This window comes from Pseudomonas sp. FW305-E2, assembly GCF_058782925.1.
In genome coordinates this window covers 27,249-84,654 of record NZ_JBYSYE010000011.1, presented here as the reverse complement: position 1 = coordinate 84,654, position 57,406 = coordinate 27,249, and the positions used below count along the sequence as shown (strand labels likewise).

The following is a 57,406-nucleotide window of genomic DNA, read 5'->3' as shown; positions in this document are numbered from 1 at the left end:
GCCCGCAACCCGGCATCGCCGGCATTGCCAAAATCACCCGCACGGCCTACCCGGACCCGACCGCGCTGGACCCGGAAAGCCATTATCACGATGCCAAGGCCACGATCGACAAGAACCCGTGGAGCGCGGTGGATGTGGCCCACGTACAAACCTTTCCAAGGGTGCTGGAACTGGGGTGGCTGAAACAGCAGGCCGGTCTGGTCGAGTTGCCCCTGGTGCAAAAAGGCAGCCGCCTGTCGGTCATGCCGGTAACGCCCGAGCAATGGGCGGTGATTGTCGCGTTGCGCTGAATGCGCAGCTAAGGTCAAGGGCTTGACCGATATCAACACGCCACACATGGCCGCCAGGCATGATGTACTGTGCATGACCGCAAGGATGCAGAACGATGAACCGATACGCCCCTAGAATCTTCGCCACTGCACTGATCGCACTGCTCGCTGCAGCCGGCGGGCTGGGGTACTGGAAGTCGCTTCACGACCAGTTGCCCGAAGGCCTGAGCATGGGCAACGGCCGCCTTGAAGCCACCGAAGTGCAGATCGCCAGCAAGATCCCCGGTCGCCTGGCCGAAGTACTGGTCGATGAAGGCGACAACGTGACCCGTGGCCAGCTACTGGCACGCATCGACACACGCACCATGGAAGCCCAGCGCAGCCAGGCCGAAGCCGAAGTGCTGCGCGCCCGGGAAAACTACGCCGCCGCCCAGGCCACCGTGCAACTGCGCCAGAGTGAACTGCTGTTGGCCAGCCAGGAGCTCAAGCGCGTGCGCGAAATCTTCCAGCGCAAGTTCGCCAGCCAGCAGTTGCTCGACCAACAGCAGGCGCGCTTTGACACGGCCAACGCAGCAGTAGTCGCTGCCCGCGCCCAACTGGCAGCGATCAAGGCCGCCATTGGCGCCGCCGAAGCCCAAGTGGCGCAGCTCACCAGCGAAATCGACGACAGCAGCCTGCGTGCGCCCATCAACGGCATCATCCAGCTGCGCCTGGCCGAACCCGGTGAAGTGCTGGGTGCCGGCGGCCGTGTGCTGATGCTGATCGACCCCAGCGACCAGTACATGAACCTGTACCTCCCGGCCTCTACCAGCGGCCGGCTGACCGTAGGCGATCAGGCGCGCATCGTGCTCGACGCCCTGCCCGAGCGCGCACTGCCGGCCAAGGTGGCCTTTGTCGCAGCCAAGGCCCAGTTCACCCCCAAACAGGTGGAAACCCGCGACGAACGGCAAAAGCTGGTGTTCCGGGTCAAACTGCGCCTGAGCGACCCAGGCGCCGTGCCGCAAGCCAAACCAGGCATGCCAGGCGCCGGCTATGTACGCACGGCTGAGGTGGACTGGCCGGCCAACCTGCAATGAACGCCCCGGCACTGCTGGCCGAAGGCATCAGCCACCGTTACGGCGACGTGATAGCCCTCCACCCACTAGGCTTCAGCCTCCCTGTGGGTACCCGCTGCGCGCTGATAGGCCCTGACGGGGCGGGCAAGTCGACCCTGCTGGGGCTGATCGCCGGCGTGAAACGCCTACAGCAGGGAGAGCTGCAGGTGCTGGGTGGCTCGATCCGCCAACGCCGCCATCGCACGGCGCTCTACCCCAAAGTGGCATTCATGCCGCAGGGGCTGGGCAACAACCTGTACCCGGAACTGTCGATCAGCGAGAACATCCGTTTTTTCGCCACCCTGTTCGGGTTGGGCCGCCGCGAGTGTGAACAGCGTATGGCCAATCTGTTGCAGGCCACCGACCTGCAGCGCTTTGCCCAGCGCCCGGCCGGCAAGCTGTCGGGTGGCATGAAGCAGAAGCTGGGCCTTTGCTGCGCACTGATCCACGAGCCAGACCTGCTTATCCTGGACGAGCCGACCACCGGCGTCGACCCGCTGTCGCGGCGGCGCTTCTGGGAGCTGGTTGAACAGGTTCGCGCACAACGCCCGCAACTGACCTTGCTGGTGGCTACCGCCTACATGGAAGAAGCCGAACAGTTCGAGCATTGCCTGATGCTCGATGGCGGCCGGCTGCTGGCCGCCGGCCCTAGCCACGAACTGGCTGCAGTCACCCCGAGCGGCAAACTGGATGACGCCTTTACCCACTACCAGGGCGCGGGCAAGGCGCAGCATCAACCACTGGCAATCCCGCCGCGCCAAGCCACGGACGGCCCGGTCGCCATCGAGGCACACGACCTGACCCTGCGCTTTGGCGACTTCACAGCGGTGAACAAGGTCAGTTTCGCCATTGGGCGCGGGGAGATCTTCGGCTTCCTGGGTTCCAACGGTTGCGGCAAGACCAGCACCATGAAAGTGCTCACCGGCCTGATGCCGGCCAGCGAGGGCAGCGCCAGCCTGCTGGGTCGCCCGGTGGACGCCAGCGACCTGGCCACACGCAAGCGAGTCGGCTTCATGTCGCAGAGTTTCTCTCTGTATGGCGAGCTCAGCACCCGGCAGAACCTGGCCCTGCATGCCCGCCTGTTCGACTTGCCCAAAGCCGAGAGCGCCCAGCGCATCGATGAGCTGATCGAGCGCTTCGACCTCGCCGCTATCGCCGACCAACCGTCTGGCGCCCTGCCCCTTGGTTTGCGCCAGCGCCTGTCGCTGGCAGTGGCGGTTCTGCATCGCCCGGAAGTCTTGATCCTCGACGAACCGACCTCCGGCGTCGACCCGGCCGCCCGCGACGACTTCTGGCGCCTGCTGGTAGAACTGTCCCGCGAGCAGGGCGTGACCATTTTCCTCTCCACCCACTTCATGAATGAAGCCCAGCGCTGCGATCGTATTTCGCTGATGCACGCCGGGCGGGTGCTGGCCTGCGACACGCCCGATGCCCTGCAGCACCAGTACCAGGGCGACACGCTGGAAGACGCGTTCGTCCGCTGCCTGGAACAGGCCCAGGAACTGGCGCCAGCCGCCACCGACAGCAGCGTGCTGGAACAGGCGTCCACCCCCACCCTACCGCTGCGCCAGGGTTTCAGCCTGCGTCGCCTGCTCGCAGTGGCCGGCCGTGAGGGCAAGGAGCTGCTGCGCGACAAGGTGCGCCTGGCCTTCGCCTTACTGGGTGCACTGTTCATGATGGTGATCTTCGGCTACGGCATTTCACTGGATGTGGAAAACCTCGCCTTCGCCGTGCACGATCAGGACCAGAGCCCGCAAAGTCGCGCCTACCTCGAGGCCTTCCGTGGTTCACGCTACTTCGCCGAACAGGCACCGATCCGCGACAGCAGCGAGCTGCACCAGCGCCTGCAACGCTCGGAAATCAAACTGGCACTGGAAATTCCGCCCGGCTTTGGCCGCGATCTGTACGCAGGGCGCCAGCCGGTGGTGGCTGCCTGGCTCGACGGAGGCATGCCGTTCCGCGCAGAAACCAGCCGCAACTACGTGGAAGCCGTGCACCAGGCCAACCTTGAGCAACTGGCAAAGGCCAGCCCACAACCGCAGCCACGCCAGGACCCGGTGCGCCTGGAAACGCGTTTCCGCTACAACCAGGATGTGGTCAGTGTGAACGCCATCGGCCCGGGTGTGATGGCACTGATACTGGCCTTCATTCCGGCCATGCTCACGGCACTGGGCATCGTGCGCGAGAAGGAGCTCGGCTCCATCACCAACTTCTACGCCACACCCCTCACCCGCCTGGAATTCCTGCTTGGCAAGCAGATGCCCTACCTGGCTGTGAGCCTGGTCAACCTGGCGCTGCTGGTGGCGATGAACCGCTGGCTGTTCGCCGTACCGCTCAAGGGCAGCGTACTGGCTTTGGCATGTGGCGGCGTGGCCTACCTGCTGGCAACCACCAGCCTGGGCCTGCTGATTTCGGCATTCACCCGCACCCAGATCGCCGCCATTCTCGGCACCATGATCATTACCAGCCTGCCGACCATCCAGTTTTCCGGGCTGATCGTGCCACGCTCGTCGCTGGACGGCGCGGCAGCGGTGATGGGCCAGTTGTTCCCGGCGGGCTACTTCCTCGACATCGCAGTCGGCACCTTCACCAAGGCGTTAGGCCTGCGCGAGTTGTGGCCGCAGTGCCTGATCCTGCTGAGCTTCTTTGCCGCGTTCACCGGCCTGAGCCTGGCAATGCTGAAAAAGCAGGAGGCCTGACATGTCGCGCCTGAACCACACCCTGCGCCTGGGCTTGAAAGAACTGACCAGCCTGCGCCATGACAGCGTCCTGCTGCTGTTCCTGCTATATGCCTTCAGCGTGGCGATCTACATGCCGGCAGCCGGCTCGGTGATCGGTGTACACAACGCCAGCGTGGCGGTGGTGGATGAAGACCATAGCCTGCTCTCGCGCAAGCTCAGCGAAGCCCTGCAACCGCCCGAGTTCCAGCCAGCCGTGCCGCTGCCTCCGCAGCGCCTGGACCAGGCCATGGACAGCGGCCAGTACACCTTCGTCATCAACATACCGGTGAACTTCCAGAGCGACCTGCTGGCCGGGCGCTCGCCGGAGCTGCAGATCAACGTCGATGCTACAGCCATGAGCCAAGCGTTCATGGGCGCCGGCTACATCGGCCGCATCTTCGAGCGCGAGCTGCTCGACTACAGCCAGCGTGGTAACGAGCAAAGCCCGGTGCTGATCAACCCCAAGGCGCTGTTCAACCCCAACCTGGAGGGGGGCTGGTTTCTGGCCGTGATCCAGATCGTCAACAACATCACCATCCTGGCGATCATCCTCACCGGGACCGCGCTGCTGCGCGAGCGTGAGCATGGCACCCTCGACCACCTGCTGGTGCTACCGTTGACCGCGCTGGAGATCATGCTGGCCAAGATCGGCAGCAATGCGCTGGTGGTGGTGATCTGCACCTGGATTTCGTTGGTGGTAGTCGTCAAAGGTGCACTGGGCGTGCCGCTGTCTGGCTCGATGGGGCTGTTCCTGGCCGTGACCGCGCTGTACCTGTTCGCCAGTACATCGCTGGGCATTTTCCTCGCCACCCTGGCGCGCTCGACGCCACAGTTCGGCCTGCTGGCGATCCCGGTGATCATCCCGATGCTGTTGCTGTCCGGCGGCAGCACACCACTGGACAGCATGCCGCAGTGGCTGCAGTGGGTGATGCAAGGGTCACCCTCAACGCACTTTGTCAGCCTGAGTGCCGCAATCCTGTTCAGGGATGCCGGGTGGGCGGTGGTATGGCCGGATATCCTGGCGCTGGGCCTGATCGGCCTGGTGTTCTTCAGCGTGGCCCTCGCGCGGTTCCGCCGTACCCTGACGTCCTGAGCAAGGACGAGGGCCTGCGCAATCCCCACGGGGCCGGACTGGCAACTATCAGCGGTTATTGCACGATCAGGTTGTTGAACAGCAAGTCTTCAACGATCGGCTTGCCCTCTTCCGCCTCCAGCACCTGCTGCACCTGTTTCAGCGCCTCTTGGCGAAGATGCTCCTTGGCCTCGACGTTGCTCATGCTGTCCACCGTCTGCTGGGTGAACAGTGCCACCAGCTGGTTACGGATCAGCGGTTCGTGGTGCTTCACCGTCTTGGCCGCTTCGTCGCCCGTCACGCGCAGGGCCACGTCAGCCTTGTACACGCGCAGCCGCGGGCTGCCGTCGAGCGCATAGTTGCCAACGAAGGGCGGGCTCAGACTGATGTAGGCGACCTTGGGCACCCCTTCCTTGGCTTCCTCGGCCATGGCCGCAGCCGGCAGCAGCAGCGCCAGCACCATCAAGATCCACGCTTTCACGAATTCGCTCCTCAATACAGTTGGCGCCAGCTTACCCAGCACACCGCTCAAACCCAAGCCCGGGCTTATGCCGGCCCATCAGGGCGGGCCATGCTCGTTGACCTGCCAAGCGGCCCTCCTACACTTATCGGCCACTACCCGCAAAGGAATAGCCCCGATGAAAGCTGTGTTGTGCAAAACCCTGGGTCCGGCGCGCAACCTGGTGCTGGAAGAGGTGGCCAGCCCACTGCCGAAGAAGAACGAGATCCTGCTGGACGTGCAGGCTGCCGGGGTCAACTTCCCCGACACCTTGATCATCGAAGGCAAGTACCAGTTCCAGCCACCGCTGCCGTTCTCTCCAGGTGGCGAGGCAGCAGGCGTGGTGGCCGCCGTCGGCGAAAAGGCCGGCGCGTTCAAGGTCGGCGACCGGGTCATGGCGCTCACCGGCTGGGGTGCGTTCGCCGAGCAAGTGGCGGTGCCGTTCTATAACGTTCTGCCGATCCCGGCGAGCATGGACTTCACCACCGCTGCGGCCTTCGGCATGACCTACGGCACCTCGATGCACGCCCTGCGTCAGCGTGGCCAGTTGCAAGCCGGCGAGACCCTGCTGGTACTGGGCGCTTCCGGCGGGGTGGGCCTGGCGGCGGTGGAGATCGGCAAGGCCATGGGCGCGCGGGTGATCGCGGCGGCCAGCAGTGCCGAAAAACTGGCCGTGGCCAAGGCTGCCGGGGCGGATGAGCTGATCGACTACAGCCAGGCCAACCTGCGCGAAGAAATCAAACGCCTGACCGGCGGCCAGGGCGTGGACGTGATCTATGACCCGGTCGGTGGCGAGCTGTTCGAACAAGCGGTGCGCGGGTTGGCCTGGAATGGCAGGCTGCTGGTGGTGGGTTTTGCCAGTGGCAGCATTCCACAGCTGGCGGCCAACCTGGTGCTGCTCAAGGGCGCGGCGGTACTGGGCGTGTTCTGGGGGGCATTTGCCCAGCGCCAGCCGGAGGACAACGCGGCCAACTTTCACCAGCTGTTTGCCTGGCATGCCGAGGGCAAGTTGAAGCCGCTGGTGTCGCAGACTTATCCACTGGAAGAAGCCGGGGCTGCTATCGAGAAGCTGGGGCAACGGCAGGCGGTGGGTAAGTTGGTGGTGCTGGCCAGGTAAGGCAGTACCGGCCTCTGCGCGGTCGCCTGTAGCAGCGGGTTTACCCGCGAAAGGGCCGGGCCTGCCAGCCAATTCCACCCGCCGTTCACCGTTGTCGCCACCACCGTATTCGCGGGTAAACCCGCGCCTACAGGGATTACCCGCGAAGAGGCCGGAACAGGTTGCTCACACTTCGCGCAGATTGTGGCAACGCCTGAATCGCGCTTCCAGGTTGCGATCGGGCATCTGGTGACTGCGCAGTGCATTCAAGGTCTGCTCGACATAGTCACGCGTGGTGCCATACCGCCCCTTGGCACTGGCCAGGATCTGGCTGAGCAACGTATCCGGCAAGTTACCGGCATAGCACGGCAGATGCCGCTCCAGTACAAAGCCCAAGGCCTGCACCTTGCTACCATCGCCCAGGCGGCAGTTGAGCCAGTGCGGCCGGTATGCCGGATAGGGCATCTCGCGTTGCCACAGGGCCATCAGTGAGTCGTCCAGGTTGCGTTCATCCAGACGGTAGGCAAAGCCGCTGCAGGAGCCACCGCGGTCCAGGCCAAACACCAGCCCGGGCGTTTCCGGGGTACCGCGATGTTCATGCGACCACAGGTACAAGCCACGGTGATAACCATGTACCCGCGCGCGCTGGCGCTCCACCGAATTGCACTCCGGGCGCCAGATCAACGAACCATAGGCAAACAGCCACACCGGCCCACCCTGATGCCTGGACATGGTTGTTTTCATGGAGCTGAACAACTGTTCGCGAGTATGTTGCTGACCGAAATCAAGTGCCGGAGGGTATGAAACTTCCCAAGACATACTTTCAAGTGCCGACATAAGCTGCCGCCATTATTCCTGTGAACTACGGATGTAGCGAGCTTCGATTACGCTGCGGCCCCAGGCCGCTTTACCAAGGGCGCTTGCAGTAACCATAGGCCAGAATTGCAGGAATACTCAAGCCCTTGAGCACGTGTTTCATACACGGCTCCGACGACTGGGAAGTACTGTTTCAGCAGCGGTGAAAGTTATTGGCCAAGGCGGTAACAATTACCGCCTTATACCGACACTTTCAAACTTCGGTTATTAACCGCGCGGCGCGTAGGCGAACACATCGGCACGCATGCGGTGCGCATCCATACCGGCTTCGACCAAGGCGTCGAGCGTGGCGTAGATCATGTTCGGTGAGCCGCTGGCATACACATGCACGCTATTGAGGTCGGCAATGTCGTCGCAGACCGCTTCATGCAGCATGCCGCAGCGGCCTTCCCAGCCACACAGGTCGCTGACCACTTGATGCAGGAACAGATTAGGCAGACGCTGCCATTCGTCCCAGTGCTCGATCTGATAGAAATCCTCGGGCCGGCGCACCCCCCAGTACAGGTGTACCGGGTGCTTGAAGCCCTGAGCCCGGCAGTGCTCGACCAGGCTGTGCATCTGGCCCATGCCAGTGCCGGCGGCAATCAGCACCAGCGGCCCGTCGGGCAGCTCGGCCAGGTGGGTGTCGCCAAACGGCATTTCAATGCGCGCCAGGCCATCTCGCCTCAGCTGGTCGATCAGTTGCACCGCACTGGGCTCACGCGCCAGCACATGCAGCTCCAGTTCACGCCCGGCATGTGGCGCGGACGCCAGCGAGAAAGCTGCCTGCTTGCCGCCCTCACGTTCGATCATCAGGTATTGCCCCGCGTGATAACGCAGAGGTTTACCGGCAGGCGCACGCAGGCGCACCCGCCAGACGTCGCCGCCGACGTCGACGCACTCACTGACGCTGCACGCCAGCTTGCGCACTGGCAGCTCGCCCAAGGCAAGCACACCGTCCCAGAGCAACACGCAGTCCTCCAGCGGTTCGGCAATGCAGGTGAACAACTCGCCATGGTCGCGGACTTCGCCATCCTGGCGAACCCGTCCTTCAACCAACAACGCGGCGCAAACATGGCAATTGCCATTGCGGCAGCTGTTTGGGCAGTCATAGCCCAGCCGCCGTGCTCCATCCAGGATCCTTTCCCCGGGTTCAAGCGCCAGCACCGCCCCGGACGGCTGCAACGTTACCTGCATCAATCTATTCCCAACTGATCCCACAGCTCATCGATACGGCGGGTGACGGCCTCATCCTTGACGATGACCCGGCCCCATTCGCGTGTAGTCTCGCCCGGCCACTTGTGCGTAGCGTCCAGGCCCATCTTCGAACCCAGCCCCGACACCGGTGACGCAAAGTCCAGGTAGTCGATCGGGGTATTGTCAATCATTACCGTATCACGCTTGGGGTCCATGCGCGTGGTAATGGCCCAGATCACATCGTTCCAGTCACGAGCGTTGATATCGTCATCGGTGACAATAACGAACTTGGTGTACATGAACTGTCGCAGGAACGACCACACACCCAGCATTACGCGCTTGGCGTGGCCTGGGTACTGTTTCTTCATGGTCACCACCGCCATGCGGTACGAGCAGCCTTCCGGCGGCAGGTAGAAGTCGGTGATTTCCGGGAACTGCTTCTGCAGGATCGGCACGAACACTTCGTTCAGCGCCACGCCGAGAATGGCCGGCTCATCTGGCGGCCGGCCGGTGTAGGTGCTGTGGTAGATCGGTTTTTGCCGGTGGGTGATGCGCTCAACGGTGAACACCGGGAAACTGTCCACTTCGTTGTAGTAGCCCGTGTGATCGCCGTAAGGGCCTTCCGGGGCCATTTCGCCTGGGTGGATCACCCCTTCCAGAATGATCTCGGCGGTTGCCGGTACCTGCAGGTTGCTGCCACGGCACTTGACCAGTTCGGTGCGATTGCCTCGCAGCAGGCCGGCGAAGGCGTACTCGGAAAGGGTGTCCGGGACCGGGGTCACCGCGCCGAGAATGGTCGCTGGGTCAGCGCCCAGGGCCACGGCGACCGGAAACGGCTGGCCGGGGTTCTTCTCGCACCACTCTCGGTAGTCGAGGGCGCCGCCACGGTGGCTGAGCCAGCGCATGATCACCTTGTTGCGGCCGATCACCTGCTGGCGGTAGATGCCCAGGTTCTGGCGGTCCTTGTTCGGGCCACGGGTCACGGTGAGGCCCCAGGTAATCAGCGGCGCCACGTCGCCAGGCCAGCAGTGCTGAATCGGCAGCGTGCCAAGGTCGACATCGTCACCCTCGACCACCACTTCCTGGCACACCGCGTCCTTGACCACTTTTGGCGCCATCGACACGACCTTCTTGAAGATCGGCAGCTTCGACCAGGCGTCCTTCAGGCCCTTGGGCGGCTCGGGCTCCTTGAGGAAGGCCAGCAGCTTGCCGATTTCCCGCAGTTCGCTGACCGACTCGGCGCCCATGCCCATCGCCACCCGCTCCGGGGTACCGAACAGGTTGCCGAGCACGGGGATGTCGAAGCCGGTGGGCTTTTCGAACAACAATGCCGGGCCCTTGGCGCGCAGGGTGCGGTCGCAGACCTCGGTCATTTCCAGGACGGGGGAGATCGGTACCTGGATGCGCTTGAGCTCGCCGCGCTGTTCCAGGCCACGGATGAAGTCGCGCAAGTCGCGATACTGCATGCAGGAGCCTCGTGTTGGCCGTATCGGTCGGGGTGCAGAGTGTAGCGCCGTTCGGGCCTTGTTTGGGGGTGAAAATGCATTGGGGCCGCTTTGCACCCCTTCGCGGGCAAGCCCGCTCCTACAAGGGCCGCTGTGACCTGTGTAGGAGCGGGCTTGCCCGCGAAGGGCCGCAAGGCGGCCCCAATCAATCCAGCCTGAAACGCTCGCTTACTTGCGCTTCATCGACAGGAAGAACTCATCGTTGGTCTTGGTCTGCTTGAGCTTGTCGACCAGGAACTCGATGGCGGCGATTTCGTCCATCGGGTGCAGCAGCTTGCGCAGAATCCACATACGCTGCAGTTCGTCGTCAGCGGTCAGCAACTCTTCGCGGCGGGTGCCGGAACGGTTGATGTTGATGGCCGGGAACACACGCTTCTCGGCGATGCGGCGGTCCAGCGGCAGCTCCATGTTGCCGGTGCCCTTGAACTCTTCGTAGATCACTTCGTCCATCTTCGAGCCGGTTTCAACCAGCGCAGTGGCGATAATGGTCAGCGAACCGCCTTCCTCGATGTTACGTGCAGCACCGAAGAAGCGCTTGGGCTTCTCGAGGGCGTGGGCGTCGACACCACCGGTCAGCACCTTGCCGGAGCTCGGGATCACGGTGTTGTAGGCACGCGCCAGTCGAGTGATCGAGTCCAGCAGGATAACCACATCTTTCTTGTGCTCGACCAGGCGCTTGGCCTTCTCGATCACCATCTCGGCAACCTGCACGTGGCGGGTTGGCGGCTCGTCGAAGGTGGAAGCAACCACTTCGCCACGCACGGTGCGCTGCATTTCGGTCACTTCTTCCGGGCGCTCGTCGATCAGCAGGACGATCAGGTGGCACTCAGGGTTGTTACGGGTGATGTTGGCCGCAATGTTCTGCAGCATGATCGTCTTACCGGCTTTCGGCGGGGCAACGATCAGGCCGCGCTGGCCTTTGCCGATCGGGGCGCACAGGTCGATGACGCGACCGGTCAAGTCCTCGGTGGAGCCGTTACCGGCCTCCATCTTCAGGCGCTTGTTCGGGAACAGCGGCGTCAGGTTTTCGAACAGGATCTTGTTCTTCGCGTTTTCCGGGCGGTCGAAGTTGATGGTATCGACCTTCAGCAGGGCGAAGTAACGCTCCCCTTCCTTCGGTGGGCGGATCTTGCCGACGATGGTGTCGCCGGTACGCAGGTTGAAACGGCGGATCTGGCTGGGCGAGACATAGATATCGTCTGGGCCGGCCAGGTAGGACGCATCAGCCGAACGCAGGAAACCGAAACCATCCTGGAGAATCTCCAGCACGCCGTCACCCGAGATCTCTTCGCCGCTTTTCGCATGCTTCTTCAGCAGGGCGAAAATCACGTCCTGTTTGCGCGAACGGGCCATGTTTTCGATGCCCATCTGTTCGGCCATTTCCAAAAGATCGGTAATCGGCTTTTGCTTGAGTTCAGTCAGGTTCATAAGGGGAATGACGTAATCATGTAAGAAGGGAGAATTAAGCTTCTGGCTTAATGAGGCCGCGCCGCTGGATGGCGACAGGATCGCGTACTGATTCGAATTAGGGATGCTTCGGCGACGGCATGTAGAGGGCACTGGAAAAGCAGTGCGAGGCCGAATGTAACACTTGCTTTTTTCTGCGTCTAGTGCTCTGAAAAAGAAAAGCCCCGCATTTGCGGGGCCTTTTCACATCACAGGTGGGCGTCGAGGAATGCGGCCAGCTGCGATTTGGACAGTGCACCAACCTTGGTGGCTTCGACGTTGCCGTTCTTGAACAGCATCAGCGTCGGGATACCACGCACACCGTGCTTGGCCGGGGTTTCCTGGTTCTCGTCGATGTTCAGCTTGGCGACGGTCAGTTTGCCCTCGTAGGTGGAAGCGATGTCGTCCAGAACCGGAGCGATCATCTTGCATGGACCGCACCATTCAGCCCAGTAGTCGACCAGTACCGCGCCTTCGGCCTTCAGGACATCGGCTTCGAAGGAGGCGTCGGTGACATGTTTGATCAGATCGCTGCTCATGGATATCTCCAGGGTCGTAAGCAAAAAACGTGGCCCATGATAGCCGCACCTACGCCGGACAGGAAGCCACGGACGATTGAGTGTAACTATAGTTGCGCAAGACGCCGCGAATCGAAACTGTCATATGGCCGTCATAGAATCGAATGGCACATTGCCTTGCATCAAGGCCAGTACAACGGCTGAGTGTCACGCGTTGGCGATAGCCTGCTATCGTGGCACGATTGCCAGGTTAACGACCGAGAACAACCAGATCATGCCGCATACCATCGCGAAGAACCTGTCCCTGATCGCCGCCATCGACCTTGGCTCCAACAGTTTTCACATGGTCGTGGCCAAGGCCCACCATACCGAAATCCGCATCCTTGAGCGGCTCGGCGAGAAGGTTCAACTGGCCGCCGGCATCGACGAAGAGCGCATGCTCAGTGAAGAGGCAATGGAAAGGGGCCTGGATTGCCTCAAGCGCTTTTCCCAGCTGATCAACGGCATGCCGGCAGGCTCCGTGCGTATCGTCGGTACCAACGCCTTGCGCGAAGCGCGCAACCGTAACGAATTCATCCAGCGCGCCGAAGACATCCTCGGCCACCCGGTGGAGGTCATCTCTGGCCGTGAAGAGGCGCGCCTGATCTACCTGGGCGTGTCGCACACCCTGGCCGACACCCCCGGCAAGCGCCTGGTGGCCGACATCGGCGGCGGCAGTACCGAGTTCATCATCGGCCAGCGCTTCGAGCCGCTGCTGCGTGAAAGCCTGCAGATGGGTTGCGTGAGCTTTACCCAGCGTTACTTCCGCGACGGCAAGATCACCCCCGCCCGCTATGCCCAGGCCTACACGGCCGCGCGCCTGGAACTGATGAGCATCGAAAATGCCCTGCACCGCCTGACCTGGGATGAGGCCATCGGCTCATCCGGCACTATTCGCGCCATCGGCGCTGCCATCAAGGCCGGCGGCCTGGGCAATGGCGAGGTCAACGCCGAAGGCCTGGCCTGGGTCAAACGCAAGCTGTTCAAGCTGGGTGAAGTCGACAAGATCGACTTCGACGGCGTCAAGCCAGACCGCCGCACTATCTTCCCGGCTGGCTTGGCGATTCTCGAAGCGATCTTCGATGCCCTTGAACTGAACCGCATGGACCACTGCGACGGCGCCCTGCGCGAAGGTGTGCTGTTCGATCTGCTTGGCCGCCACCACCACGAAGACGTGCGCGAACGCACCCTGAACTCGCTGATGGAGCGCTATCACGTGGACCAGGGCCAGGCTGCGCGCGTCGAGCGCAAGGCGTTGCACGCATTCGACCAGGTGGCCGACGCTTGGGACCTGAAAGACGGAAACTGGCGCGATCTACTGGGCTGGGCCGCGAAAGTGCACGAAATCGGGCTGGACATTGCCCATTATCACTACCACAAGCACGGCGCTTATCTGATCGAGCACTCGGACCTGGCAGGCTTTTCCCGGGAAGATCAGCAGATGATGGCCCTGCTGGTACGCGGCCACCGCCGCAACATCCCCAAGGACCGTTACGCCGAACTGGGTGATGAAGGGGTCAAGCTGCTGCGCCTGTGCGTGCTGCTGCGCTTTGCCATCCTGTTCCACCACATCCGCGGCACTCAGCAAATGCCAAAGGTAGAACTGCACGGTGGGGACAACAGCCTGGATGTAGCCTTCCCTGACGGTTGGCTGGAGCAGAACCAGCTGACCCAGGCCGACTTCGCCAACGAGGCGGAGTGGCTGGCCCGGGTCGGCTTCGTCCTCAGCGTACGTTGAGGACCGGGTTGCTCAGGCGCTCCAGCAGAGTCGCCTGAACGCTGCGCGGGTTCTGGTTGCCGGTCGGGGTGCTGCGCACGTAGCGCCCGTCCGGCTGCAAGGTCCAGGCGTGGGTATTGTCGGTCAGGTAGCCTTCCAGCTCCTTCTTCACCCGCAGCAACAGTTTCTTGCCTTCCACCGGGAAGCAGGTCTCGACACGCTTGTCGAGGTTGCGCTCCATCCAGTCGGCGCTGGACAGGTAGATCTGCTCTTCGCCGCCATTGAGGAAGTAGAACACCCGCGTGTGCTCGAGGAAGCGGCCAATGATCGAGCGCACCTGGATGTTGTGCGAAACCCCCGGAATGCCCGGGCGCAGGCAGCACATGCCACGCACCACCAAGTCGATTTTCACGCCCGACTGGCTGGCCTTGTACAGCGCCTTGATGACTTTGGCGTCGGTCAGCGAGTTGAACTTGGCGATGATGTGCGCCGGCTTGCCTTCAAGGGCAAACTGGGTTTCCCGCGCGATCATGTCGAGCATGCCCTTTTTCAGGGTGAACGGCGCATGCAGCAGCTTCTTCATGCGCAAGGTCTTGCCCATGCCGATCAGCTGGCTGAACAGCTTGCCGACGTCTTCGGTGAGCGCATCGTCAGAAGTCAGCAGGCTGTAATCGGTGTACAGGCGAGCGTTGCCGGCGTGGTAGTTACCGGTACCCAGGTGCGCATAACGCACGATCTCGCCCTGCTCGCGGCGCAGAATCAGCATCATCTTGGCGTGGGTCTTGAACCCGACCACACCGTAGATCACTACCGCACCGGCCGCTTGCAGGCGGCTGGCCATCTGCAGGTTGGACTCTTCGTCAAAACGCGCACGCAACTCGATCACCGCAGTGACCTCCTTGCCGTTACGCGCTGCGTCCACCAGGGCGTCGACGATTTCCGAGTTAGCCCCCGAGCGATACAGGGTCTGGCGCACGGCGAGCACGTGCGGGTCCTTGGCGGCCTGGCGCAGCAGGTCGACCACTGGCGTGAAGGACTCGAACGGGTGCATCAGCAGGATGTCCTGCTTGCTGATCACACTGAAAATGTTGTCAGCGTTCGCCAGCAGCTTGGGGATCGCCGGGGTGAACGGTGTGTATTGCAGCTCCGGGTGGCTGTCCAGGCCGGTGATGCTGAACAGGCGGGTGAGGTTGACCGGGCCATTGACCTGGTACAGCTCACTTTCGCTGAGGCTGAACTGCTTCAACAGGTAGTCCGACAGGTGTTTCGGGCAGGTGTCGGCCACTTCCAGGCGCACGGCGTCACCGTAGCGGCGCGAGAACAGCTCGCCGCGCAGCGCGCGGGCCAGGTCGTCGACCTCTTCAGAGTCAAGCGCCAGGTCGGCGTTGCGCGTCAGACGGAACTGATAGCAGCCCTTCACCTTCATGCCCTGGAACAGGTCGTCGGCGTGCGCGTGGATCATCGACGACAGGAACACGTAGTTTGCGCCCGGGCCGCCCACCTCTTCCGGCACGCGAATAACCCGCGGCAGCAGGCGTGGTGCCGGAATGATCGCCAGGCCCGAGTCGCGACCGAAGGCGTCCACCCCCTCGAGCTCGACGATGAAGTTGAGGCTCTTGTTCACCAGCAGCGGGAACGGGTGAGTCGGGTCGAGGCCAATCGGAGTAATGATCGGGGCAATTTCGTCGCGGAAGTAGCGGCGCACCCAGGTCTTGAGCTTGGGTGTCCAGTAGCGGCGGCGGATGAAGCGGATCTGGTGCTTTTCCAGCTCTGGCAGCAGCACGTCGTTGAGGATCGCGTACTGGCGCTCTACCTCGATGTGCACCAGTTCGCTGATACGCGCCAGCGCCTGGTGCGGCTGCAGGCCATCGGCGCCGGCCTGTTCACGGGCGAAGTTGATCTGCTTCTTCAGGCCTGCGACACGAATCTCAAAGAACTCGTCGAGGTTGCTGGAGAAGATCAACAGGAACTTGAGGCGTTCCAGCAGCGGGTAGTTCTCGTCCAGTGCCTGCTCCAGCACCCGGATATTGAACTGCAGTTGCGAGAGTTCGCGATGAATGTACAGGCTGCTGTCGTCCAGGCCAGGGACGGCGATGGCCGGGGACGGCGCGGGCACCGGAGCCACAGGTTCGACCACCTGTTCCGCTACAGGCTCGGCCACCGGAGGCAGGTCTGGCGGGGTCTGCAGCATCTCTTCTGGAAGCTCCTGAGCATCCTTGATCGCGACAGGGCTTAGCACTTCATTATTCATCTGGCGTTCCTGAGGACGTTAACGCCCTATCATCTATTGAGCGGCAAGATAAGCGCCCATTATGACGCCCGTGTTACACACATGGGCAAGCCGTGGCAAGTGGCCTCTGGCATTGTCTGCGCTGGAAATGTTCACGTCGAGACACATTTGGACACTTTCACGAACGCGCGCGAAGGGGTAGGCTGCGCGTTCATTTCGCCAGCACCTCAGAAAATGCTTCAACAATTCCTGCAGGATTTCGGCTACTTCGCCCTTTTTCTAGGCACCTTCTTTGAAGGCGAGACCATTCTGGTGCTTGCGGGATTCCTTGCGTTCCGCGGTTACATGGATATCAATCTGGTGTGCCTGGTGGCCTTCTTCGGCAGCTACGCGGGCGACCAGTTGTGGTACTTCATGGGCCGACGCCACGGGCGCAGGATCCTGGCGCGCAAGCCGCGCTGGCAGGCAATGGGCGACCGGGCGCTGGACCATATCCGCCGCCACCCCGATATCTGGGTGCTGAGCTTCCGCTTTGTCTATGGCTTGCGCACGGTCATGCCGGTGGCCATCGGCCTGTCGGGTTACCCGCCACGCCGCTACCTGCTGCTGAACGGGATTGGCGCGGGCATCTGGGCAGTAGCCCTGGGCGCCGCCGCCTACCACTTCGGCGCCATCCTCGAAGGCTTGCTGGGCAACGTCAAGCGTTACGAGCTATGGGTGCTTGGCGGCCTGGTGGCGCTGGGCGGCCTGCTGTGGCTGCGCCGGCGCTTCCGCACTCTGCGCGCGGAGCGCAGGGCGGCGAGCCAGGCCCAGCCCCCAGAGGCTGAGCAGGCTGTAAGCCACGAGCAGAAACCAGGCCAGCGGGGCGACCACCGCTAAGCCCCAGGCGCCGGCCAGGTACAATGCCGGCGCATTCAGACACAACCGCGCCAGCTCCAGGCGTGCAGACCAGGGCCGGTTCTCCAGCAACGCGCCCAGCACGAACAAACCAAACGCCATCAGTGACCAGCCTAGCACCAGCGCGGCGGCCGGCACGCGGTCGGCCACATCCATCAGGTAGCTGCCCAAGGCCACATAAACCACGAACTGCGCCGCCACATAGGCTTGCTGCCCGCGCCCCAGGGCAATCTCGAACTTGCGAAACAGCGCCAAGTCCTGTTTGGCCTGTGGGTAGCGTGCGGCCACATCGGCCGGGCGCCAGCCGGTAGGCATGAACCAGATACGCAGCTTGTCCCACAGGCTAGTGGTGCGCCGGGCGTCGTGCCAGAGCTGGGCATAGAACTGCAGGTTGGCCCATAGCGGGTTCCAGCTGGCCAGCGGCGTGGTCACCCCGAACACCACCGGCTCGGCCGGGTCCTCCTCCTTGAACGTGCCGAACAGACGGTCCCAGAGAATGAACACACCACCGTAATTGCGATCCAAGTAAGCAGGGTTTTGCGCATGGTGGACGCGATGATTGGACGGCGTGATCAACACCCACTCCAGCCAGCCAAGTTTAGGGATATGCCGGGTATGCACCCAGAACTGATACAGCAGGTTGAGCGAGGCGACGGTGATGAACACCAGTGGCGGCACACCCAGCAGCGCCAGCGGCAGGTAGAACAACCACGAGAAGAGGAACCCGCTACTGGTCTGGCGCAGCGCCGTGGTGAGGTTGTACTCCTCGCTCTGGTGATGCACCGAGTGCGCAGCCCACAGTACGTTGCGCTCATGCCCCAGGCGGTGCAGCCAGTAGTAGCAGAAGTCGTACAGGACAAAGGCCAGCAACCAGACCCACCCTGCCTGCGCCGGCAATTGCAACAGCGCCAGGTGCTCGAAGACCAGAGCATAGGTGACCAGCCCTACGCCTTTGGTCAGCAGGCCGGTACTGGTCGACAGTGCGCCGGTACTCAGGCTGTTGATCGAGTCGGCCAGGGTGAAATTGTGCCGGCCGCGCACGCGGTCGGCGACCAGCTCGACGGCTATCAGCACAAAAAAGAACGGCACGGCCAGCAGTATCAGGTCCATGGGCGCGACCTCAGGCGTTATCCACCAAGATTAGGCCGCCCCCGCAGGAATCCCTATGGCGACATCTGCCAAACTAGAGGACATTTAGCGCCTCGACACTGGAGTAATGAGCATGACAAAAAAAGTAGCGGTGATTCTTTCCGGCTGTGGCGTGTATGACGGCGCCGAAATCCACGAAAGCGTGATCACGCTGCTGCGCCTCGACCAGCGCGGTGCGCAGGTGCAGTGCTTCGCGCCGAACATCGCACAGATGCATGTAATCAACCATCTGACCGGCGAAGAAATGCCCGAATCGCGCAATGTGCTGGTGGAGTCGGCGCGCATTGCCCGCGGCGAGGTCAAGGATATCCGTGAGGCCAAGGCCGCAGACTTCGATGCGCTGATCGTGCCGGGTGGTTTCGGGGCAGCAAAAAACCTCTCCAACTTTGCCGTGGAAGGCGCCAATTGCAGCGTGAACCCAGACGTGCTGGCTTTGGCCGAAGCCTTTGCCGACGCCTGCAAACCCGTTGGCCTGATCTGCATCTCGCCGGCGCTGGCGGCGAAGATCTATGGACCGGGCGTGGTCTGCACCATCGGGAGCGATGCCGGCACTGCGGCGGCTGTCGAAAAGATGGGTGGCACCCATGAAGAATGCGATGTACACGATATTGTCGAAGACACCCAGCGCAAGCTCGTGACGACCCCGGCGTACATGGAGGCCAAGTCGATCAGCGAGGCGGCGGGCGGGATCTACAAGCTGGTGGACCGAGTGCTGGAGCTGACGCACGAGTAAATTACTGCGTTGGCTTCTTCGCGGGCATGCCCGCTCCCACAGGCCCAGCGCAGGCTTCAAGGCCACGCGGTACCTGTGGGGGCAACTCATGAAAAGCCTGCGCGATCACCTGTAGGAGCGGGTTTACCCGCGAACACCGGCAAAGCCGGTGCCATCCACCGCGCCACGCTGGGCTGTCGCCGACAGGAACCGTGTCAGCGCTCAGCTTTTCGAGAGCCGGGCAATGATCCGGTCCAGTGCATTGGCAAACGCCTGTTTCTCACGTTCGCCATAGGCCGCCTGCCCGCCCCCCACCTGCCCCTGCTCACGCAGCTCGGTGAACAGGTTGCGCGCCGCCAGGCGGTCGCCCATGTTGCGCTCGTCGAACTCACGCCCACGCGGGTCCAATGCGGCCACGCCCTTTTTCACCAGACGGTCGGCCAGCGGCACGTCACTGCAGATCACCAGCTCGCCAGGCACGGCGTGCTCCACAATGTAATCGTCGGCCGCATCCATGCCGCTGGGCACCACGATCAGACGCACGATCGCGAACGCCGGCTTGGCCACAGCCTGCCCCGCCACCATCACCACCTCGAACTTGCGCTTGAGGGCGAACTTGACGATCAGATCCTTGGCCGCCTTGGGGCAGGCGTCGGCATCGATCCATACACGCATTGGACACTCTCTACATGAACTCAATGCGCCCATCATGCCTGAAGCGCAGCGAAAGCTGGAGCAGGCCAGCGCTGGAAAAATGGCGCCAGAATTTCAATTACCGCTTATCCGACCCCGCCACTCAGGCTAAACTCGCCACAGCTTCAATGGCCTGCCCGAGCGCGCAATGAACCACCCTCACGAAATCCGCCCTGACCTGGACGAAGGCATCGACCGCAAGGTCCTGGCGACATTGCGTGCGCGCTTCCTGCATCTCAACCAGGGCCGACTGCAGCGGGCAAAGGAAGGCCTGTCAACGCGCCAGCAACAGGTACTGTCGTTGCTGCCGCTGCTGTTTCACGTGAACCACCCGTTATTGCCGGGTTACGTCTCCGGCAACACCCCTGCGGGCGTATCGGCTTACGAGCCAAGCGCCGAGCTGGTGGCAGATGCCCAACGCCTGGCCCGCTCGTTCACTTACAAGGCCCAGCATGGCAACCCGCCACGCCCGATCCACGGCCTGTTCCTGATGGGCAGCCTGGGCTCGCTGGCGCAGGCCGAGCACAGCGACATGGACCTGTGGGTGTGCCATGCACCCGGGTTGCCCGAACAGCTGCTGGGTGAGCTGCGCCGCAAGTGCCAGCTGCTGGAGGCCTGGGCGGCAAGCCTGGGCGCCGAAGCACACTTTTTCCTGATCGACACACAGGGCTTCGCCCAGGGTCAGCGCGATGGCCAGCTCGGCTCCGACGACTGCGGCACCACCCAGCACTACCTGCTGCTGGACGAGTTCTACCGCACCACCCTGTGGCTGGCCGGGCGTACGCCGCTGTGGTGGCTGGTACCGGTGTACGAGGAGCACAACTATTACAGCTACACCCAGACGTTGCTGTCCAAGCGCTTTATCCGCAGCCAGGAAGCCCTTGACCTCGGCAACCTGGCGCACATTCCGCCCGGTGAGTTCGTCGGCGCTGGCCTGTGGCAATTGTTCAAAGGCATCGACTCGCCCTACAAATCGCTGCTCAAACTGCTGCTGACCGAAGCCTACGCCGGCGAACACCCTGCGGTGCGCTGCCTGAGCCTGGACTACAAGCAGGCAGTGTTTGCCAACCAGCTTGACCTCGACGAGCTGGACCCCTACGTGATGGTCTACCGGCGCATCGAACGTTACCTGCTGCAACGCGGTGAACCCGCGCGCCTGGAGCTGGTACGGCGCAGCTTGTACCTGAAGGTGAACAAGAAGCTCAGCGACCAGGGCCGCAGCCATGGCTGGCAACGCCGGCTGCTGCAGCGCCTGACCGACGAGTGGGGCTGGGACCAGCGCCAGTTGGCCCTGCTGGACAGCCGCAGCCAATGGAAAGTGCAGCAGGTTGCCGTCGAGCGGCGTGAGCTGGTGGCCGAGCTTAATCTCAGTTATCGCTTCCTCAGCCAGTTCGCTCGCACCCAGAACGCCAGCAGCCGCGCCGACCAGCGCGACCTCAATGTGCTGGGCCGGCGCCTGTACGCAGCCTTCGAGCGCCGCGCCGGCAAGGTCGAAGTGATTAACCCCGGCATCGCCCCTGACCTCGCCGAAGGCACCCTGACGCTGGTCCAGGCACCCAACCGCAAGGAGCCGGGCAGCTACCACTGGGAGCTGTACAGCGGCAACCTGAGCACCCATGAGGTGCAGCACTTCAGCCCGATCAAACGCTGCCGCGAGCTACTCGAACTGCTGACCTGGGCCCATCGCAACGGAGTGATCGACAGCAGCACCCGCATGGCGCTGCATCCAGGGGCCAGCGACCTTGGGGAATTCGAGCTGTTCAACCTGCTGGGCTGTCTGCGGCAAAGTGTCCCCCTGCCCTTGCCGACCGTCAGCGAAGTGCGCCTTTTGCAGCCCAGCGTTGCCGATGAGGTGTTGTTGCTGGTCAACGTCGGCGTCGACCCGCTGCGCCACCACCGCGAGCTGAACGTTTTGATGACCACAGAGCGCACCGACGCGTTGAGCTACGCTGGCGTGCGCGAAAACCTGGTGCTGACCCTGGACCAGGTCACCGTCAACAGCTGGAACGAGGTGCTGGTCCAGCGCTATGACGGTGAACACGCGCTGGTGCGCTGCCTGCGCGACTTCCTCAACAGCCCGGCGCAGCGCGGCCACCGGCCAAGGGTGCGAGTACGCTGCTTCTGCCAAAGCCGCGCCCAGCCGATCGGCCAGCGCGTAGAGGAAATTTTCGACACCGCCCAGCTGCTGCGGGATCAAGGGCTCCACCACCGCTACCTGCTGCAAGTGGCCCACCACACCCATGTGCTGGAGCTGTTACCCGAGCATGTCAGCCTGACGACCCTGGCCGAGCATGAGGCGCTACTGGCCTACCTGGGCGAAGAGCGAGGCACCTACAGCCCGCTGTACCTGGATGCCAATGCGCTGCAGGACCACGACCTGCGCCTGGTGCTGGAGCAAGGCCGGCCAGCCTGCATTCAGGTGTTCTACCGCCTGCAGGGCGGCTGGGCCGATGTGTATGTGCTGGATGAATACAACGCATTGTGGCAACAACGCCTGCCGCTGCATGACGAAGCGCATCTGCTGTTGCCACTGCAACGTTTTCTGCGCTCGGTGGTGATGCGCCGCGATGCCCGCCTGCCCCTCGATAGCCTGCGACCCGCCTCGCTGGATATCCACTACGCGCAGCTGCTGCCCACCGGCCCAGGCAAGGCACGCAACATCGAGCCGCGCCTGGCCCCGGCCGAGGGCAGCGACCAGCCTTACTATGAGGTACAGGCGATTATCCAGGCGGGTGTAGCGGGCGTGGCGCATGTGACGCTGTACTGCGACCAGCAGGAGTTTTCCGAGCTGGAACATGGTGAGCAGCTGTATGCGGTGGTGGCCAGGCAGATCATCGGTCAGCGCCGTGGCACAGCGCAGTACCGGTGCTATATCACCGACCTGGATTTGTCCGAGTTGCTGGATGACCGGCTGGGGGCAACGCAGGCCTACCTGAGCTACAAGCGGGTGCTGGAGCAGGCTCTGAATGAGGGGTTGGAGCAGGTTTTGGCGGAGGGCGCCTGAACTCGCAGCACAAGGCGGCGACAAAAGAGTGCATCTCTCTGTAGCAACAGCCTTGCGCTGCAAACGGGCCGCGAAACGGCCCCCTGGCCCTTACAGGTCGTAATCGCCCGCCGCCTCCGGCTGGTACTCCACTTCCAGCAGCTTCAGCTTGAGGGTCTTGCCCCCCGGTGCCGGCCAGTCGATCTGCTCGCCCACCGACAGCCCCAGCAAAGCGCAGCCAATCGGCGCCAGGATCGAGACCTTGCCTTCCGGCCCGGCATCCTTGGGGTACACCAGTGTCAGGTGGTAGTCCTTGCCGCTGGCTTCCTCACGGCAGTGCACCCGCGAGTTCATGGTCACCACGCCCGCCGGCACTTCCTCGTGACCGACCACCTGCTCGGCGCGGTCAAGCTCGTCCTGCAGGGCGAGCACACCCGGCGTACTCTCGTCGAGGCTGTCGATCAGACGCTCCAGACGTTGTACGTCCAATCGGGTGAGGATGAGGGAAGGCTTGGTGCTCATGATCCAGTCAGACTCCTTTGAACAGGCAGTTTTCAATGTGCAAATAAAGCAAAACCCCGCCCAAGGGCGGGGTTTGAGAAGGCTTTGGCGTCACCGACGCAGAACCCGACACTACCACAGCCGGGCAAATACTCAAGCCCCTGCGCTCAGTGTGCCTTAGCGCTGCTCGCGCAAGACCTGGGCCTCGCGGCAGATCTGACGGCGCCGTTCGTCATCGGCCGAGCGCCATTCGCGAATGTGCTCGACATGCCGATGGCAACCGGTGCACACCCGCTGTTCGTCCAGCCGGCATACGCTGATGCACGGTGACGGCACTGCAGGGCTGACGTTGCTATAAAGCGGCTTGGGCGGCCGGGCCTGGGCGCTACTCATGTCAGATTTCGTCGAAGTCCAGCTTCTCGCCGGCCCGCTCCCAGACGATACGCTCGAGCATTTCACCCAGCAACTCTTCGCTCTTTTCGCACACCCACTTGCCGCTGTCTTCGTCGTAATCGAAGTGGAAACCACCGGAGCGGTCGGCAAGCCACAGCTGGCGCAATGGCTCCTGACGGCTGAAGATCAGCTGGGCGCCGCCCTCGAACTTGACGGTCAGGACACCGGCGGAGTTCTCCATGTCCAGGTCCAGACCGCTCTCGTCGAACAGATCTTCCAGGGCCTGTTGGGTCGCGTCGACCAGATCATGGAAACGCGCTTCACTCAAACTCATTGCAGGAACCTCGAAATTGGCTGCGTTACAGGCAAGCCGGGCAAGATACGGGCGCTTGCCGCCGAATGCAAAGGTTTAGCCGTTGCGTTCACCGACCTCTTCGCGGGCAAGCCCGCTCCTACGGGGGGCTGCGCAGAGGCTAAGCATAGCCCGCCCGGCGGACCGGTCCTTGCATAGGCAAGCCGCCGGTCGCTCGGTATACTCGGGCGCAATACTGCATTTTTCTAAGGATTTCACCCATGAAGCGCCTGATTTCCTCCTTCGCGGCGCTGGTCGCTGTTGCCTGCCTCGTTTCGGCCTGTGGCCAGAAAGGCCCGCTGTATCTGCCTGAAGATGGCGATAACGGCAAAGCGCACACGTCGCACCAGCACCAGCCAAAAGCCAAGCCGGCCCCGGTACAAGAACAGCAGCCCGAGCTGCAGTCCGAGCCCGAGCCCGAGCAGTCGCCAGCGCAGTAAGGAAACCAGATGAACGCTTTCAACTACCGCGACGGTGAGCTGTTCGCGGAAGGCGTGGCCCTGTCGGCCATTGCTGAACGTTACGGCACCCCCACCTATGTGTACTCGCGCGCCCACATCGAGGCCCAGTACCGTAGCTACGCAGACGCCCTGCAAGGCACCGAGCACCTGGTGTGCTTCGCGGTCAAGGCCAACTCCAACCTTGGCGTGCTGAACGTGCTGGCGCGCCTGGGCGCAGGCTTTGACATTGTCTCCGGTGGTGAACTGGAGCGTGTACTGGCCGCTGGCGGGCGTGCCGACCGCGTGGTGTTCTCCGGCGTTGGCAAAACCCGTGAAGACATGCGCCGTGCCCTGGAAGTTGGCGTGCACTGCTTCAACGTCGAATCCACCGACGAGCTGGAGCGCCTGCAAGTAGTCGCCGCCGAAATGGGCAAGGTTGCCCCGGTGTCGCTGCGGGTCAACCCGGACGTCGATGCCGGTACCCACCCGTACATCTCCACCGGCCTTAAAGAAAACAAGTTCGGCATCGCCATTGCCGATGCCGAGGCCATCTACGTACGCGCCGCACAGCTACCGAACCTGGAAGTGGTCGGTGTCGACTGCCACATCGGCTCGCAACTGACCACCGTCGAGCCATTCCTCGACGCCCTCGACCGCCTGCTGGTGCTGGTCGACCGCCTGGCCGAGTGCGGCATACACCTGCGCCACCTGGACCTGGGTGGCGGTGTCGGCGTGCGCTACCGCGACGAACAGCCACCACGGGTGGCCGACTACATCAAGGCCATCCGCGAACGCGTGGGCGAGCGCGACCTGGCCCTGGTGTTCGAGCCTGGCCGCTACATCGTCGCCAACGCTGGCGTGCTGCTGACCCGCGTGGAATACCTCAAGCACACCGAACACAAGGACTTCGCGATCATCGATGCAGCGATGAACGACCTGATCCGCCCGGCCCTGTACCAGGCCTGGATGGGTGTCAGCGCGGTCAAGCCACGTGCAGGCGAAGGCCGTGCCTATGACCTGGTCGGCCCTATCTGCGAGACTGGCGACTTCCTCGGCAAGGACCGCGTACTCAACCTGGCCGAAGGTGACCTGCTGGCCGTAGAGTCCGCGGGCGCCTATGGTTTTGTCATGAGCTCCAACTACAACACCCGCGGCCGTTGCGCTGAAATCCTGGTCGACGGCGACCAGGCGTTCGAAGTACGCCGCCGCGAGACCGTCGCCGAACTGTATGCTGGCGAAAGCCTGCTGCCGGAGTAAGCCCATGCTGCTGCGTTTTACCAAGATGCATGGGCTGGGCAACGACTTCATGGTCCTGGACCTGGTCAGCCAGCACGCGCACATTCAGCCCAAGCACGCCAAGCAATGGGGTGACCGTCACACCGGCATCGGCTTTGACCAGTTGCTGATCGTCGAGGCGCCGAACAACCCGGAAGTGGACTTCCGCTACCGCATCTTCAACGCCGACGGCTCCGAGGTCGAGCAATGCGGCAACGGTGCGCGCTGCTTTGCCCGCTTTGTGCTGGACAAGCGCCTGACCGCGAAAAAGCGCATCCGCGTGGAAACCAAGAGCGGCATCATCGTGCTGGACGTGCAGAACGACGGCCAGGTGAGTGTCAACATGGGCCCGCCGCGCTTCATCCCTGCCGAAATTCCCTTTGTCGCCGATGCACAGGCGCCAAGCTACCCACTGGAAGTTGACGGCCAGTTGTACTCGATAGCCGCCGTGTCCATGGGTAACCCGCACGCCGTGCTGCGTGTAGACGACGTGTTTACTGCGCCTGTGCATGAGCTGGGCCCGAAGATCGAAAACCACCCACGCTTCCCACAGCGGGTGAATGCCGGCTTCATTCAAGTCATCGACCGCCACCGCGCCAACCTGCGCGTGTGGGAGCGCGGCGCCGGCGAAACCCAGGCTTGCGGCACCGGCGCCTGCGCCGCAGCCGTGGCGGCGATCAGCCAGGGCTGGATGGATTCCCCGGTGTCCCTCGACCTGCCCGGTGGTCGCCTGCACATCGAATGGGCCGGCCCCGGCAAGCCCGTGATGATGACCGGCCCGGCCGTACGCGTCTACGAAGGACAGGTTCGTCTCTAAACGAGTAACCGCCATGACCGATCAGCCCAAGGTTGTACCCAAGCAGTCCGCCGAGCTCGATGCCGAAGCGGTGGTCGCCTACCTGCGCGCCCACCCCACCTTCTTCGCCGAGCACGACGAGCTGCTGATCGAACAGCACATCCCGCACCAGCGAGGAGACAGCGTGTCGCTGGTGGAACGCCAGCTCAAGCTGCTGCGTGACCGCAACATCGAAATGCGCCATCGCCTGTCGCAACTGATGGACGTGGCCCGCGACAACGACCGGCTGTTCGACAAGACCCGCCGGCTGATCCTTGACCTGCTCGATGCCGGCAGCCTGGAAGAAGTGGTAATGGCGGTCGAAGACAGCCTGCGCCAGGAATTCCAGGTGCCCTTCGTCAGCCTGATCCTGTTCGGCGACAACGTCGCGCCGGTGGGGCGCTGGGTCAGCAATGCCGAGGCGCAGCAAGCCATCGGTGCCCTGCTGGGCGGTGGCAAGACCGTCAGTGGCAACCTGCGCGAGCACGAGCTGGCTTTCCTGTTCGGTGAAGAACAGCGCCGAGAAGTAGGCTCCAGCGCCGTGGCAGCTCTTGAGTACCAAGGGCTGCATGGGGTTCTGGCCATCGGCAGCCGCGACCCGCAACACTACAAGAGCAGCGTCGGCACCCTTTTCCTCGGCTATATCGCCGAAGTGCTCGGCCGCGTTGTGCCACGCGTTACCCAGACCCTGCGCTCGGTACGCTGATGAAACGCCAGCTGGAGGCTTATTGCGCACACCTGCGCAACGAGCGCCAGGTGTCGGAGCACACCTTGCTGGGCTACCGTCGCGACCTGGAAAAAGTCATCGCCTACTGCAAAGAACACGGCATTGCCGAGTGGCAGGCGCTGCAAATCCAGCAACTGCGCCAGCTGATCGCCCGCTTGCACCACCATGGCCAGTCCCCGCGCAGCCTGGCACGCCTGCTGTCGGCAGTACGCGGCCTGTACCGTTACCTCAACCGCGAAGGCCTGTGCCAGCACGACCCGGCCACCGGCCTGAGCGCACCCAAAGGTGAGCGTCGGCTGCCCAAGGTACTGGATACCGATCGCGCACTGCAGCTGCTCGATGGTGGCGTCGACGACGACTTCATTGCCCGGCGTGACCAGGCGATCCTCGAGCTGTTCTATTCCTCAGGCCTACGCCTATCGGAACTGACCAACCTCGATCTTGATCACCTCGACCTCGCCGCCGGCCTGGTGCAGGTACTGGGCAAGGGTGGAAAAGCCCGCGTACTGCCGGTGGGTCGCAAGGCTCGCGAGGCGTTGCAGGCCTGGTACCGCTTGCGCGGCATCGGCAACCCACGCGACCGTGCAGTGTTCATCACCCGCCAGGGCAATCGCATCAGCCCCCAGGCAGTTCGGCTGCGGGTAAAGGCCGCCGGTGAGCGTGAGCTGGGCCAACACCTGCACCCGCACATGCTTCGCCATTCCTTCGCCAGCCATGTGCTGGAATCATCCCAGGACCTGCGCGCGGTGCAGGAGATGCTCGGCCACGCCGACATCAGCACGACGCAAATCTACACCCACCTGGACTTCCAGCACCTGGCCGCGGTGTACGACAGCGCCCACCCTCGGGCCAAACGCAGCAAAGGCACAGACTCATGAGCATCAAGCTGATCACCTTCGACCTCGACGATACCCTGTGGGACACCGCGCCGGTGATTGCTACCGCGGAAGTCGTGCTGCGCGACTGGCTCGAGGCCAACGCACCCACCCTCGGCAGTGTGCCGGTGGAACACCTGTTCGCCATCCGCGAGCGCCTGGTGCAAGCAGAGCCCGGCCTCAAGCACCGCATCAGTGCCCTGCGCAGGCGCGTGCTGTTTCATGCCCTGGAAGAGGTCGGCTACAGCGAGCAGCACGCACAGACGCTGGCCAACGAAGGCTTCGAAGTGTTCCTGCATGCCCGCCACCAGGTGGAGATCTTCCCAGAGGTGCAGCCGGTACTTGAAATCTTGCGCCATCAATACATCCTGGGCGTGGTCACCAACGGCAATGCCGACGTCAGCCGGCTAGGGCTGGCGGATTACTTCCGCTTTGCGCTGTGCGCCGAGGACCTGGGCATCGGCAAACCAGACCCTGCACCATTCCTTGAAGCGTTGCGCCGCGGCGAGGTGGACGCGGGTGCGGCAGTGCACATCGGCGATCACCCTGGCGATGACATTGCCGGTGCCCAGCGCGCCGGGTTGCGGGCGGTGTGGTTCAACCCGCAAGGCAAGGCCTGGGCTGGCGATCAGGCGCCGGACGCCGAGATCCAGCGCCTGTCGCAACTACCTGACGTGCTTGCACGCTGGCGCTGACGGGGCCGCTTTGCGGCCCATTCGCGGGCACGCCCCCTCCCATAGGGACCGCGCAGGTCCTGAACCCTGTGGTGAACCTGTGGGAGCGGGCATGCCCGCGAAGAGGCCGGCACGGGCAACACAAAACCCACAGGCGTAAAAAAGCCCGCAGCGACGGCGGGCTTTTTTGCGATCAGCCACTCAGATAGGGCGGCTGCCGTACTTGTTGTCCGGCTTCTTGGGCGGGTCAGCGACCACGTTGGCCTCGACTTCCTGCACCTTGCCACCACGAGAAAGGAATTCTTCCATCGCCTTGGCCAGTGCATCACGCTCTTTCTGCTTGGCTTCCATGCTCGGCATCTCGTCTACCGAGACTGCTGCCTTGGATTTGCCCTTGGCAACGGGTGCCGGGCTGCTGTCGTCATCGCCAGCGTCTTCCACGCCGTCGTCAGCCGCCCCTTCAAGGACCTCATCACCCTCGTCTTCGTCGCCTACTTCGAGGTCATCATTTTCCAGATCGTCGTCGCTCATGTTCTACCTCATGACTTGCGAAAAGCAGGTTGGTTATAGACCAGTGCAGCCGTAGACCGGCAGCCACCAGTGAAAATTCAACTGGCCGTGGGTTAGGCCACTGCCCTTGGGTCGGCACTCCTGATGGGAGGCGGCACCCAGCAGGCCCTGCTCCTGGCAGGACCTGACAAATCCATTAGCCCCTGCTGGCCACACGCTATTGGCAAGCCTAGCAAAGGCTGGCGAAGTGTGTGGACTACTCGTCAAACACCCTTCGGCGCGCATTCTAGCGCGCCCGTGGAAAAAGCAAAGCACCATAAACGCCCTGTGGCTTGTAAGTTTTTTACCTACGTCACGAACGTGCCGAATAAACCGTTTGCCGTGCGGGAAATGCTGAAAAACTGGCAAAAAAATGCCCGGCAAGCCGGGCAATTTTTTACCGCGTCGCAGTTACAGGTTGTAGCCGCGTTCGTTGTGCTGAGCCAGGTCGAGGCCGACCGACTCTTCTTCTTCGTTGACCCGCAGGCCCATCACCACATCCAGCACCTTGAGAATCACGTAGGTGACGATGGCGGTGTAGACCACGGTGAAAATCACACCTTTGGCCTGGATCCAGACTTGCATGCCGATGTCGGTGACGGTACCGAAGCCGCCCAGCGCCGGGGCCGCGAACACACCCGTGAGGATGGCACCGATGATGCCGCCAACACCGTGCACGCCGAAGGCATCCAGGGAATCGTCATAGCCGAGTTTGCGCTTGAGCGTGGTGGCGCAGAAGTAGCAGAGCACACCCGAAACCAGGCCGATAATCAGCGCACCAATCGGCCCGACGGTGCCCGCAGCCGGGGTGATGGCAACCAGGCCAGCAACCACGCCCGAAGCGATGCCCAGAGCACTTGGCTTACCGTGACCGACCCACTCGGCGAACATCCAGCCCAGGGCGGCGGCGGCGGTCGCGATCTGAGTCACCAGCATGGCCATGCCGGCAGTACCGTTGGCGGCAGCAGCAGAGCCTGCGTTGAAACCGAACCAGCCGATCCACAGCATCGCTGCGCCCATCAGGGTATAGCCGAGGTTGTGTGGGGCCATCGGCGTGGTCGGGTAGCCCTTGCGCTTGCCCAGTACCAGGCAGCAGACCAGGCCTGCGATACCGGCGTTGATATGCACCACGGTGCCGCCAGCGAAGTCCAGTACGCCCCAGTCCCACATCAGGGCACCGTCACCGCTCCACACCATGTGGGCGATCGGCGCATATACCAGGGTGAACCAGATACCCATGAATACCAGCATCGCCGAGAACTTCATGCGCTCGGCAAAGGCACCGACGATCAACGCCGGGGTGATGATGGCGAACGTCATCTGGAAGGTGATGAACACCGCTTCAGGGAACAGCGCGGTGGCCGAGGTCAAGCTGTCAGGCGTGACACCGCTGAGGAAGGCCTTGGAGAAGCCGCCAACGAAGGAGTTGAAGTTGAGCACGCCCTTTTCCATACCGGCGGTATCGAAGGCCATGCTGTAGCCGTAGACGACCCAGAGAATGCTCATCAGCCCGGTGATTGCAAAGCATTGCATCATCACCGACAGCACGTTCTTGGATCGCACCATGCCGCCATAGAACAGGGCCAGGCCCGGGATGGTCATGAACAGCACCAGCGCCGTTGCGGTCAGCATCCAGGCGGTGTCGCCGGAATTAAGCGCTGGGGCAGCTTCCTCTGCCAGGGCAAGCCCAGGCATTACGAGGGACAATAGGGCTCCTAGCCCTGCGATCTTACGCAGAGTCATGTTGTTTTCTCCTGGGGCGTTGGGTTTGGTGAGGCTTTTTTTGCTGCTTAGATCGCGTCGGTATCGGTTTCGCCGGTACGGATGCGGATCGCCTGCTCCAGATTCACCACGAAAATCTTGCCGTCACCAATCTTGCCGGTGTTGGCTGCCTTGGTGATGGCTTCGATTACCCGATCAAGGTCCTTGTCATCGATGGCGACATCGATCTTCACCTTGGGCAGGAAATCGACCACATATTCAGCACCGCGATACAGTTCGGTGTGGCCCTTCTGCCGACCGAAACCTTTGACTTCGGTGACGGTGATGCCCTGCACGCCGATTTCCGACAACGACTCGCGCACGTCGTCCAGCTTGAACGGCTTGATGATGGCTGTGACTAGCTTCATGAAACTCTCTCCCGATTTGGTGGACTTGCCCCAGGAAAACAAACCCGTCTCAAGTCTAAGCGCAGCGGTTGGCTTTGTAACGCGTCGTCGGCATCCGGCTCCGCGTGCGCACTGCCTGGTCACAAGGAACTGCTTCAGTGCATGGCTCGTACAGGTCTTTGCAGAAACCTTGCCAGTTCGGACAAAGCGCCGAAAAACAGAGCGTTATGTGATTTTGTCGGGATTGGCCAGTCGCCAGCATCGGAAACATGCACAATTTCGGTGCGCCGAGGTGGAGCAAGCTGCGCGAAAAATGTGCAACTGATTGAAAACCGCACGCGATCTTTGTGGGAGCGGCCTTGCGTCGCGATGGGGCTGCGAAGTGCCCTACGATTTGTGCCTTGATGCCGATATTGCCAGGGCCGCTGTGCAGCCCAATCGCCACGCAAGGCCATTCCTACAAAGGCCAATGTGCACTCAGGCGCCAGGTTTGTGCGTGCTACACTGGCGGCCATTTCTCAGTTTCAGTGGACAGCCCCATGCTTGCGCCCAAAGCCCTTCTCGATGCCCTGAGCGACCAGGCCTCGCGCCTGTTCAGCAGCGATGCCGCCCAGCCCCGTGCGGAACTGGAAAGCCAGTTCAAAGTGTTGATGCAAGGTGCCTTCAGCAAGCTGGACCTGGTCAGCCGCGATGAATTTGACAGCCAGATGGTCGTACTGGCGCGCACCCGGGCGCGCCTCGAAGCCTTGGAAAAACAGGTAGCCGAGCTGGAAGCCCGGCTGAACCCAACTTCACAGGATGAATGAATGCAGCCCTCCAGCGCATACTCGGTACTGTTGTTTTCCTACGGCACCTTGCAGGATAAAGCCGTGCAACTGGCCAACTTTGGCCGTGAGCTGAACGGCCAGGCCGACCGTATGCCTGGCTACCGCATGGACTGGGTCGAGATCACTGACCCGGACGTACTGGCGACCAGCGGCAAGACCCATCATCCCATCGTTTCCCCCAGCAGCCAGGCCAACGACAGCGTGGCCGGTATGGTCTTCCAGATCAGCGAAGACGAACTGGCAGCGGCAGACCGCTATGAAGTTGCCGACTACAAGCGCGTCGCTGTCACCCTTGCATCGGGCCTGACAGCCTGGGTTTACGTGCGCGCCTGAGCCCGTCCGATGCGGGTTGAACCCGCAACGACTCGGCGTGGGTAAAGGTCTGTTTCGGTGGTAGCTCACTTGCATGCAGTGTGCCGCGGAACAATGCCGCCCCGCACTGAGTAAACAACGTCTTTACCCGACTGTGCGAATTGAGGACCTGGGCCTGGATATCACCAATGGCCGAATCCCTCGGTTGCAAGCTGGCCGCTCGGTTGACCCATTCAATGGCGGCAAAGCGGCTTTGCTTGCGGGTGCCACGTCCCTGCATCCAGGCCAGCCCCAGTTCGGCGCTGGCACGCCCTGCAAGCCACGGGTCCGGGTGCTCGACCAGGCTCAGCAGGTAAGCAACCGCCTCACTTCGCTCCTGCGCCTCACCAAACCGGCGTAACAAAATCCCCAGGTGTAACCGCGCACACGCATTGGTCTGCCCGTAGCCCAGCGCGTCGACAAGCAGGCGTCTGACCGCCAGCATGGCACTGCGCTCGTTCAAATCCTCATCGCCGTCCATGCGCAGGCAGGCCAGGTTGTATTTGGCCTGCCTGCTGCCCGTCTCCACCGCACGCTGCAGCCAGTACCCGGCTGCCTCGTCATCCAGGTAATGCGCCGGGGTGTTGGCCAGGCCGCCATGGTGCAGCTCATACAAGGCCAGGGCAGCACCCGGCAGGTTCAGTTCGGCGCAGCGTTCATACAGGTAGCAGGCCACTTCATGCCGGTTGGCTGCCCACAGCAATCGCGCCACTTCAAGCACTTCGAACCCCGGTGCCTGGCCCGCGAACTGGCGACTTACCGCCCGTTGCAACCATAGCCTTGCCTGCTCGGCCGAGCTTGGCAGCGCCCACAGCCCGAAACGGTGCCCGACAGCACGTAATGCACAGGCAGCAGCATGTGAAACGCCGTCACACAGGCGCTCAATGGCGCTGTGTAACAGTTGCCTCTCATCTGCCATGCCATTGCGCAGTATCAGCTCAGCCAAACAGCGAAACGGCACGCCCATGGCGCGGATGGCGCCGAGATCGGCATTGCACGCCAAGCTCGCGGCAAAGTCGCGCATAGCGCCAGCATGGTCGCCGGATGCCCTGCTGCGCAGCGCCCCCCGCCATGCCAGAACGACAGCACGTTCCCTGGGCCTCAACGGGCGTTGTGACCAGTCTTCGAACACGTGCTGCCAGTCGGCGACGGCCTGCAACGGATAAGCTTGTGGCAGCATCAGCCGGCCTTCGACGGCCATCCAATGCAGCGCATTACGCAAACGCTCGTCCCAGGTTGCGCATAACGGGCCATTGACCAACAGCTCGAACGCATCGAGGCTGCCGCCCCAGCGGGGCAGCAGGTACACAGCAAGGGCCTGGATCGCTTCGAAGCAGCCGGGGCGGGCGATCAGCGCATGGCGCAGCCAGTAATAGCGAGGGTCCTCGCTTTCATGGTCGACCCGCTTGCCCAGGTAGCGCGGCAGCGACTGAGGCAGCTCGGCCACGGGCAACAGCCCATGCCTCACCAGCAACGGCGCTGCAGCTTCCTGTACCTCTACATCGGCATGGGCACTGGGCCTGAAGCGTGCAGGCTCCCCCTGAAACAGTTGCAGCAACCAACCAGGCTCATGGAACTGCGCACTGATGCGCAGCATGCCAATGGCCGCTGCCACGGGGTGCGCAGAGCGGTCCATTGCAAGCAACAGGTGCGCAGTGGCGGATTCACAAATTTGCGCGACCGCCAGCAAGCGTGCAGCGTTGCGTGGGCCATCAACCTGCACCTGGCAGGCCCGGTGGAAGCAGTGCATACCCATTACCACTTGTGGGTGGTAAGCCCTGGGGCACGCGTCAATCCAGGCTCTGAGCACTTGGCTCAGGGCCTTGTCACTCAGGTTTTCCTGGTCGAGCAGCATGTGCCCTTCGATGGCCGCCAGGTAGGCCGGGAACTCGCCGGACGGGGCCTGACGCCACTGAGCCTCGAGCCTGTCGAAAAAGCGGTTGAGTTCAATGAATGCACTGGCCTGCACCAGTTCGCGGATTACCTGGCGCGTGCGGGCGAGCGTTTGCACGGAGCAATACCTCAAGTCCATTTGAAAGAAGACGCAGGGCCATCCCATGGCAACTGCGGTTACCCAACAACACTAAGTCATACCTGACGACTGCGCAAAACCTATTGGATCCATTTTTGCCGAAGCCCATGAAAACGCAGGGAAAACCCCTGCCCTGAAAAACCACGACGCACACTTGTTGCGCCTGCCGTGGCAGCACTGGCTATTCTTTGCCCAGCCGCAGGAAGCGGCATTTTCCAGCAACAACGGAGTGTTCATGTCCCTAGCCCTCGTCCACAGCCGCGCCCAGGTAGGCGTGCAGGCACCGGCGGTCAGCGTCGAAACCCACCTGACCAACGGCCTGCCTCATCTCACCCTGGTCGGCCTGCCGGAAACCACAGTCAAGGAAAGCAAGGACCGGGTGCGCAGCGCCATCGTCAACTCCGGGCTGAAGTACCCGCAGCGGCGCATTACCCAGAACCTCGCCCCCGCCGACCTGCCCAAGGATGGCGGCCGATATGACCTGGCCATCGCCCTGGGCATCCTCGCCGCCGACGGCCAGGTGCCGATTGCCACCCTGGTCGATATGGAATGCCTGGGCGAACTGGCGCTGTCGGGAAAATTGCGCCCGGTGCAGGGCGTGCTGCCTGCAGCACTGGCGGCACGCGAAGCAGGCCGGGCGCTGGTGGTACCACGGGAAAATGCCGAGGAAGCCAGCCTGGCCGGCGGGTTGGTGGTGTATGCGGTGGGCCACCTGCTGGAGTTGGTCGCCCACCTGAACGGCCAGGTGCCGCTGCCGCCCTACGCAGCCAACGGCCTGATCCTGCAGCAACGCCCCTACCCGGACCTGAGCGAAGTGCAGGGCCAACTGGCAGCCAAGCGTGCCTTGCTGCTGGCTGCGGCCGGGGCGCACAACCTGTTGTTCACCGGGCCGCCCGGCACCGGCAAGACCTTACTCGCCAGCCGCCTGCCCGGGCTGCTGCCACCGCTGGACGAGCACGAAGCGCTGGAAGTGGCGGCAATCCAGTCGGTCAGCGGGAAAGCGCCGCTGAACAGCTGGCCACAGCGCCCCTTTCGCCACCCCCATCACTCTGCGTCCGGCCCGGCGCTGGTCGGTGGCGGTAGCCGACCGCAACCAGGTGAAATCACGCTCGCCCATCAGGGCGTGTTGTTTCTCGACGAACTTCCGGAGTTTGAGCGGCGCGTACTGGAAGTGCTTCGCGAGCCATTGGAGTCAGGTGAAATCGTGATTGCCCGTGCCCGCGACAAAGTGCGTTTCCCCGCGCGCTTCCAGCTGGTGGCGGCGATGAACCCCTGCCCTTGCGGCTACCTGGGCGACCCCACTGGCCGCTGCCGTTGCAGCACCGAGCAGATCGCGCGCTATCGCAACAAGCTGTCCGGGCCACTGCTGGACCGCATCGACCTGCACCTGACCGTGGCTCGCGAGAGCACTACATTGAACAACCAGCCTTGCGGTGAAACCAGTGCCGATGTCGCCGTCAGGGTGGCTGAAGCGCGGGAGCTGCAGCACAGGCGACAAGGGTGTGCGAATGCATTTCTCGACCTTGAAGGTTTAAGGCATCACTGTGGGTTGGTAGCGGCGGACCAAGTCTGGCTGGAAGGGGCCTGCGAGCGGCTGACCTTGTCGCTACGCGCGGCGCACCGGTTGTTGAAGGTGGCGCGGACGTTGGCGGACCTGGAGGGATGCGAGACGATTGGCCGGACGCACCTGGCCGAGGCCCTGCAGTACCGGCCGGGGAGCAGTTAGATTGCCAGGGCTGTGATGCCCCCTGCAGGCGCGGGTTTACCCGCGAAGAGGCCGGCACAGCCATACCTCACTGACCGCCAGCCAAAGCCTCTTCAACCACCTTCAGCAGCACCTCTTCAGAAAACGGCTTGCCCAGGCAGGCCAGTGCCCCAAGGCCCATCGCTGCCCGTACCGAGCCATCATCCCAATGTGCCGACATGCAGATCACCGGCAAGCGCCTCCCCCGCTGTGCCAGCTCACGCTGTACCTCCAGCCCGCTCATCCCCGGCATCTTCAGGTCCAGCAACACACAACCCGCCTCGCCCGCCAGTGGCGAGGCCAGGAATGCGTGCCCGGCGGAAAACGACAAGGTCTCGAACCCCGCCGAGCGCAGCAGGTTGGCCAGGCTTTTGCGCACCGAGGCATCGTCGTCGACGATGCACACCCCTCTGTTCATGCGCCGCCCAGGCTCGCAGTCCGCGCTCCGAGGAGGTTGTGCATGGCCGCAAGCTCCAGCAGCGAGCGGGACTGCATCTTGTTCATGATGTTCTTCTTGTGAACCTTGGTCGTCACCTCGCTGGTGCCGATCTGCCTGGCGATCTGCTTGTGCGACAAGCCGCCTGCCACCAGCGAGAAGACCTGGCGCTCACGCTGAGTCAAGCGCTGGTACTTTTCCTCGACCTGCCGCGCCTGCAGCCACTTGCGGCCTTCGGCCACGGCCCGGGCGCGCACTGCCTGCAGCAGGGTCAGCAACTGGTCTTCATCGAACGGCTTGGTCAGAAACTCCACCGCGCCGGCGCGCATGGCCTGGACGGTCATCGGGATGGTGCCGAAACCAGTCATGAACACAATCGGCCAGGGCAGCGCCAGCCGGCACAGCGCATCCTGTACCTCCAAGCCGCTTGTACCCGGCAAGTGCATGTCCAGCAGCAGGCAGGCACAGGGGGTTTCCAGGTGGGCCTCGAACAGCGCCTCGGCACTGGCAAACAAGTGGTGCGGGATATCCTGCGAGCGCAACAGCCGGCCCAACGCGGTGCGCACCGACGGGTCGTCATCCACCACCAGCACCGGCACATTCACGCGCTCATCGAGCGGCTCGACAGTCTCGGCCAGGCTGCGCAGCAATGACCTGCCCAGTGCCTGACCAGGCACCTCGAGGCTGATCTGCGCGGCCAGGCGATAGCCCCGGCGCGGCACGGTCTGGATCAGGCTACGGTCGCCAAAGGCCTTGCGCAGCAAGGACACCTGCACCTGCAAGTTATTGTCCTCGACCACCGTGCCGGACCACACCTGGCTGAACAACTCGTCCTTGCCGACCACGCGGCCCTTGGCCCTGATCAGCGTGGCCAGCACGTCGAAAGCGCGCCCACCCAACAGGATCGGCTTGCCGTCGACAAAGACTTCGCGCCGCTCCAGCGACACCTGGGCATTGCCTATTCGGATCATGGCTTCCTCGCGCGGGCACAGGCGTTTTCGCTGTCCGGGGCAGCCTAGGCCAGCGTACGCGTTCAGACAATTATCCCGAGGGATAGGTTGGCCAAAGGACTATACAAAAGCCCGCCAGCCCTCAGGGGACGATAACGGACAACAGCGTGCCCGTTCCTGCCAAGCAGGCTGTAACCCGCATCCACGCTGGGCCCGCTGCGTATACTCGCGCCTCAGGATGTCGCTAGCGGGGGTGCTTTATGCTCGATGAACGCCTTGCCCACAGGCCCATCGATTACGACCAGTCAATCGACGAGGGCTGGCTGAAGCGGTGCGAGATCAGCGCGCTGGGCCAGGAAGGTGAGCTCAGCTATTTCCGCCTGCGCGACCCCGCTTCACATCAAGCCTGGATCGCCGTGCGCGCGCCGCTCGAGGCACCTTCCGCCTGTCAGCGCCTGGAGCGTGACTACCGCCTGCAACTGGACCCGCAGTGGGCGGTGATCCCCTCGGCGTTCGTGCGCTCGGCCGAAGGCCCCTTGCTGGTGTACCCGGCCGGGCGCTCAGTCGCCGACCTGATCGCTGAAGGCCCTGCGGCGCTGGAGCCGTTTCTCGACATCGCGGTGAACGCGGCCCATGCGTTGGCGCAAGCGCACGAACGCAATGTGCTGCACGGTACATTGCAGCCCGAACATGTGTGCCTGCGCGCCCACCAGCGGGTGCGCCTGGGCTTCTTTCGCGCCGACCCGGCAGAGCGGATCAGCGAACAGGGCACCCCGCTCGGCAACTGGGCCTACCTGGCGCCGGAGCAGGTTTGCCCGCACGGTAGCAGCAGCGACCGGCGCAGTGACATCTATGCCCTGGGGGCAATCCTCTACCAGTTACTGGTAGGCGAGCTGCCGCTGGCCGGGCGCGACACCCAGCACTGGCGACAGCTGCATGCCGGCGTGCAGCCGCGGGCGGCCAGCGAAGTGGACAGCAAGGTGCCGCCCCCCCTCAGCCTGGTCCTGGCAAAGGCCTTGGCCAAAGAGCCGGACGCCCGCTACCAGAGCGCGCGCGCCTTTGCAGTGGACTTGGCTCACTGCCAGCGGCAGTGGGCCGCCCACAAAACCATGGCACCCTTCACCCCAGGCTGCGCCGACCCGGTAGCGCCCGACCACGCACGCCTGTATGGCCGCAGCGCCGAGCAAAAGGCAATCACCCTGCTGCTCAAGGCCTTGCATCGCGACAGCAAACCACAAGCCCTGGTCATCAACGGCGCTACTGGCATGGGCAAGTCGAGCCTGGTCAAAGCAGCTCTCAAGGACAACGCCGAAGGTTACTGGGCCGTCGGCACGTGCAACAGCCACGCCCAAGCAGTGCCCTACACGCCCTGGATCGAAATACTCGGTGCCCTGACTACCCAGTTGCTGGCCAAGAACAGTCAGGACCTCGTCACCCTGCGCCGCGAAATCCAGCGCCGTATCAAAGGTCACGGTCGTCTGCTCGGCAAGCTGGCCCCGGACCTGCAACTGATTCTCGGCCCCCTGTCCCAATTACCCGCCAAGCCCACGCGCCTTGTGTTGCAGAAGGAGCTGCACGCGATCATTGAATTCCTGCAGGTTTTCAGCCGACCTGGCCAACCGCTGGTGCTGTTCTTCGACGACCTGCAATGGGCCGACGACGCCACCCGGCACCTGTTGGCCCAACTGCTGGCTGAAGCGCCGGCCAACCTGCTGCTGATTTTCACCCGGTGCAACGATACGCCCACCACCAGTGCACCGCTGGCCATACCCGCAGCGGTGCGCAGCACCACGCTGAACCTGCGGCCGCTGGCCGTTGGAGCGGTGGCCGAGCTGATTGGCGAGCGCTTCCATGTTGCCCCCGAGGCCGCATTTCAACTGGCCGAGCGGGTGCATGGCAAGACGGCGGGCAACCCGTTTTTCATCAACCAGATTCTCAGGGCCATGGTCGAAGACCAGCTGTTCATCTTTGACACCCAGGCCATGCGCTGGTCATGGTGCCTGCAGGCCGTGGCCCGGCACTGCTACTCCGACAATGTCGCCGACCTGATGGTCCACCGCCTGGAGCGCCTGCCGGCACCGCAACGCGACCTGTTGCGGGTCGTCAGCGCGGCGGGCAGCCACTGCGATGAACACCTGCTTCGGCAAGTGCTCGCCCAACCGCCAGTCGAACCCTTGAAAGCCTTGATTGGCGCCGGCTTCCTGCAACCGGGCCAGAATGGCCTGGGCTTTACTCATGACCGGGTGATGGAGGCCGCTTATGCACTCACGCCCGTGCACCAGCGCGCCTCGCTGCATGCACGTATCGCCCTGGCCATGCGCCGGGCTTGGCCAGGCCACATGCACGAGGTGCTGTTCGAGCTCGCCAGCCAGCTACAACGCGCCACCCCATGCGGGTTTGCAGCGGATGACTGCGAAGCGTTCCTGCAGCTTTTACGCGAAGCCGCATCACGCGCACGCGACGCCGGCACCTTCGAGCAGGCCGCTGGCTACCTGCACACTGCCGAACAGTTGCTGCAGCACAGCGCCACGCTGGAAAGCCGCGCCACGCATGGCTTTGCCATCGCCTGCATGGCGACGGAGTGCGACATGCAACTGTCACGAACGCTCGCGGCCGAGGCCCGCCTCACTGAATGCCGCCAGCGTGCTCGCTCGGTGTTGGACCAGGCACGGGCGTGCCGGCTGCAGGCACTGCTGTACACCTTGCGCGGTGACTATCAGGCGGCCATCGACAGCGCCCTGGCCGGCCTGGACTTACTGGGTATCAGCCCGGTGCGGGGCCTCGACTGGCAACAGGTCGAGGCCAGTCATGCCCATGTGCAGGCGTTGATCGAACAGAAGGACCGGCATTGCCTGGAGTCACTGCCGCGCACCGATTCGGAGGAAGTGACGGTTGCCATCAGCCTGCTGGCCACTCTGTCATCATCCTTCTTCGTGAAGGACGACATCAGCTTCCTGCACCTGGCCAAGCTCATGGAGATGTCGCTACTGCACGGCGTTGCCCCTGGCAGCACCTACGGCATGGCCTGGTACGGCGTGATGATTGCCGAGCGTTTTGGCGCTTACCATGATGGCCATGCCTGTTGCCTGGCCGCGCTCAAGCTGATCGAACGGCACGGTTTCGACGCTGATCTGACCAGCGCGCTGCTGGCCCTGGACCAGGTCAGCGCCTGGACCTCGCCCATGGAATTCGCCCGACGTACCGCGCTGGACGCGGTCGACTCGGCGCACCTGAGCGGTGACCTGGCGATGAGCTGCTATGCCTGCAACCACCTGGTTTCAGATTCGCTGTTCATGGGCCGCTACCTGCCGGACGTGGTCGAGGAAGTGGCGCAAGGCCTGGCCACTGTGCGTCGCCACGGCTACGGCGATATCGAGCAGATCCTGCTGGCCCAGCAAGCGTTCGTCGCCAACCTGAGCGGCATGCCCTGCCCGGCCCCGGCCACTGCCTCGAGATCTCCCACCACGCGGTTCTTCCAGCACCTGTTCGCCGCCATGTGCGCCTTCTACATGGGCAATATCCCGAAGGCCATGCGCGACCTGGCATTGGCCGGTGACAACAGCTGGGCGGCACCGGCGCACATCAACCTGGCTGACTATCATCTGTTCCGCGGCCTGGCCCTGGGCAGCCCCGAGGCCCCGGGCAGTCTTGCCGACAAGCTGCGCCAGTTGCAGGCCCTGCGCGAGCGCTTCAGCCGCTGGGCCGGCTTCAACCCGGCCACCTTCCGCAGCAAGCAGTTGCTGATCGAGGGCGTCATCGCCAAGCTCGAAGGCGACGGCCTGGCCGCGATCCGCTGCTTTGACCAGGCGCAAATCGCCGCCACCGCTGCCGGTTTCATCCACGAGCAGGCACTGGCCCACGAACAGCTGGCCGAGGTGTGCATCCCCAGCGGCCTGATCTCCGGCGCCAACCTGCACCTGCGTATCGCCCGCGACTGCTTCCATATCTGGGGCGCGACCGGCAAGGTGCACCAGCTTGAGACATTGCATCCGTTTCTGCGCACCCAGCCGATTCAGGAGACCTACCGTGCCACCCACCAGGCCAGGCTGGACCTCGAAGCCGGCATCGAAGCCGCGCGGGCGCTGTCCGAGGAAGTGCTGCTCGAAGGCCTGATCGAAACCCTGATGGGCCACCTGACCCAGCACTCCGGCGCCGACCATGGCGCGCTGCTGATTGTAAGCGGCGCCGAATTCCAGATGGCCGCCCTGGCCTACATCGACGATGCCGGGCTGCACGTGAGCATGGACAACTGCCAGAAGTTCATGACCCAGGCACCGCTGTCAGTCATCAACACCACCATGCGCACCCGCAAACCGCTGGTGCTCAATGATGCCCTCAGTGAGTGCCCGGAGGCCTTCCGCCAACAGCTGCAGGCGCGCAACGCCCGCTCGGTGCTGTGCCTTCCGCTGGTGATCCAAGGCGTGCTGATCGGCCTGGTGTACCTGGAAAACCGCCTTGTGCCCAACCTGTTCGGCGGTCAGCGCCTGGCCATGCTGGAAATCCTCGCCTCACAGGCAGCGGTGTCGCTACAAACGGCCAAGTTCTACACACGCCTGGCCGAAGAAAACCAGATCCGCGCACAGATGGAGGCTGAGTTGCGCCGCTCGCGTGCGGAACTGGCGCGCAGTGCGCACTTGCAGGCGATGAATGAGCTGTCAGCGTCCATCGCCCACGAGATCAGCCAACCGCTACTGGGCATCGCCTCCAATGCCGCAGCCAGCCTACGCTGGTTGAAACGCCCCAATCCCGACCTGGAAGAAGCAATTGCCGGCCTGGAAGACATCCGCAACGACAGCGAACGGGCCGGCAACATCGTGCGGGCGCTGCGGTCCCTGGCCAAGCAGTCACCGATGCAACTCAAGGCGGTGAAGCTGGACGAATTGATCCGCGAGGTGGTGCGCCTGACCTCGGCCGACGCCGCCAAGGGCAAGGTGGATGTGCAGACGCAGCTGAAGGCCGGGGTGTGCGTGACAGCCGACCCGGTGCAGTTGCAGCAGTTGGTGTTCAACCTGATTACCAATGCCCTGGAAGCGTTGGCGGGGTATCGCTGTGACGGGGTGCTGAAGATTACGTCGGCGGTAGTCGAGGACGAGGTGGAGATCTGCGTGGACGACAACGGGCCGGGGATCGCGGCGGACGAGCGTGAGCGCGTATTCGATGCGTTTCATACCACCAAGACCGGTGGCATGGGGATGGGCTTGGCGATCTGCAGTTCGGTCGCTCAGGCCCACGGCGGGCAGCTGCAGGCGCTGGTGTCGCAGTTGGGTGGATGCCGGATTCGTTTCAGTCTGCCTGTGCATCACGCATAGCCTGTGCCGGCCTGTTCGCGGGTAAACCCGCGCCTACAGTCGGCGCGGCCATTGTAGGGGCGGGTTTACCCGCGAAGAGGTCAGTACAGGTTTACATCAACGCGAGGCCAGCGCCGCGTAGCTGTTCATCAGGTTGCGGTAGTTGGGAATACGCTGCGACAGCAGGTTACCCAGCCCTTCGATGTCGTTGCGCCAGTCGCGGTGCAGTTCGCAGGCCACCGAGAACCAGTTCATCATCTGCGCACCCGCCTGGGTCATGCGCACCCAAGCCGCTTGCTGCACGGTTTCGTTGAAGGTGCCCGAGGCATCGGTCACCACGAACACTTCAAAGCCTTCCGCCAGCGCCGACAGGGTCGGGAAGGCGACGCACACATCGGTCACCACACCGGCGATGATCAGTTGCTTGCGGCCCGTGGCCTTGATTGCCTTTACGAAGTCTTCGTTGTCCCAGGCGTTGATCTGGCCCGGACGGGCAATGTAAGGCGCATCCGGAAACATTTCTTTCAGCTCGGGCACCAGCGGGCCATTCGGGCCTTGCTCGAAGCTGGTGGTGAGGATGGTCGGCAGGCCAAAGAACTTGGCCAGGTCGCCCAAAGCCAGCACGTTGTTCTTGAACTCATTGGGCGAAAAATCCTGCACCAGCGAGATCAGGCCGGTCTGGTGGTCGACCAGCAGCACCACGGCGTCGTCTTTGTTCAGGCGCTTGTAATCGGGTTGGCTCATGGGGGTGACTCCTTGGGTTGGGATAACGGGCCGGCACTGTCCGCAAGGGGTTATACCGGTGGATAGCTTCGGCTTAAGAAAGTACCTGCGCCTGCCGCCAGGCCTTGGGTGGCTGGCCGACCAGGCGGCTGAAAGCGCGGGTGAAATGGGCCTGGTCACAAAAGCCGCATTCCAGGCTCACATGGGTGATAGGCGCCTCGGTGGCGAGCAAGCGCTTGGCCTTTTCCATGCGCGCCAGCAGGCGCCAGGCCTGCGGCGAAAGACCGGTGTTGACTTTGAAGGCGCGGGAAAAGTGGCTGCGTGTGAGGTTGCATACCGCAGCGATCTCAATGATCGACAACGGGCTGTGCAACATCAGCTCCTTGGCCCGGCGCAGCCGCGCGGGCGTGAGTGCGCCGGGGGTTTGCAGCGGCGCTTCGGGCGTCCCAGGGTACATGGCGACTCTCCTGTTCAATGCAGAAAGTCTCGCCCCCGGCACATGACGAAGTCCTGAGCCAAACCTGAATTGTTGTTAATTGTGTGCTGCTGGCCCTAGGCGTTTTGCCGATACCTTAAGATGCGTTTCGTATTCAGCTTCTGGCCGCTACCTGCGGCCGGCATTCAAGGCGACAGAGGCATGCAGGAAAAACCCGCCCACCGCACCGTGGCCATGGTGCTGTTCAACGATGTGCTACTGCTGGATGTCACCGGCCCCATGGATGCATTCGCCATCGCCAACCGGTTCTTGCCTGCAGAACGACAATATCGGCTGCTGACCTTGGCCGAGGGGCAAGCAGTGGTGCGCGGCTCATGCGGCATGAAGGTGGTGGCAGACCAGCGCCTGGAGGACTTGCCGGAGGCCGTCGACCTGTTGCTGGTGCCGGGCGGCCCAGGGGCCTATGACACCGCCCTGCCAGGGATTGAGCGCTGGCTGCCCAAGGCCGTACGCCAGGCGAAGCGCTTCGGCGCCATCTGTACCGGGGTGTTCCTGCTGGGGCGGGCCGGGTTACTGAATGGCTATCGCTGCACCACCCACTGGAATTACGTGGAGCGCCTGGCACAGGCGTTTCCCGAAGCCAAGGTGGAGACCGAGCAGATCTACGTGATGGACCGCTGCCTGATCACCTCGGGCGGTATCACTGCAGGGATAGACCTGGCACTGGCGGTGGTCGCCGAGGACCATGGCAAGGCGCTGGCCCTGGAAGTGGCCAAGGTACTGCTGGTTGCCCGCCACCGTCAGGGCGGGCAGACACCCTACGGGCCGTTGCTGGCTGCGGTACCACGCGATGACTCGCCGATTGCCCGGGTACAGGCCTATATCGTCGACCACATCGAGCAGGCGTTCACCGTGCAGAAAATGGCCGAACTGGTGGCCATGAGCGGGCGCAACTTTGCCCGGACGTTTCAGCGTGAGGTGGGCATTACGCCGCTGCAGTACCTGCAGAATGCGCGCATCGATCGTGCGCGCAAGCTGCTCGAATGCGGTGACCTGCCGATGAAGGTGGTAGCGGCGCAGTGCGGGTTTGGCAGTGACCGACACATGCGCAAGGTATTCTTTGAGCGAATTGGCATGACGCCGGCGCAGTATCGGGCACAGTTTGGTGGCGGTGAACAGTCGGATTAGCGCTGCCTTCTTCGCGGGCGCGCCCGCTCCCACAGAGATAGCACAGGCCTTGAGGCCAAGTAAGCGCCGGCACCGATTGTCACCCTGAACAGGACAATGTTTCTTCCCGTCAGATGATTGTCTGACCCCACCCCACCCCTCAGAATTGTCCGTCAAACTGTTCGAACGCTGCCCCGGCAGCTCATGGAGTACGAGCCAATGCCACACGAAGGCAGCCTTCTACAAACCGCGGTGATCTTCCTGCTTGCCGCCGTCCTCGCCGTCCCCCTGGCCAAGCGCCTGCAACTGGGTGCCGTGCTCGGCTACCTGCTCGCCGGTGTGGTCATCGGCCCGCAAGCACTTGGCCTGATTCGCGACACAGAAAGCGTGGCGCACATTTCCGAACTGGGCGTGGTCTTGCTGCTGTTCATCATCGGCCTGGAACTGTCGCCCAAACGCTTGTGGCTGATGCGCAAGTCGGTGTTTGGTGTCGGCACTGCCCAAGTGGTGCTGACCGGTGCAGTCATCGGCGCCATCGCCCTGTTCGGCTTCAGCCAGACGCTGCCAGCAGCCATCGTGCTCGGCTTGGGCCTGGCGCTTTCGTCCACCGCCCTTGGCCTGCAGAGCCTGGCCGAGAGCAAGCAGCTCAATGCACCGCACGGCCGTCTGGCGTTCGCCATCCTGTTGTTCCAGGACATCGCCGCGATCCCGCTGATCGCCTTGGTACCGCTGCTGGCCGCCAGTGGCCCGGACACCAGCCAAGGCGACAGCCTGCAACACGGCCTGAAGGTATTCGCCAGCATCGCCGTGGTGATCATCGGCGGTCGTTACCTGTTGCGCCCGGTGTTCCGCACCGTGGCCCGCACCGGCCTGCCGGAAGTGTCTACTGCCACCGCACTGCTGGTGGTGATCGGCACCGCCTGGCTGATGGAAGAAGCGGGTATCTCCATGGCCCTTGGCGCTTTCCTCGCCGGCCTGCTGCTGGCCGACTCGGAATACCGTCACGAGCTGGAATCGCAGATCGAACCCTTCAAGGGCCTGCTGCTGGGGCTGTTCTTCATCAGCGTGGGCATGGGCGCCAACCTGCGCCTGCTACTGGAAATGCCACTGGTGGTGCTGGGCCTGACCCTGTTGCTGGTGGCCGTGAAGCTGCTGTTGCTGATAGGCGTCGGCCGCTTGGTCGGCGGCCTGAACAGCGCCAGCGCCCTGCGCCTGGGCATGGTGCTGGCGGCCGGTGGCGAATTCGCCTTCGTGGTGTTCAAGCTGGGCAAGGACCAAGGCCTGTTCGATACCCAGACCTACGACCTGCTGCTGATGACCATTACCCTGTCGATGGCCATCACCCCGCTGCTGATGCTGGGTTGCGCCCGCGCCCTCAAACGCCCGCAACCGGCGCGTGAGGTTCCCGAGCAGTACAAACAGATCCAGACGGATACGCCGCGGGTGGTGATCGTCGGCATGGGCCGCATGGGCCAGATCGTCGCACGCATCCTGCGGGCACAGAAGATCCCGTTCGTTGCCCTGGAAACCTCGGTGGACACCATCGAGATGACCCGCATGTTCGAACAGGTGCCGGTGTTCTACGGCGACCCGCTGCGCCCGGAGGTGTTGCACGCCGCCAAGGTGGGTGAAGCGGAGTATTTCATCATCACCATTGATGACCCTGAAGCCGCCATTCATACCGCCGCACGGGTGAAGCGCCTGTACCCTCACCTGAAGGTGCTGGCCCGGGCGCGTAACCGCCAGCATGTGCACAAATTGGCGGATGTGGGCGCCGAGCCGATTCGCGAGACGTTCTACTCCAGCCTGGAAATGACCCGCCGGGCACTGGTGGGGTTGGGCCTGAGCGATGAACAGGCGGCGGACCGCATTGCACGGTTTACCCAACATGACGAAGAGGTGCTGGAGGCCCAGGGGCAAGTGCGTGATGACCGGGCCAAGGTGATGCAGACGGCCAAGGAGGCGCGGGTGGAGCTGGAGCGGTTGTTTGATTCGGATGCGGATTGAGGCCTTTTGGCGCATGCCTTGAGGGTTGTAGTGCCTGTAAGATCGAGCGCCGCCCGCGCGGCGCTTCGCGGGTAAACCCGCTCCTACATTTGTTTCGGGCCAATTATTCCTGTGGGACGCGCACGCGAGCCCCCCTGGCGCACGCCTCGATATCGCGTCGTACAAACAAGGCGGTCGCGCGCGCCTGGCACAGGAGGGACTGGCCAGAAACAAACGTAGGAGCGGGTTTACCCGCGAAGCGCCGCGCGGGCGGCGCTCGATCTCACGGGCGCCCAAAAACTATCGCCAGGCACCTGGAGGCCATCCTGCAATGTCCTGACGATCACCTCGCCGCCATGACGCGAACACACAAAAGCCATCACAAATCGCCTAATTATCAGCTGGGTCCTACTTCCCCGCGAACCATTTCCTACGTTCACGCCAATCCCAAGGAATTATCCTACACACCGTGTCGACGCCCGTCTGATTGTCCAGGGAAGGCCTGCTCTCTAGGCTAACCGGGTCGCTGTCGGTTCAGCGATCGGGTGTGGAAACCCGGATGTGATGAAGGGCTGCCGTTATGGCAGTTGTGCGCGTGAGGCCGTTTGGCCTACCGGCTTGCCTTCTCCCCGGTTTTCCACCCCGCGCACAACTGCCGCCTTCTGCGTGGAAACGGGTGGTTGCAGTTCAATCCTGGAGAAGGAATTGCCATGAAAAGAATCGTCCCCGATCCACCCCTCCCCAACACCACACAACGCTCTTTCAGCCGCTGCGATGCCGGCCATCCCCCATTGTTCACCGTAAACCCCGGCGTTTCCGCCCACGATGCCCTGGTGCATGTCGCCCAATACCTGCGCGGTGCCTACGACTGTGGCTACAAAGCCTTGGAGCATCTGGATGACACAGGCAAGAGCCTGTTCTGGAGCAACCTGAACGCACTCGAAATGGCAGAAGGGTTGGTTGAGGCATTGCTGGATGGGATTGAGTCACAGCCCATGAACTGAGTCGCCTGCACCGGCCCTTTCGCGGGCACGCCCGCTCCCACAGGTACTGCACTGGCGTTGAATCTTGCGCGATCCCTGTGGGAGCGGGCTTGCCCGCGAAGAGGCCGGTACAGCAAACAAAAAAGGCCGGCTCCCTATAGAGAGAGCCGGCCTTTGTGCGCGTTGCTGATAGTTGATTACTTACCCGCAGTCAGCGCGTTATAGCTGGTCATCAGGTTGCGATAATCCGGAATGTGGTTGGAGCAAAGTGCAGCCAGCCCTTCGACATCGTTGCGCCAGTCGCGGTGCAGCTCGCAGGCCACGCCGAACCAGGTCATCAGTTGGGCACCCGCCTGGCTCATGCGGTCATGCGCGGCATCACGGGTCATCTCATTGAAGGTGCCGGAAGCATCGGTCACCACGAACACCTCAAATTCTTCCTCCAAGGCCGACAGCGCCGGGAACGCCACGCAAACCTCGGTCACAACACCTGCAATGATCAGCTGCTTCTTGCCGGTCGCCTTCACCGCCTTGACGAAATCCTCGTTGTCCCAGGCGTTGATCTGGCCAGGGCGGGCAATGTACGGCGCGTCCGGGAACAGGGCTTTCAGTTCCGGCACCAGCGGGCCGTTGGGGCCTTGCTCGAAGCTGGTGGTGAGGATGGTCGGCAGGTTGAAGAACTTGGCCAGGTCAGCCAGCGCCAGCACGTTGTTCTTGAACTTGTCCGGCTCGATATCGCGCACCAGCGACAGCAGGCCAGCCTGGTGGTCGACCAGCAGTACGGCAGCGTCGTCTTTGTTCAGGCGGTTGTAGGTGAATTTGCTCATGGTCTGTGCTCCCAAGGGTTATGAATTTTTCAGCAATTCGGGGTGTTTCGCGTTGATGGGCACAGATTAAAATCATCACCTTTGCGGCGGTAGTTAGCAGAATCTGGCTTTAGCGTTCCGATTTATGAACGATGGATTTGTAGGGGCTGTGCCGGCCTCTTCGCGGCTAAAGCCGCTCCTACAAGCGAAGAGGCCGGCACAGGCAACCAAATACCCGGAGACCGATCATTGGAAGACCTCAACTCCCTCTACTACTTCACCCAGGTCGTCGAACATGGCGGCTTCGCCCCGGCCGGGCGGGCGCTGGACATGCCCAAGTCAAAACTCAGCCGGCGAATCGCCGACCTTGAAGACCGCCTGGGTGTGCGGCTGTTGAACCGCACCAGCCGCCACTGCTCGCTGACCGAAATCGGCCAGGCCTACTACAACCGTTGCCTGGCCATGCGCGTGGAGGCAGAGGGCGCAGCGGAGATCATCGAGCGCAACCGCAGCGAACCGCGCGGCTTGGTCCGCATCAGCTGCCCGACCACCCTGCTCAACTCCTGGGTCGGGCCGATGCTGACCCGCTACATGCTCAAGTACCCGCAAGTGGAGCTGTTCATCGAAAGTACCAACCGCCGTGTCGACCTGTTGCACGAGGGCTTCGATATTGCTCTGCGGGTGCGCTTTCCGCCGCTGGAGAACACTGACATGGTGATGAAGGTGCTGAGCAACAGCACCCAGTGCCTGGTCGGTCAACCTCAATACCTGGCGCAACTGCCCAAAGGCTTTGATCCGCAGCTGCTGGGCACGCTACCCAGCGTGCATTGGGGCAGTGCCCAGCGCGAGTACCAGTGGGAACTGTTCCAGGGTGAGGACAACAGCCGCAGCATCGTCATCCCGCATACACCACGCATGGTGACTGATGACCTGTTTGCCTTGCGCCACTTCGTGGTAGCCGGAGTGGGGATTGCACACTTGCCGCGGGTGGCGGTGCGTGAGGACCTGGCGGCAGGACGCCTGGTTGAGCTGATTCCAGACTGGCACCCGCGTTGCGGCATCGTGCATGCGATCTTCCCATCGCGACGTGGGTTGCTGCCTTCGGTGCGAGCGCTGATCGATCATCTGGCTGAGGAGTTCGCCATCAGCGACATGGCTTGAGTGCCTGGCTGGCTGAGCCGGCCTCTTCGCGGGCCTGCCCGCGCCCACAGGTACTGCACAAGGCTCGGGGCCGGTGGTGGCCCTGTAGGAGCGGCTTTAGCCGCGAAAGGGCCGGTACAGGTAATGCAAATCCCCACCCAGCACACCCTTACAAGACCTTGGGTCTACGCTTCTTCCACACTCCCGGATCATCCCCCGGAGCCCCTCATGATCCGCGCCACTCACGGACCAGGCCGCGCCCTGCTCGCCACCCTCGCCCTCTGGCCGGCGCTGAGCCACGCCGAGGCGCCCGGCTGGTCGCTGCTCAGCCGCAACTATTTCCTGCACAGTGACTTCCGCTCGCCCTCCGGCAGCGGCCAGAACTACCGCCAGGAATGGGCCCAAGGCTTCATCGGCGAGGTGCGTTCCGGTTTCACCGAAGGCACTGTCGGCGTCGGCATCGATGCCCATGGCTTTCTTGGCCTCAAGCTCGACGGCGGCCGCGGCCATAGCGGCACCGGCCTGCTGCCACGCGACAGCGATGGCCGCGCCGAGTCCGAGTACTCCAGCGCCGGTGCCGCGCTCAAAATGCAGTTAGGCAACACCCAACTGCGCTATGGCGAGATGATGGTGGAAACCCCGGTGTTCGACACCGGTGACAAACGCCTGCACCCGGAATACGCCACCGGCTGGTGGGTGGAAAACACCGACCAGCCCGACTGGCGCCTGCAGGCCGGGCGTTTCACTGCCTTCAACAACCAGGACAACAGCTCCACCCACGACGACTTCAGCGGCTACGGCGCGACCACCCACAACCGGGCCATCAGCCTGGCCGGTGCCACCTTCGCACCCAACGGGCCGTTCGGCGCCGCAGTGTATGCCGGGCAGCTGGAAAACACCTGGCGCCAGGCCTACCTCAACCTGAACCTGGCCGAGGGCAACTGGCGCCTGGACGGCAACCTGTACAAAACCCGCGACACCGGCAACGCCAGCGCCGGGGCGATCGACACCCTCGCCTACAGCCTGCTGGCCAGGTACAGCTTCGGCGCACAGGCGCTGAGCCTGGCCTACCAGAAGGTCGAGGGCGACACCCCGTTCGACTTCGTCGGCGGCGACGCCATCTACCTGGCCAACGCGATCAAGTACGCCGACTTCAACGGCCCTGGCGAGCACTCGTGGCAACTGCGCTATGACCTGAACTTCGCCACCCTCGGCGCGCCTGGCCTGAGCCTGATGGGCCGCTATGTCAGCGGCCGCGGCATCGACGGCAGCCATGCGCCTGCGGGCGGCGCCTATGTGAACCAGTACGGCGACGGCGGCAAGCACTGGGAACGCGACATCGACCTGAAATACGTGGTGCAGTCGGGGGCTGCCAAGGACCTGAGCCTGTCGTTCTCCCACGTCAGCCACCGCGCCAACCAGGCCCAGGCGGGCAATGATATCGACCGCATCTACCTGATCATCGAATACCCACTCAAAGGCAGCTTCTGACATGAGTACATCCCCTTCAGGTGCCTGGAGCCCGTTGCGTAACACCACCTTCCGCATGCTGTGGATCGCCACCATCGCCTCCAACATCGGCACCTGGATGCACGAGGTGGGCGCCGGCTGGCTGATGACCACGCTGTCGGCCAGCCCGCTGCACGTGGCGTTGATCCAGGTAGCCGGCTCGTTGCCGATGTTCTTCCTGGCCCTGCCGGCGGGCGCAGCGGCGGACATCGTCGACAAACGCCGCTACCTGTTGCTGGTGCAACTGTGGATGTCTTGCGTAGCGGTCGTGCTGGCGGCCCTGACCTTGCTCGGGATGATGAACGTCACCTTGCTGCTGGTGCTGACCCTGGCACTGGGCATCGGCACAGCGCTGATGATGCCGGCGTGGAGCGCACTGACACCGGAACTGGTGGGCAAGGAGGACCTGGCCAACGCGGTGGCGCTTTCCAGTGTCGGCATCAACGTGTCACGGGCCATCGGCCCGGCACTGGCGGGGGTGGTGGTGAGCATGGTCGGCCCGTGGCTGACCTTTGCCCTGAATGCCATCTCGTTTGCGGGTGTGATCCTGGTGTTGTTCCTGTGGAAGCGCGAGGTGAAGGAACCACTGCTGCCGGCCGAACGCTTCGTTGGCGCCATGCGCACTGGGCTGCGCTTTGCCCGCAGCGCCAAGCCTTTGCAGGCCGTGATGCTACGCGCGTTGGCGTTCTTTTTCTGCGCCAGCGCCGGCACTTCGCTGCTGCCGCTGATCGTGCGTGGCGAGATGCGCGGCACCGCAGCGGACTTCGGCCTGCTGCTGGCGGCCATCGGTATTGGCGCAGTGGCGGGTGCCACCTTGCTGCCGCGCCTGCGTGAGCGCATCAGCCGTGACCGCCTGGTGTTACTGGCCAGCCTGCTGTATGCCCTGTTCCTGCTGGCCCTGGCGCTGGTGCGAAACTTCTATGCGCTGCTGCCCGCGATGCTGCTCAGTGGCGCGGCGTGGATCGCGGTGCTGTCCAACCTGCAGGTGGCTGCACAGACTTCGGTGCCCGCCTGGGTACGGGCGCGGGCTTTGTCGGTATACATTCTGATCTTCTTCGGCGCCATGGCCTGTGGCGGCCTGCTGTGGGGCACACTGGCCAGCCATGCAACGATCACCTTCAGCCTGCTGCTGGCCGCAGGCGGCCTGGCGCTGGGTACCTTGCTGACCTGCAAGGTGGCGCTGCCGGAAACCGAGGCAGAGGAGCTGACGCCGTCGCTGCATTGGCCGGTGCCGGTATTGAGCGATGACATGGACAAGGAAGTCGGACCGGTGATGGTCACCGTCGAGTACCACATCGCCCCCACCAAGGCCGAGGCCTTCCAGCAAGCGGCACGGGAGCTGGAAGCGATGCGCAAGCGCAATGGCGCATTGTCGTGGGGGTTGATGCGGGACAGTGCTGATCCGGCGTTGTGGCTGGAGTTCTTCTTCGAGGAATCGTGGCTGGAGCATCTGCGGCATCACCACCGGGTGACCCGTGGTGAACTGAAGATCGAGGCGCGGGTCAGGATGCTGCAGACCGATGGGGTTGAAGTGCGGATTCGGCATTTGTTGGCTGGCGGGGAGCATAAGGCTCACCATTGATGCTGGCCTTTGCGGCCCTTTCGCTACAAGGACCGCGCAGCCCCCGTATGCGCGGGTTTACCCGCGAAAGGACCACAAAGGCCCCGTAGGTGCGGGTTACCTGCGAAAAGGCAGCAAAGGCCCTGTAGGAGCGGGTTTACCCGCGAAAGGGCCGGCACTGAAGACACAAAAAAGGGGCCAGATATTGGCCCCCGTTCTTCACATCAGCTCACCTTAGAAAGCGAAGCACGAACAGCCCAGCGCCCCCCAGAAGCCCTGGAAGTCATTGACCGGAACACTCGATTTGCGCGCCTTGTCATGGCTGTGTGCATGCACTCCGCACGGCCCCGAGCACTGGTGCACAGCGGCTGCCAACGATGGCGTACCAACGCGCCAGTGCCCAGGCACCTTGGTCACCGGCGACCACTCTGGCAGCACCGGCACCTGCGGCGGGCCAAGCTTGTCGAACTCGCCAGCACCGTACACCACCTTGCCATCAACGATGGTCAGCACCGACTCGATGCCCTTGATCGCCTCTTCATCGACACTGAAGAAGTCCAGCGACAATGCTGCCAGGTCAGCCAGCTGGCCTACCTTGATCTGGCCCTTCTTGCCTTGCTCGCTGGAGAACCAGGCGCTGCCCTGGGTGAACAGTTGCAGCGCGGTGTCACGGCTCAGGCCTTCCGGGTACAGCTCCATGCCACCGACCGTCTTGCCGCTGACCAGCCAGTACAGTGAGGTCCATGGGTTGTAGCTAGACACCCGAGTGGCATCGGTACCCGCGCCCACCGGCACGCCCATGTCGAGCATGCGCTTGATCGGCGGGGTCTGTTCGGCAGCCTTGGCGCCGTAACGATCGACGAAGTACTCACCCTGGAAGGCCATGCGATCCTGAATGGCAATACCGCCACCCAGCGCCCGCACGCGCTCGATGTTCTGGGGGGTGATGGTTTCGGCGTGGTCGAAGAACCACGGCAAGCCATTGAACGGGATGTCCCGGTTGACCTTTTCGAACACGTCGAGCATGCGCGTGATCGACTCGTTGTAGGTGGCGTGCAGGCGGAACGGCCAGCGCTGCTCGACCAGGTGGCGCACCACCGGCTCCAGTTCTTCTTCCATGGTCTGCGGCAGGTCCGGGCGCGGCTCGAGGAAGTCCTCGAAGTCGGCGGCAGAGAACACCAGCATTTCGCCCGCGCCATTGTGGCGCAAGAAATCGGTGCCGCTGTGCAGCTTGACGCTGGAGGTCCACTTCTTGAAGTCGTCCAGTTCTTCCTTGGGCTTCTGGGTGAACAGGTTGTAGGCGATGCGCACGGTCAGCTGGTTGTTGTCGGCCAGCTCCTGGATCACCGAGTAGTCATCGGGGAAGTTCTGGTAGCCGCCACCGGCGTCGATGGCGCTGGTCAGGCCCAGCCGGTTGAGCTCACGCATGAACTGGCGAGTGGAGTTGACCTGATACTCCAGCGGCAGCTTAGGCCCCTTGGCCAGCGTGGCGTAGAGGATCATCGCGTTCGGGCGGGCGATCAGCATGCCGGTCGGGTTGCCGAACTTGTCACGCTGGATTTCGCCACCTGGCGGGTTCGGGGTGCTCTTGTCGTAGCCGACGGCCTTGAGCGCAGCGCGGTTGAGCAGCGCGCGGTCATACAGGTGCAACAGGAATACCGGGGTATCGGGCGCAGCCTGGTTGATTTCTTCCAGGGTGGGCATGCGTTTTTCGGCGAACTGGAATTCGTTCCAGCCACCGACTACCCGCACCCACTGCGGGGTTGGCGTGCGCGCAGCCTGGTCCTTGAGCATGCGCAGGGCATCGGCCACCGACGGTACCCCTTCCCAGCGCAGCTCGAGGTTGTAGTTCAGGCCACCGCGGATCAGGTGCAGGTGCGAGTCATTGAGGCCCGGGATCACCGTGCGCTGCTTGAGGTCGATGATTTGCGTGGCGGCGCCCTTGTGGGCCATGGCCTCGGCGTCGCTGCCCACGGCGATGAAGCGGCCGTCCTTGATGGCGACGGCGGTCGCGGTGGGCTTTTCGCGGTCAACGGTGTGCAGTTTGCCGTTGAACAGAATCAGGTCGGCGGTCATGGAACCTCCTTGCGTGGATGCGTGAGCGGAACCGGCTTGGCCGGTAAAAGGCAATGCGGACCAGAGCGCGCCAGCGGCACCGAGCACAGTGCTGGTGGCGAGGAACTGGCGACGGGTCTTGTCGTTGCGATCCTGGGACATGGGCTTCTCCGACTAGGGGCCGGCAGGGGGACTGCGAAGCATGCCGGTTGATGCAAGGCCTGGGCTTGAATGGATGTGCGGTGGGTTGAAGAAGGTTAGTCCTGGTCAAGCTTTTTGCTGCCTGGGCCGGCCTCTTCGCGGGTAAACCCGCTCCTACAACGTCTGTAGGAACGGGTTTACCCGCGAATGTTTTCCACCATTACCGCTGAAGGAACGCCAGCAAGTCCTCATTCAGTTGCTGTGCATGGGTCACCGCAAACCCGTGCGGCGCCCCGGCATACACCTTCAGCTCGGCGCCGCGAATCAGCTCCGCCGCCTGCTTGCCGGTGGTCTCGAACGGCACGATCTGGTCGTCATCGCCATGGATCACCAACGTCGGCACATCGACCTTGGCCATGTCGGGACGGAAATCGGTCTCCGAGAAGGCCGTCACACAGTCCAGGGTGCCTTTGATTGACGCCATCAGCGCAATGTTCAGGGTCTGCGTCTGCACACCCTGGGACACCTGCTGCCCATGGTTCAGGCCGTAGAACGGCGTGGCGAAATCGGCGATGAACTGCGCGCGGTCGGCACGCAGGCCGGCCTGGATGCCCTCGAACACCGACAGGTCGACACCGTCAGGGTTGTCCTCACGCTTGCCGAACACTGGCGTCACCGCGCCCAGCAACACCAGCCCGGCCACCCGCTCGCTGCCGTGGCGGGCGATGTAGCGGCTGACATCACCGCCCCCCATCGAGAAGCCCACCAGGGTGACGTCGCGCAGGTCGAGGTGCTCGATCAGCTGGGCAATGTCATCGGCGAAGGTGTCGTAGTCGTAACCGTTCCACGGCTGGCTCGAGCGGCCGAAACCCCGGCGGTCGAAGGCGATGGCGCGGTAACCGCGGCTGGCCAGGAACTCCATCTGCGAATCCCACATGTCGGCATCCAGCGGCCAGCCGTGGCTGAACAGCACGGGCTTGCCGCTGCCCCAGTCCTTGAAATAGATCGAAGTGCCATCGCGGGTAACGAACGTGCTCATAGCGGTATCTCCTTGAAAGTGTCGAGGTGAAGGCGTCGGCTCAGCCGCGCAGCCAGTTGGCGCAGCGGCGGGTTACCCAAGGCATGATGTAGAACACCACGGGCAGGATGACGAACAGGTTGACGATCAGGTTGCCGGTGATCACGCCGCCCAGTTGCGGGAAGCGTGCAAACAGCGGCGCCAGCAGTTGCGGGATGACCATGGTCATCGGGCAGATCACCAGGTAGGTCAGCAGCGCCTGTTTCCAGCGCGGCGGTTGCGCTGCGGGGGTGCCCGGCGGGCTATCAAGCACCTTGTGTTGCAGGCATACGGTCACCACTTCGCGGTTGTCATGGAGTGCGGTGTTCATCGGCGTTCCTTGGGATGAGCTTGCCCGCATCCACTGTGCAACGGCGGACGGGCGCTGGATTGGATAGGTGTGCTGCCCTGGGCGGGCACCGATTGGCGGTGCCCGCGGCGTTTGCGCTTACTTGTTGGCGTTGAAGGCGTTGTAGCTGGTCATCAGGTTGCGGTAATCCGGGATGTGGTTGGAGCACAGTGCGGCCAGGCCTTCGATGTCGTTGCGCCAGTCGCGGTGCAGCTCACAGGCCACGCCGAACCAGGTCATCAGTTGCGCACCTGCCTGGCTCATGCGGTCGTGGGCGGCGTCGCGGGTCATGGCGTTGAAGGTACCGGAGGCATCAGTGACCACGAACACGTCGAACTCTTCTTCCAGGGCCGACAGGGCCGGGAAAGCCACGCAAACCTCGGTCACAACACCTGCAATGATCAGCTGCTTCTTGCCGGTCGCCTTCACCGCCTTGACGAAATCC

The 57,406-nt window shown here is 63.2% G+C and carries 48 protein-coding genes and 2 pseudogenes (1 of these 50 running past the window's edge); 25 read left to right on the top strand and 25 right to left on the bottom strand.

Translation table 11 applies throughout. From position 1 onward, the window contains the following. The 4 genes from AC3WLP_RS11980 to AC3WLP_RS11965 form a co-directional block, all read left to right on the top strand. Positions 1-290, top strand: the 3' portion of a protein-coding gene (locus AC3WLP_RS11980) for an EVE domain-containing protein (RefSeq protein WP_014861351.1). Its footprint begins 160 nt before the window's first position; 290 of the gene's 450 nt are visible here — the last part of the coding sequence; its start codon lies off the left edge, out of view; the stop codon is at positions 288-290. Between the two features lie 95 nt (positions 291-385). After that, positions 386-1,345, top strand: a complete 960-nt coding sequence (locus AC3WLP_RS11975; protein WP_003253678.1) for an HlyD family secretion protein — start codon at positions 386-388, stop codon at positions 1,343-1,345. Beyond that, positions 1,342-4,062, top strand: a complete 2,721-nt coding sequence (rbbA, locus tag AC3WLP_RS11970) for a ribosome-associated ATPase/putative transporter RbbA (RefSeq protein WP_088512599.1) — start codon at positions 1,342-1,344, stop codon at positions 4,060-4,062. The genes AC3WLP_RS11975 and rbbA overlap by 4 nt, the downstream gene beginning before the upstream one ends. Before the next feature lies 1 nt (position 4,063). Next, on the top strand, positions 4,064-5,176 hold the full coding sequence (locus tag AC3WLP_RS11965; RefSeq protein WP_014754797.1) for an ABC transporter permease: 1,113 nt from the start codon (positions 4,064-4,066) through the stop codon (positions 5,174-5,176). 55 nt (positions 5,177-5,231) lie between these two features. Here AC3WLP_RS11965 and AC3WLP_RS11960 read toward each other — a convergent pair whose 3' ends face one another. Continuing rightward, positions 5,232-5,636: a flagellar basal body-associated protein FliL gene (locus AC3WLP_RS11960; protein WP_003253671.1), complete on the bottom strand. Its 405-nt coding sequence runs from the start codon at positions 5,634-5,636 to the stop codon at positions 5,232-5,234. Positions 5,637-5,793: 157 nt separating this feature from the next. Between AC3WLP_RS11960 and AC3WLP_RS11955 the strand changes: the two genes are divergently transcribed. Beyond that, on the top strand, positions 5,794-6,771 hold the full coding sequence (locus AC3WLP_RS11955) for an NADPH:quinone oxidoreductase family protein (RefSeq protein ID WP_003253669.1): 978 nt from the start codon (positions 5,794-5,796) through the stop codon (positions 6,769-6,771). A gap of 165 nt (positions 6,772-6,936) precedes the next feature. Here the strand turns inward: AC3WLP_RS11955 and AC3WLP_RS11950 are convergent, their stop codons facing one another. The 5 genes from AC3WLP_RS11950 to trxA form a co-directional block, all read right to left on the bottom strand. Beyond that, on the bottom strand, positions 6,937-7,587 hold the full coding sequence (locus AC3WLP_RS11950) for a gamma-glutamylcyclotransferase (RefSeq protein WP_012054059.1): 651 nt from the start codon (positions 7,585-7,587) through the stop codon (positions 6,937-6,939). A gap of 246 nt (positions 7,588-7,833) precedes the next feature. Further along, complete coding sequence (locus AC3WLP_RS11945; RefSeq protein ID WP_003253665.1) at positions 7,834-8,802, bottom strand: CDP-6-deoxy-delta-3,4-glucoseen reductase; 969 nt, start codon at positions 8,800-8,802, stop codon at positions 7,834-7,836. Beyond that, positions 8,802-10,268: a 4-hydroxy-3-polyprenylbenzoate decarboxylase gene (gene ubiD, locus AC3WLP_RS11940; RefSeq protein WP_003253663.1), complete on the bottom strand. Its 1,467-nt coding sequence runs from the start codon at positions 10,266-10,268 to the stop codon at positions 8,802-8,804. Before ubiD ends, AC3WLP_RS11945 begins: the two co-directional genes overlap by 1 nt. A 207-nt stretch (positions 10,269-10,475) precedes the next feature. Continuing rightward, positions 10,476-11,735: a transcription termination factor Rho gene (gene rho, locus AC3WLP_RS11935; protein WP_003253661.1), complete on the bottom strand. Its 1,260-nt coding sequence runs from the start codon at positions 11,733-11,735 to the stop codon at positions 10,476-10,478. A gap of 227 nt (positions 11,736-11,962) precedes the next feature. Next, complete coding sequence (gene trxA, locus AC3WLP_RS11930; protein ID WP_003253660.1) at positions 11,963-12,292, bottom strand: thioredoxin TrxA; 330 nt, start codon at positions 12,290-12,292, stop codon at positions 11,963-11,965. 253 nt (positions 12,293-12,545) lie between these two features. On the opposite strand from trxA, the gene ppx reads away from it, so the two are divergent. Beyond that, entirely contained in the window at positions 12,546-14,048 is a 1,503-nt protein-coding gene (ppx, locus tag AC3WLP_RS11925) for an exopolyphosphatase (RefSeq protein WP_088512600.1), read from the top strand. Here the strand turns inward: ppx and ppk1 are convergent. After that, a complete protein-coding gene (gene ppk1, locus AC3WLP_RS11920; RefSeq protein WP_014754802.1) occupies positions 14,035-16,278 on the bottom strand; it encodes a polyphosphate kinase 1 in 2,244 nt (747 codons plus the stop codon). The two genes, ppx and ppk1, sit on opposite strands and share 14 nt — an antisense overlap. Before the next feature lie 213 nt (positions 16,279-16,491). Between ppk1 and AC3WLP_RS11915 the strand changes: the two genes are divergently transcribed. Next, a complete protein-coding gene (locus AC3WLP_RS11915; protein ID WP_017148020.1) occupies positions 16,492-17,136 on the top strand; it encodes a DedA family protein in 645 nt (214 codons plus the stop codon). Positions 17,137-17,637: 501 nt separating this feature from the next. On the opposite strand, the pseudogene AC3WLP_RS11910 reads toward AC3WLP_RS11915, so the two are convergent. Beyond that, positions 17,638-18,264, bottom strand: a pseudogene (locus AC3WLP_RS11910) (sterol desaturase family protein); the annotation flags it as partial. Between the two features lie 112 nt (positions 18,265-18,376). Between AC3WLP_RS11910 and elbB the strand changes: the two are divergent. After that, positions 18,377-19,036: an isoprenoid biosynthesis glyoxalase ElbB gene (gene elbB / locus AC3WLP_RS11905; protein ID WP_088512602.1), complete on the top strand. Its 660-nt coding sequence runs from the start codon at positions 18,377-18,379 to the stop codon at positions 19,034-19,036. 201 nt (positions 19,037-19,237) lie between these two features. Here the strand turns inward: elbB and AC3WLP_RS11900 are convergent, their stop codons facing one another. Next, positions 19,238-19,690 carry a YaiI/YqxD family protein gene (locus AC3WLP_RS11900; protein ID WP_003253654.1) on the bottom strand — a complete coding sequence of 151 codons (453 nt, stop codon included), beginning with the start codon at positions 19,688-19,690 and terminating at the stop codon, positions 19,238-19,240. Positions 19,691-19,856: 166 nt separating this feature from the next. Here AC3WLP_RS11900 and AC3WLP_RS11895 point away from each other — a divergent pair, with 166 nt between their 5' ends. Further along, positions 19,857-22,712, top strand: coding sequence for a class I adenylate cyclase (locus tag AC3WLP_RS11895; protein ID WP_088512603.1), 2,856 nt, complete (start codon positions 19,857-19,859; stop codon positions 22,710-22,712). 90 nt (positions 22,713-22,802) lie between these two features. Here the strand turns inward: AC3WLP_RS11895 and rnk are convergent, their stop codons facing one another. From rnk to cyaY, 3 genes and pseudogenes are all read right to left on the bottom strand, one after another. Then, complete coding sequence (gene rnk, locus AC3WLP_RS11890) at positions 22,803-23,213, bottom strand: nucleoside diphosphate kinase regulator (protein ID WP_003253652.1); 411 nt, start codon at positions 23,211-23,213, stop codon at positions 22,803-22,805. 146 nt (positions 23,214-23,359) lie between these two features. Then, positions 23,360-23,585: pseudogene (locus tag AC3WLP_RS11885) on the bottom strand (DUF1289 domain-containing protein). Between the two features lies 1 nt (position 23,586). Beyond that, positions 23,587-23,919 carry an iron donor protein CyaY gene (gene cyaY, locus AC3WLP_RS11880; RefSeq protein ID WP_004575827.1) on the bottom strand — a complete coding sequence of 111 codons (333 nt, stop codon included), beginning with the start codon at positions 23,917-23,919 and terminating at the stop codon, positions 23,587-23,589. Positions 23,920-24,158: 239 nt separating this feature from the next. On the opposite strand from cyaY, the gene lptM reads away from it, so the two are divergent. From lptM to AC3WLP_RS11850, 6 genes are read left to right on the top strand one after another with little or no spacing between them, the layout of a single operon-like run. Then, complete coding sequence (gene lptM / locus AC3WLP_RS11875) at positions 24,159-24,377, top strand: LPS translocon maturation chaperone LptM (RefSeq protein WP_014754810.1); 219 nt, start codon at positions 24,159-24,161, stop codon at positions 24,375-24,377. A gap of 9 nt (positions 24,378-24,386) precedes the next feature. After that, positions 24,387-25,634 carry a diaminopimelate decarboxylase gene (gene lysA / locus AC3WLP_RS11870; protein ID WP_010955746.1) on the top strand — a complete coding sequence of 416 codons (1,248 nt, stop codon included), beginning with the start codon at positions 24,387-24,389 and terminating at the stop codon, positions 25,632-25,634. Positions 25,635-25,638: 4 nt separating this feature from the next. Then, positions 25,639-26,469, top strand: a complete 831-nt coding sequence (dapF, locus tag AC3WLP_RS11865; RefSeq protein ID WP_003253647.1) for a diaminopimelate epimerase — start codon at positions 25,639-25,641, stop codon at positions 26,467-26,469. Between the two features lie 13 nt (positions 26,470-26,482). Continuing rightward, entirely contained in the window at positions 26,483-27,193 is a 711-nt protein-coding gene (locus tag AC3WLP_RS11860) for a DUF484 family protein (RefSeq protein ID WP_003253646.1), read from the top strand. Beyond that, positions 27,193-28,092, top strand: a complete 900-nt coding sequence (xerC, locus tag AC3WLP_RS11855; RefSeq protein WP_003253645.1) for a tyrosine recombinase XerC — start codon at positions 27,193-27,195, stop codon at positions 28,090-28,092. Before AC3WLP_RS11860 ends, xerC begins: the two co-directional genes overlap by 1 nt. Next, positions 28,089-28,784: an HAD family hydrolase gene (locus AC3WLP_RS11850; protein WP_088512605.1), complete on the top strand. Its 696-nt coding sequence runs from the start codon at positions 28,089-28,091 to the stop codon at positions 28,782-28,784. The genes xerC and AC3WLP_RS11850 overlap by 4 nt, the downstream gene beginning before the upstream one ends. A gap of 180 nt (positions 28,785-28,964) precedes the next feature. Here AC3WLP_RS11850 and sutA read toward each other — a convergent pair whose 3' ends face one another. The 3 genes from sutA to glnK all read right to left on the bottom strand — a co-directional run bounded on the left by sutA (position 28,965) and on the right by glnK (position 31,441). After that, a complete protein-coding gene (gene sutA / locus AC3WLP_RS11845) occupies positions 28,965-29,294 on the bottom strand; it encodes a dormancy-specific transcriptional regulator SutA (RefSeq protein WP_003253643.1) in 330 nt (109 codons plus the stop codon). Between the two features lie 429 nt (positions 29,295-29,723). Then, on the bottom strand, positions 29,724-31,055 hold the full coding sequence (locus tag AC3WLP_RS11840; protein WP_010955751.1) for an ammonium transporter: 1,332 nt from the start codon (positions 31,053-31,055) through the stop codon (positions 29,724-29,726). A gap of 47 nt (positions 31,056-31,102) precedes the next feature. Next, the gene (glnK, locus tag AC3WLP_RS11835) at positions 31,103-31,441 is read right to left on the bottom strand and encodes a P-II family nitrogen regulator (protein ID WP_002555808.1); all 339 of its coding nucleotides are present in this window, start codon (positions 31,439-31,441) and stop codon (positions 31,103-31,105) included. A 518-nt stretch (positions 31,442-31,959) separates the two neighbouring features. On the opposite strand from glnK, the gene AC3WLP_RS11830 reads away from it, so the two are divergent. After that, a complete protein-coding gene (locus tag AC3WLP_RS11830) occupies positions 31,960-32,226 on the top strand; it encodes an accessory factor UbiK family protein (RefSeq protein WP_003253640.1) in 267 nt (88 codons plus the stop codon). Further along, positions 32,227-32,580: a gamma-glutamylcyclotransferase family protein gene (locus AC3WLP_RS11825; RefSeq protein WP_012054068.1), complete on the top strand. Its 354-nt coding sequence runs from the start codon at positions 32,227-32,229 to the stop codon at positions 32,578-32,580. It begins immediately after the preceding gene. Here AC3WLP_RS11825 and AC3WLP_RS11820 read toward each other — a convergent pair. Then, the gene (locus AC3WLP_RS11820; RefSeq protein WP_012054069.1) at positions 32,534-34,609 is read right to left on the bottom strand and encodes a DUF4034 domain-containing protein; all 2,076 of its coding nucleotides are present in this window, start codon (positions 34,607-34,609) and stop codon (positions 32,534-32,536) included. The genes AC3WLP_RS11825 and AC3WLP_RS11820 overlap by 47 nt on opposite strands. A gap of 256 nt (positions 34,610-34,865) precedes the next feature. Here AC3WLP_RS11820 and AC3WLP_RS11815 point away from each other — a divergent pair, with 256 nt between their 5' ends. Next, the gene (locus AC3WLP_RS11815; RefSeq protein WP_088512671.1) at positions 34,866-36,356 is read left to right on the top strand and encodes a YifB family Mg chelatase-like AAA ATPase; all 1,491 of its coding nucleotides are present in this window, start codon (positions 34,866-34,868) and stop codon (positions 36,354-36,356) included. A 67-nt stretch (positions 36,357-36,423) separates the two neighbouring features. Here the strand turns inward: AC3WLP_RS11815 and AC3WLP_RS11810 are convergent, their stop codons facing one another. Together AC3WLP_RS11810 and AC3WLP_RS11805 are read right to left on the bottom strand one after the other, a co-directional pair. Next, positions 36,424-36,792 (bottom strand): response regulator transcription factor, encoded by a 369-nt coding sequence (locus AC3WLP_RS11810; RefSeq protein ID WP_012054073.1) that lies wholly within the window; start codon positions 36,790-36,792, stop codon positions 36,424-36,426. Continuing rightward, a complete protein-coding gene (locus tag AC3WLP_RS11805; RefSeq protein WP_012054074.1) occupies positions 36,789-37,781 on the bottom strand; it encodes a response regulator in 993 nt (330 codons plus the stop codon). The genes AC3WLP_RS11810 and AC3WLP_RS11805 overlap by 4 nt, the downstream gene beginning before the upstream one ends. A 239-nt stretch (positions 37,782-38,020) precedes the next feature. Here AC3WLP_RS11805 and AC3WLP_RS11800 point away from each other — a divergent pair, with 239 nt between their 5' ends. Further along, positions 38,021-43,069 carry a trifunctional serine/threonine-protein kinase/ATP-binding protein/sensor histidine kinase gene (locus tag AC3WLP_RS11800; protein ID WP_088512607.1) on the top strand — a complete coding sequence of 1,683 codons (5,049 nt, stop codon included), beginning with the start codon at positions 38,021-38,023 and terminating at the stop codon, positions 43,067-43,069. 96 nt (positions 43,070-43,165) lie between these two features. Here AC3WLP_RS11800 and ycaC (AC3WLP_RS11795) read toward each other — a convergent pair whose 3' ends face one another. Both ycaC (AC3WLP_RS11795) and AC3WLP_RS11790 read right to left on the bottom strand, forming a co-directional pair. Then, positions 43,166-43,792, bottom strand: coding sequence for an isochorismate family cysteine hydrolase YcaC (gene ycaC / locus AC3WLP_RS11795; RefSeq protein WP_003253573.1), 627 nt, complete (start codon positions 43,790-43,792; stop codon positions 43,166-43,168). Positions 43,793-43,865: 73 nt separating this feature from the next. Then, positions 43,866-44,228: a helix-turn-helix domain-containing protein gene (locus AC3WLP_RS11790; protein ID WP_012054076.1), complete on the bottom strand. Its 363-nt coding sequence runs from the start codon at positions 44,226-44,228 to the stop codon at positions 43,866-43,868. Between the two features lie 180 nt (positions 44,229-44,408). On the opposite strand from AC3WLP_RS11790, the gene AC3WLP_RS11785 reads away from it, so the two are divergent. The 3 genes from AC3WLP_RS11785 to AC3WLP_RS11775 all read left to right on the top strand — a co-directional run bounded on the left by AC3WLP_RS11785 (position 44,409) and on the right by AC3WLP_RS11775 (position 48,364). Then, positions 44,409-45,395 (top strand): GlxA family transcriptional regulator, encoded by a 987-nt coding sequence (locus tag AC3WLP_RS11785; RefSeq protein ID WP_014861340.1) that lies wholly within the window; start codon positions 44,409-44,411, stop codon positions 45,393-45,395. A 198-nt stretch (positions 45,396-45,593) separates the two neighbouring features. Continuing rightward, positions 45,594-47,381: a monovalent cation:proton antiporter-2 (CPA2) family protein gene (locus tag AC3WLP_RS11780; protein WP_070096541.1), complete on the top strand. Its 1,788-nt coding sequence runs from the start codon at positions 45,594-45,596 to the stop codon at positions 47,379-47,381. Between the two features lie 689 nt (positions 47,382-48,070). Next, positions 48,071-48,364 (top strand): hypothetical protein, encoded by a 294-nt coding sequence (locus AC3WLP_RS11775; protein ID WP_012054079.1) that lies wholly within the window; start codon positions 48,071-48,073, stop codon positions 48,362-48,364. Between the two features lie 176 nt (positions 48,365-48,540). Here the strand turns inward: AC3WLP_RS11775 and ycaC (AC3WLP_RS11770) are convergent, their stop codons facing one another. Then, the gene (ycaC, locus tag AC3WLP_RS11770) at positions 48,541-49,170 is read right to left on the bottom strand and encodes an isochorismate family cysteine hydrolase YcaC (protein WP_010955763.1); all 630 of its coding nucleotides are present in this window, start codon (positions 49,168-49,170) and stop codon (positions 48,541-48,543) included. Between the two features lie 228 nt (positions 49,171-49,398). Here ycaC (AC3WLP_RS11770) and AC3WLP_RS11765 point away from each other — a divergent pair, with 228 nt between their 5' ends. From AC3WLP_RS11765 to AC3WLP_RS11755, 3 genes are all read left to right on the top strand, one after another. Next, positions 49,399-50,310, top strand: coding sequence for a LysR substrate-binding domain-containing protein (locus AC3WLP_RS11765; RefSeq protein ID WP_010955764.1), 912 nt, complete (start codon positions 49,399-49,401; stop codon positions 50,308-50,310). 207 nt (positions 50,311-50,517) lie between these two features. Next, on the top strand, positions 50,518-51,780 hold the full coding sequence (locus AC3WLP_RS11760) for an OprD family porin (protein ID WP_088512608.1): 1,263 nt from the start codon (positions 50,518-50,520) through the stop codon (positions 51,778-51,780). Between the two features lies 1 nt (position 51,781). Next, complete coding sequence (locus AC3WLP_RS11755) at positions 51,782-53,380, top strand: MFS transporter (protein WP_088512609.1); 1,599 nt, start codon at positions 51,782-51,784, stop codon at positions 53,378-53,380. A 213-nt stretch (positions 53,381-53,593) separates the two neighbouring features. On the opposite strand, the gene AC3WLP_RS11750 is transcribed toward AC3WLP_RS11755, so the two are convergent. The 4 genes from AC3WLP_RS11750 to AC3WLP_RS11735 form a co-directional block, all read right to left on the bottom strand. Continuing rightward, the gene (locus tag AC3WLP_RS11750) at positions 53,594-55,576 is read right to left on the bottom strand and encodes an amidohydrolase (protein WP_080756744.1); all 1,983 of its coding nucleotides are present in this window, start codon (positions 55,574-55,576) and stop codon (positions 53,594-53,596) included. Between the two features lie 199 nt (positions 55,577-55,775). Further along, on the bottom strand, positions 55,776-56,594 hold the full coding sequence (locus AC3WLP_RS11745) for an alpha/beta fold hydrolase (protein ID WP_003253555.1): 819 nt from the start codon (positions 56,592-56,594) through the stop codon (positions 55,776-55,778). 40 nt (positions 56,595-56,634) lie between these two features. Beyond that, positions 56,635-56,943: a putative antibiotic biosynthesis monooxygenase gene (locus tag AC3WLP_RS11740; protein WP_012054082.1), complete on the bottom strand. Its 309-nt coding sequence runs from the start codon at positions 56,941-56,943 to the stop codon at positions 56,635-56,637. 117 nt (positions 56,944-57,060) lie between these two features. After that, a partial coding sequence (locus AC3WLP_RS11735; RefSeq protein ID WP_492576158.1) for an isochorismatase family protein occupies positions 57,061-57,406 on the bottom strand: 346 nt, incomplete at its 5' end.

Bases quoted from the DNA above. Each gene is read 5' to 3' on its own strand.
- AC3WLP_RS11745 (WP_003253555.1), bottom strand. From the start codon at position 56,594: ATGAGCACGTTCGTTACCCGCGATGGCACTTCGATCTATTTCAAGGAC.
- AC3WLP_RS11955 (WP_003253669.1), top strand. From the start codon at position 5,794: ATGAAAGCTGTGTTGTGCAAAACCCTGGGTCCGGCGCGCAACCTGGTG.
- cyaY (WP_004575827.1), bottom strand. From the start codon at position 23,919: ATGAGTTTGAGTGAAGCGCGTTTCCATGATCTGGTCGACGCGACCCAA.
- ppk1 (WP_014754802.1), bottom strand. From the start codon at position 16,278: ATGAATAATGAAGTGCTAAGCCCTGTCGCGATCAAGGATGCTCAGGAG.
- AC3WLP_RS11805 (WP_012054074.1), bottom strand. From the start codon at position 37,781: ATGATCCGAATAGGCAATGCCCAGGTGTCGCTGGAGCGGCGCGAAGTC.
- AC3WLP_RS11755 (WP_088512609.1), top strand. From the start codon at position 51,782: ATGAGTACATCCCCTTCAGGTGCCTGGAGCCCGTTGCGTAACACCACC.
- xerC (WP_003253645.1), top strand. From the start codon at position 27,193: ATGAAACGCCAGCTGGAGGCTTATTGCGCACACCTGCGCAACGAGCGC.
- AC3WLP_RS11740 (WP_012054082.1), bottom strand. From the start codon at position 56,943: ATGAACACCGCACTCCATGACAACCGCGAAGTGGTGACCGTATGCCTG.
- ycaC (WP_003253573.1), bottom strand. From the start codon at position 43,792: ATGAGCCAACCCGATTACAAGCGCCTGAACAAAGACGACGCCGTGGTG.
- rho (WP_003253661.1), bottom strand. From the start codon at position 11,735: ATGAACCTGACTGAACTCAAGCAAAAGCCGATTACCGATCTTTTGGAA.
- AC3WLP_RS11750 (WP_080756744.1), bottom strand. From the start codon at position 55,576: ATGTCCCAGGATCGCAACGACAAGACCCGTCGCCAGTTCCTCGCCACC.
- rnk (WP_003253652.1), bottom strand. From the start codon at position 23,213: ATGAGCACCAAGCCTTCCCTCATCCTCACCCGATTGGACGTACAACGT.
- AC3WLP_RS11830 (WP_003253640.1), top strand. From the start codon at position 31,960: ATGCTTGCGCCCAAAGCCCTTCTCGATGCCCTGAGCGACCAGGCCTCG.
- AC3WLP_RS11775 (WP_012054079.1), top strand. From the start codon at position 48,071: ATGAAAAGAATCGTCCCCGATCCACCCCTCCCCAACACCACACAACGC.
- AC3WLP_RS11825 (WP_012054068.1), top strand. From the start codon at position 32,227: ATGCAGCCCTCCAGCGCATACTCGGTACTGTTGTTTTCCTACGGCACC.
- AC3WLP_RS11945 (WP_003253665.1), bottom strand. From the start codon at position 8,802: ATGCAGGTAACGTTGCAGCCGTCCGGGGCGGTGCTGGCGCTTGAACCC.
- rbbA (WP_088512599.1), top strand. From the start codon at position 1,342: ATGAACGCCCCGGCACTGCTGGCCGAAGGCATCAGCCACCGTTACGGC.
- AC3WLP_RS11785 (WP_014861340.1), top strand. From the start codon at position 44,409: ATGCAGGAAAAACCCGCCCACCGCACCGTGGCCATGGTGCTGTTCAAC.
- sutA (WP_003253643.1), bottom strand. From the start codon at position 29,294: ATGAGCGACGACGATCTGGAAAATGATGACCTCGAAGTAGGCGACGAA.
- AC3WLP_RS11895 (WP_088512603.1), top strand. From the start codon at position 19,857: ATGAACCACCCTCACGAAATCCGCCCTGACCTGGACGAAGGCATCGAC.
- lysA (WP_010955746.1), top strand. From the start codon at position 24,387: ATGAACGCTTTCAACTACCGCGACGGTGAGCTGTTCGCGGAAGGCGTG.
- dapF (WP_003253647.1), top strand. From the start codon at position 25,639: ATGCTGCTGCGTTTTACCAAGATGCATGGGCTGGGCAACGACTTCATG.
- AC3WLP_RS11915 (WP_017148020.1), top strand. From the start codon at position 16,492: ATGCTTCAACAATTCCTGCAGGATTTCGGCTACTTCGCCCTTTTTCTA.
- AC3WLP_RS11975 (WP_003253678.1), top strand. From the start codon at position 386: ATGAACCGATACGCCCCTAGAATCTTCGCCACTGCACTGATCGCACTG.
- AC3WLP_RS11950 (WP_012054059.1), bottom strand. From the start codon at position 7,587: ATGTCGGCACTTGAAAGTATGTCTTGGGAAGTTTCATACCCTCCGGCA.
- AC3WLP_RS11815 (WP_088512671.1), top strand. From the start codon at position 34,866: ATGTCCCTAGCCCTCGTCCACAGCCGCGCCCAGGTAGGCGTGCAGGCA.
- AC3WLP_RS11900 (WP_003253654.1), bottom strand. From the start codon at position 19,690: ATGCGTGTATGGATCGATGCCGACGCCTGCCCCAAGGCGGCCAAGGAT.
- ycaC (WP_010955763.1), bottom strand. From the start codon at position 49,170: ATGAGCAAATTCACCTACAACCGCCTGAACAAAGACGACGCTGCCGTA.
- elbB (WP_088512602.1), top strand. From the start codon at position 18,377: ATGACAAAAAAAGTAGCGGTGATTCTTTCCGGCTGTGGCGTGTATGAC.
- glnK (WP_002555808.1), bottom strand. From the start codon at position 31,441: ATGAAGCTAGTCACAGCCATCATCAAGCCGTTCAAGCTGGACGACGTG.
- trxA (WP_003253660.1), bottom strand. From the start codon at position 12,292: ATGAGCAGCGATCTGATCAAACATGTCACCGACGCCTCCTTCGAAGCC.
- AC3WLP_RS11800 (WP_088512607.1), top strand. From the start codon at position 38,021: ATGCTCGATGAACGCCTTGCCCACAGGCCCATCGATTACGACCAGTCA.
- AC3WLP_RS11780 (WP_070096541.1), top strand. From the start codon at position 45,594: ATGCCACACGAAGGCAGCCTTCTACAAACCGCGGTGATCTTCCTGCTT.
- AC3WLP_RS11790 (WP_012054076.1), bottom strand. From the start codon at position 44,228: ATGTACCCTGGGACGCCCGAAGCGCCGCTGCAAACCCCCGGCGCACTC.
- AC3WLP_RS11860 (WP_003253646.1), top strand. From the start codon at position 26,483: ATGACCGATCAGCCCAAGGTTGTACCCAAGCAGTCCGCCGAGCTCGAT.
- AC3WLP_RS11840 (WP_010955751.1), bottom strand. From the start codon at position 31,055: ATGACTCTGCGTAAGATCGCAGGGCTAGGAGCCCTATTGTCCCTCGTA.
- AC3WLP_RS11810 (WP_012054073.1), bottom strand. From the start codon at position 36,792: ATGAACAGAGGGGTGTGCATCGTCGACGACGATGCCTCGGTGCGCAAA.
- AC3WLP_RS11965 (WP_014754797.1), top strand. From the start codon at position 4,064: ATGTCGCGCCTGAACCACACCCTGCGCCTGGGCTTGAAAGAACTGACC.
- AC3WLP_RS11760 (WP_088512608.1), top strand. From the start codon at position 50,518: ATGATCCGCGCCACTCACGGACCAGGCCGCGCCCTGCTCGCCACCCTC.
- AC3WLP_RS11850 (WP_088512605.1), top strand. From the start codon at position 28,089: ATGAGCATCAAGCTGATCACCTTCGACCTCGACGATACCCTGTGGGAC.
- ppx (WP_088512600.1), top strand. From the start codon at position 12,546: ATGCCGCATACCATCGCGAAGAACCTGTCCCTGATCGCCGCCATCGAC.
- lptM (WP_014754810.1), top strand. From the start codon at position 24,159: ATGAAGCGCCTGATTTCCTCCTTCGCGGCGCTGGTCGCTGTTGCCTGC.
- ubiD (WP_003253663.1), bottom strand. From the start codon at position 10,268: ATGCAGTATCGCGACTTGCGCGACTTCATCCGTGGCCTGGAACAGCGC.